This window comes from Paenibacillus radicis (ex Xue et al. 2023) (assembly GCF_024722015.1).
In the GTDB taxonomy this organism is placed as follows: domain Bacteria; phylum Bacillota; class Bacilli; order Paenibacillales; family NBRC-103111; genus Paenibacillus_S.
On the sequence record NZ_JANQBD010000012.1, the window covers coordinates 173,014 to 230,684 of the forward strand.

At 44.7% G+C, this 57,671-nt stretch carries 50 protein-coding genes and 2 pseudogenes (2 of these 52 only partly in view); 3 read left to right on the forward strand and 49 right to left on the reverse strand.

Going from position 1 to position 57,671, the window contains the following annotated elements:
- The 5 genes from NV381_RS17580 to NV381_RS17600 all read right to left on the reverse strand — a co-directional run.
- Window positions 1–798, reverse strand: the 5' portion of a protein-coding gene (locus NV381_RS17580) for a carbohydrate ABC transporter permease (protein ID WP_308861983.1). The gene continues 72 nt to the left of window position 1, outside the view; the window shows 798 of its 870 coding nt (coding positions 1–798); its start codon is at window positions 796–798; its stop codon lies beyond the left edge, outside the window.
- 18 nt (window positions 799–816) lie between these two features.
- Window positions 817–1,779: an ABC transporter permease gene (locus tag NV381_RS17585; RefSeq protein WP_419182279.1), complete on the reverse strand. Its 963-nt coding sequence runs from the start codon at window positions 1,777–1,779 to the stop codon at window positions 817–819.
- A gap of 68 nt (window positions 1,780–1,847) precedes the next feature.
- Window positions 1,848–3,404, reverse strand: coding sequence for an extracellular solute-binding protein (locus tag NV381_RS17590; protein WP_258214595.1), 1,557 nt, complete (start codon window positions 3,402–3,404; stop codon window positions 1,848–1,850).
- 188 nt (window positions 3,405–3,592) lie between these two features.
- A complete protein-coding gene (locus NV381_RS17595) occupies window positions 3,593–5,842 on the reverse strand; it encodes an AraC family transcriptional regulator (RefSeq protein WP_258214596.1) in 2,250 nt (749 codons plus the stop codon).
- Between the two features lie 279 nt (window positions 5,843–6,121).
- Complete coding sequence (locus NV381_RS17600) at window positions 6,122–8,218, reverse strand: family 16 glycoside hydrolase (RefSeq protein WP_258214597.1); 2,097 nt, start codon at window positions 8,216–8,218, stop codon at window positions 6,122–6,124.
- A gap of 343 nt (window positions 8,219–8,561) precedes the next feature.
- On the opposite strand from NV381_RS17600, the gene NV381_RS17605 reads away from it, so the two are divergent.
- Complete coding sequence (locus tag NV381_RS17605) at window positions 8,562–8,924, forward strand: hypothetical protein (RefSeq protein ID WP_258214598.1); 363 nt, start codon at window positions 8,562–8,564, stop codon at window positions 8,922–8,924.
- 114 nt (window positions 8,925–9,038) lie between these two features.
- On the opposite strand, the gene NV381_RS17610 is transcribed toward NV381_RS17605, so the two are convergent.
- From NV381_RS17610 to NV381_RS17660, 11 genes and pseudogenes are all read right to left on the reverse strand, one after another.
- Window positions 9,039–9,443, reverse strand: coding sequence for a GtrA family protein (locus NV381_RS17610; protein ID WP_258214599.1), 405 nt, complete (start codon window positions 9,441–9,443; stop codon window positions 9,039–9,041).
- A complete protein-coding gene (locus NV381_RS17615) occupies window positions 9,427–10,413 on the reverse strand; it encodes a glycosyltransferase family 2 protein (protein WP_258214600.1) in 987 nt (328 codons plus the stop codon). The genes NV381_RS17610 and NV381_RS17615 overlap by 17 nt, the downstream gene beginning before the upstream one ends.
- 52 nt (window positions 10,414–10,465) lie before the next feature.
- The gene (locus tag NV381_RS17620; RefSeq protein WP_258214601.1) at window positions 10,466–13,549 is read right to left on the reverse strand and encodes a glycosyltransferase family 39 protein; all 3,084 of its coding nucleotides are present in this window, start codon (window positions 13,547–13,549) and stop codon (window positions 10,466–10,468) included.
- A 179-nt stretch (window positions 13,550–13,728) separates the two neighbouring features.
- Window positions 13,729–14,916: pseudogene (locus NV381_RS17625) on the reverse strand (right-handed parallel beta-helix repeat-containing protein); the annotation flags it as partial.
- A 111-nt stretch (window positions 14,917–15,027) separates the two neighbouring features.
- Window positions 15,028–15,624 (reverse strand): annotated as a pseudogene (locus tag NV381_RS17630) (LamG-like jellyroll fold domain-containing protein); the annotation flags it as partial.
- A 1,046-nt stretch (window positions 15,625–16,670) separates the two neighbouring features.
- Entirely contained in the window at window positions 16,671–17,552 is an 882-nt protein-coding gene (locus NV381_RS17635; protein ID WP_258214602.1) for an AraC family transcriptional regulator, read from the reverse strand.
- Window positions 17,553–17,604: 52 nt separating this feature from the next.
- Window positions 17,605–18,384 (reverse strand): phytanoyl-CoA dioxygenase family protein, encoded by a 780-nt coding sequence (locus tag NV381_RS17640; protein WP_258214603.1) that lies wholly within the window; start codon window positions 18,382–18,384, stop codon window positions 17,605–17,607.
- 40 nt (window positions 18,385–18,424) lie between these two features.
- Complete coding sequence (locus NV381_RS17645) at window positions 18,425–19,306, reverse strand: carbohydrate ABC transporter permease (protein WP_258214604.1); 882 nt, start codon at window positions 19,304–19,306, stop codon at window positions 18,425–18,427.
- A 13-nt stretch (window positions 19,307–19,319) separates the two neighbouring features.
- On the reverse strand, window positions 19,320–20,264 hold the full coding sequence (locus NV381_RS17650; RefSeq protein WP_258214658.1) for an ABC transporter permease: 945 nt from the start codon (window positions 20,262–20,264) through the stop codon (window positions 19,320–19,322).
- Window positions 20,265–20,404: 140 nt separating this feature from the next.
- Window positions 20,405–22,084, reverse strand: a complete 1,680-nt coding sequence (locus tag NV381_RS17655; protein WP_258214605.1) for an extracellular solute-binding protein — start codon at window positions 22,082–22,084, stop codon at window positions 20,405–20,407.
- 39 nt (window positions 22,085–22,123) lie between these two features.
- Window positions 22,124–23,302: a Gfo/Idh/MocA family protein gene (locus tag NV381_RS17660; protein WP_258214606.1), complete on the reverse strand. Its 1,179-nt coding sequence runs from the start codon at window positions 23,300–23,302 to the stop codon at window positions 22,124–22,126.
- 583 nt (window positions 23,303–23,885) lie between these two features.
- On the opposite strand from NV381_RS17660, the gene NV381_RS17665 reads away from it, so the two are divergent.
- A complete protein-coding gene (locus NV381_RS17665) occupies window positions 23,886–24,728 on the forward strand; it encodes an AraC family transcriptional regulator (RefSeq protein WP_258214607.1) in 843 nt (280 codons plus the stop codon).
- A gap of 72 nt (window positions 24,729–24,800) precedes the next feature.
- Here the strand turns inward: NV381_RS17665 and NV381_RS17670 are convergent, their stop codons facing one another.
- The 12 genes from NV381_RS17670 to NV381_RS17725 all read right to left on the reverse strand — a co-directional run bounded on the left by NV381_RS17670 (window position 24,801) and on the right by NV381_RS17725 (window position 36,074).
- On the reverse strand, window positions 24,801–25,592 hold the full coding sequence (locus tag NV381_RS17670) for a VOC family protein (RefSeq protein WP_258214608.1): 792 nt from the start codon (window positions 25,590–25,592) through the stop codon (window positions 24,801–24,803).
- A gap of 58 nt (window positions 25,593–25,650) precedes the next feature.
- Complete coding sequence (locus NV381_RS17675; RefSeq protein ID WP_258214609.1) at window positions 25,651–26,490, reverse strand: TolB family protein; 840 nt, start codon at window positions 26,488–26,490, stop codon at window positions 25,651–25,653.
- 96 nt (window positions 26,491–26,586) lie between these two features.
- On the reverse strand, window positions 26,587–27,288 hold the full coding sequence (locus NV381_RS17680) for an SDR family oxidoreductase (RefSeq protein ID WP_258214610.1): 702 nt from the start codon (window positions 27,286–27,288) through the stop codon (window positions 26,587–26,589).
- Between the two features lie 24 nt (window positions 27,289–27,312).
- Window positions 27,313–27,777 (reverse strand): VOC family protein, encoded by a 465-nt coding sequence (locus tag NV381_RS17685; protein WP_258214611.1) that lies wholly within the window; start codon window positions 27,775–27,777, stop codon window positions 27,313–27,315.
- Between the two features lie 65 nt (window positions 27,778–27,842).
- Window positions 27,843–28,670, reverse strand: coding sequence for a carbohydrate ABC transporter permease (locus tag NV381_RS17690; protein ID WP_258214612.1), 828 nt, complete (start codon window positions 28,668–28,670; stop codon window positions 27,843–27,845).
- A gap of 8 nt (window positions 28,671–28,678) precedes the next feature.
- Complete coding sequence (locus tag NV381_RS17695) at window positions 28,679–29,581, reverse strand: carbohydrate ABC transporter permease (protein ID WP_258214613.1); 903 nt, start codon at window positions 29,579–29,581, stop codon at window positions 28,679–28,681.
- Between the two features lie 36 nt (window positions 29,582–29,617).
- Entirely contained in the window at window positions 29,618–30,922 is a 1,305-nt protein-coding gene (locus tag NV381_RS17700) for an ABC transporter substrate-binding protein (protein ID WP_258214614.1), read from the reverse strand.
- A gap of 142 nt (window positions 30,923–31,064) precedes the next feature.
- Complete coding sequence (locus tag NV381_RS17705; protein WP_258214659.1) at window positions 31,065–31,511, reverse strand: VOC family protein; 447 nt, start codon at window positions 31,509–31,511, stop codon at window positions 31,065–31,067.
- A gap of 83 nt (window positions 31,512–31,594) precedes the next feature.
- Complete coding sequence (locus tag NV381_RS17710) at window positions 31,595–32,077, reverse strand: VOC family protein (protein ID WP_258214615.1); 483 nt, start codon at window positions 32,075–32,077, stop codon at window positions 31,595–31,597.
- A 597-nt stretch (window positions 32,078–32,674) separates the two neighbouring features.
- Window positions 32,675–33,373: a ThuA domain-containing protein gene (locus NV381_RS17715; protein ID WP_258214616.1), complete on the reverse strand. Its 699-nt coding sequence runs from the start codon at window positions 33,371–33,373 to the stop codon at window positions 32,675–32,677.
- 24 nt (window positions 33,374–33,397) lie between these two features.
- Window positions 33,398–34,909, reverse strand: a complete 1,512-nt coding sequence (locus NV381_RS17720) for a xylulokinase (RefSeq protein WP_258214617.1) — start codon at window positions 34,907–34,909, stop codon at window positions 33,398–33,400.
- Window positions 34,902–36,074 (reverse strand): Gfo/Idh/MocA family protein, encoded by a 1,173-nt coding sequence (locus tag NV381_RS17725; protein ID WP_258214618.1) that lies wholly within the window; start codon window positions 36,072–36,074, stop codon window positions 34,902–34,904. Before NV381_RS17725 ends, NV381_RS17720 begins: the two co-directional genes overlap by 8 nt.
- Before the next feature lie 287 nt (window positions 36,075–36,361).
- Here NV381_RS17725 and NV381_RS17730 point away from each other — a divergent pair, with 287 nt between their 5' ends.
- The gene (locus NV381_RS17730) at window positions 36,362–37,162 is read left to right on the forward strand and encodes a DeoR/GlpR family DNA-binding transcription regulator (protein WP_258214619.1); all 801 of its coding nucleotides are present in this window, start codon (window positions 36,362–36,364) and stop codon (window positions 37,160–37,162) included.
- Here NV381_RS17730 and NV381_RS17735 read toward each other — a convergent pair.
- From NV381_RS17735 to NV381_RS17835, 21 genes are all read right to left on the reverse strand, one after another.
- Window positions 37,159–37,950 carry a DeoR/GlpR family DNA-binding transcription regulator gene (locus NV381_RS17735; protein WP_258214620.1) on the reverse strand — a complete coding sequence of 264 codons (792 nt, stop codon included), beginning with the start codon at window positions 37,948–37,950 and terminating at the stop codon, window positions 37,159–37,161. The two genes, NV381_RS17730 and NV381_RS17735, sit on opposite strands and share 4 nt — an antisense overlap.
- A 118-nt stretch (window positions 37,951–38,068) precedes the next feature.
- Window positions 38,069–39,007, reverse strand: a complete 939-nt coding sequence (locus tag NV381_RS17740) for a phosphoglycerate dehydrogenase (RefSeq protein WP_258214621.1) — start codon at window positions 39,005–39,007, stop codon at window positions 38,069–38,071.
- Between the two features lie 14 nt (window positions 39,008–39,021).
- Window positions 39,022–39,603: a glucose-6-phosphate isomerase gene (locus tag NV381_RS17745; protein WP_258214622.1), complete on the reverse strand. Its 582-nt coding sequence runs from the start codon at window positions 39,601–39,603 to the stop codon at window positions 39,022–39,024.
- Window positions 39,604–39,617: 14 nt separating this feature from the next.
- A complete protein-coding gene (locus tag NV381_RS17750; protein ID WP_258214623.1) occupies window positions 39,618–40,571 on the reverse strand; it encodes a shikimate dehydrogenase family protein in 954 nt (317 codons plus the stop codon).
- A 22-nt stretch (window positions 40,572–40,593) separates the two neighbouring features.
- Window positions 40,594–41,553 carry a phosphotriesterase family protein gene (locus NV381_RS17755; protein WP_258214624.1) on the reverse strand — a complete coding sequence of 320 codons (960 nt, stop codon included), beginning with the start codon at window positions 41,551–41,553 and terminating at the stop codon, window positions 40,594–40,596.
- A gap of 20 nt (window positions 41,554–41,573) precedes the next feature.
- Window positions 41,574–42,596 (reverse strand): Gfo/Idh/MocA family oxidoreductase, encoded by a 1,023-nt coding sequence (locus NV381_RS17760; RefSeq protein ID WP_258214625.1) that lies wholly within the window; start codon window positions 42,594–42,596, stop codon window positions 41,574–41,576.
- Between the two features lie 92 nt (window positions 42,597–42,688).
- The gene (locus NV381_RS17765) at window positions 42,689–43,099 is read right to left on the reverse strand and encodes a cupin domain-containing protein (RefSeq protein ID WP_258214660.1); all 411 of its coding nucleotides are present in this window, start codon (window positions 43,097–43,099) and stop codon (window positions 42,689–42,691) included.
- A gap of 92 nt (window positions 43,100–43,191) precedes the next feature.
- Window positions 43,192–44,232 carry a zinc-dependent dehydrogenase gene (locus NV381_RS17770; protein WP_258214626.1) on the reverse strand — a complete coding sequence of 347 codons (1,041 nt, stop codon included), beginning with the start codon at window positions 44,230–44,232 and terminating at the stop codon, window positions 43,192–43,194.
- Window positions 44,233–44,359: 127 nt separating this feature from the next.
- On the reverse strand, window positions 44,360–45,676 hold the full coding sequence (locus tag NV381_RS17775) for a hypothetical protein (protein WP_258214627.1): 1,317 nt from the start codon (window positions 45,674–45,676) through the stop codon (window positions 44,360–44,362).
- Between the two features lie 225 nt (window positions 45,677–45,901).
- On the reverse strand, window positions 45,902–46,627 hold the full coding sequence (locus NV381_RS17780; RefSeq protein WP_258214628.1) for an SDR family oxidoreductase: 726 nt from the start codon (window positions 46,625–46,627) through the stop codon (window positions 45,902–45,904).
- 37 nt (window positions 46,628–46,664) lie between these two features.
- Window positions 46,665–47,132 carry a heme-degrading domain-containing protein gene (locus tag NV381_RS17785; RefSeq protein ID WP_258214629.1) on the reverse strand — a complete coding sequence of 156 codons (468 nt, stop codon included), beginning with the start codon at window positions 47,130–47,132 and terminating at the stop codon, window positions 46,665–46,667.
- Between the two features lie 51 nt (window positions 47,133–47,183).
- Window positions 47,184–47,831, reverse strand: a complete 648-nt coding sequence (locus NV381_RS17790; protein WP_258214630.1) for a ThuA domain-containing protein — start codon at window positions 47,829–47,831, stop codon at window positions 47,184–47,186.
- Window positions 47,832–47,861: 30 nt separating this feature from the next.
- A complete protein-coding gene (locus tag NV381_RS17795) occupies window positions 47,862–48,560 on the reverse strand; it encodes an SDR family oxidoreductase (RefSeq protein WP_258214631.1) in 699 nt (232 codons plus the stop codon).
- Window positions 48,557–49,066, reverse strand: coding sequence for a VOC family protein (locus NV381_RS17800; RefSeq protein WP_258214632.1), 510 nt, complete (start codon window positions 49,064–49,066; stop codon window positions 48,557–48,559). The genes NV381_RS17795 and NV381_RS17800 overlap by 4 nt, the downstream gene beginning before the upstream one ends.
- A 24-nt stretch (window positions 49,067–49,090) precedes the next feature.
- Window positions 49,091–49,549 (reverse strand): VOC family protein, encoded by a 459-nt coding sequence (locus NV381_RS17805; RefSeq protein WP_258214633.1) that lies wholly within the window; start codon window positions 49,547–49,549, stop codon window positions 49,091–49,093.
- 93 nt (window positions 49,550–49,642) lie between these two features.
- Window positions 49,643–50,512: a carbohydrate ABC transporter permease gene (locus NV381_RS17810; protein ID WP_258214634.1), complete on the reverse strand. Its 870-nt coding sequence runs from the start codon at window positions 50,510–50,512 to the stop codon at window positions 49,643–49,645.
- Between the two features lies 1 nt (window position 50,513).
- A complete protein-coding gene (locus NV381_RS17815; RefSeq protein WP_258214635.1) occupies window positions 50,514–51,473 on the reverse strand; it encodes an ABC transporter permease in 960 nt (319 codons plus the stop codon).
- Between the two features lie 159 nt (window positions 51,474–51,632).
- The gene (locus NV381_RS17820) at window positions 51,633–53,174 is read right to left on the reverse strand and encodes an extracellular solute-binding protein (protein WP_258214636.1); all 1,542 of its coding nucleotides are present in this window, start codon (window positions 53,172–53,174) and stop codon (window positions 51,633–51,635) included.
- Between the two features lie 303 nt (window positions 53,175–53,477).
- Window positions 53,478–55,277: a cache domain-containing sensor histidine kinase gene (locus NV381_RS17825; RefSeq protein WP_258214637.1), complete on the reverse strand. Its 1,800-nt coding sequence runs from the start codon at window positions 55,275–55,277 to the stop codon at window positions 53,478–53,480.
- Entirely contained in the window at window positions 55,274–56,287 is a 1,014-nt protein-coding gene (locus tag NV381_RS17830) for a response regulator (protein ID WP_258214638.1), read from the reverse strand. Before NV381_RS17830 ends, NV381_RS17825 begins: the two co-directional genes overlap by 4 nt.
- A 268-nt stretch (window positions 56,288–56,555) precedes the next feature.
- A protein-coding gene (locus NV381_RS17835) for a hypothetical protein (RefSeq protein WP_258214639.1) crosses the window boundary here: on the reverse strand, window positions 56,556–57,671 show its 3' portion. Its footprint extends 288 nt past the window's final position; 1,116 of the gene's 1,404 nt are visible here — the last part of the coding sequence; its start codon lies off the right edge, out of view; its stop codon occupies window positions 56,556–56,558.

The window sequence follows — 57,671 nt, forward strand, 5'->3', positions numbered from 1 at the left end:
CGGCAGCGTCGAGAAAATAATGACCGCAGTCTGCAAAGTCTCGGGATTGTACGGCAGCATGACATTGCTTAATGATCCCATGATCGTTTCCTGGTTAACGATATATTCTCTCACTTTTAGCTGGAGCGGGTACAGCTTCGTATTTCGGATAAACAATATGGCATGGTAAAAAATGTTCCAATACGCAACAGCATAAAATAACCCTACTGTCGCCATGACCGGCTTGGATAAGGGCAGAACAATGCTGAACAAGGTACGGAAATCGCCGCAGCCGTCCATCTTGGCAGCTTCTCCGATTTCACCCGGTATTTGTTGGAAGAAGGTTCGCACAATGATCAGATTAAATGCCGATATACCACTAGGGATGATGAGAGCCCATATACTGTCAAGCATGCCAAGCCCTTTAATAGTCAAAAAGTACGGAATCATCGGGGGATGGAATATCATCGTGAAAACGATGCCGACCATAATCGGCTTGCTCATTTTAAACTCAGACTTGGATATCGAATAAGCAAGCATAACCGTGATCAACATACTAAACAAAGTGCCCACTACCGTAACGAACAAGTTAACGCCGAGCGCGGTCCACAAATCATTTTTGGCCAATATAAATTGATACGACGCCAGTGTAAACTCAACCGGCCAGAAGGCGATATGCCTTCCTTCTACCTGAAGCGGAGAGCTCAATGAAATAGCCGCCACATGAACCAACGGCAGGAACATCGTTAAAGAAATAGCTAGCAGTACGAAATAATTGGAATAATGAAACACGTTTTCGCCAAACGATCTTCTTATCATATTGCTTCTTCTCCTTTCCTAGAAAAGACCTTGTCCTGTAGTTCTCTTGGATAATAAATTTGCGCCCCATAAGAGGATAAATCCTACCAGTGATTTGAACAAGCCGATTGCCGTTGTCACACTGTAGTTTCCTTCCTGCACGCCCGAACGGAAAACATAAGTATCCAGAATATCGCCCACAGAAAATGTCATTGGAGTCAATAAAACATAGGATTGCTCGAAGCCAAGCTCCATAAAATTACCAATTTTGATCAAAAATAAAATCATGATCGTAGGCGCCAGGGAAGGTAGAGTAATGGAGAACAATTGCCTCCACTTGCCTGCTCCATCCACAGTTGCCGCTTCATATAGATTAGGATTGATGCCTGTTAAAGCCGCCAAATAAATAATCGCGTTCCAGCCCACTTCTTTCCATATTGAAGAAACGGTAACAATAGTACGGTAATAAACTTCCTTTTGCATAAACAGGATCGGATCACCGCCAAATAACGTTACGAGCTTGTTCATCACCCCATTAGTGGATAACACTTCAAACATAATCCCGCCAATAATAACCCAGGAAAGAAAATGCGGAAGATAGAAGAAGGTTTGAACCGTCCGTTTAAAAAGCTTCTGCTTCGCTTCGTTAAGAAGAAGTGCCAGCACCAGTGGAGCCGGGAAGCCGAACACCAACTGGTACAAGGCAATAAGCAGTGTGTTTCGTAAAATGCTTAAAAACTCGGGGTAGCTGAAAATAAATTCAAAATGCTTAAATTCGACCCACGGGCTTTTCCAGAATCCGTTAAATATTTGATAATCCTGAAATGCGATTAAGGAGCCTAATACAGGCACATAACGAAAAACAAAAAACCATAAAATACCAGGAAAAGCCAATATATATAAAGCCCAATGCTTTCTTATATTGTCCAAAATCCGTTGATTCAAGGTCTCCTTCTTGTTTCCGGAACGGGCATTCTGAGGCTGTGTTACTGCAGTTTCCAAGGTCCGTCCTCCTATTCTGGGCAAGGTTAAGGCCATATCCGTATGATTACGGGTATGACCTTGTCTAATTATTTTTTATTTACTTTCGAATACCATTCATTTGCCTTCTTGGTTACTTCATCACCGCCGGATTTTTTCCACTTTTCTACAAACTCATCAAATTTTTCGATTGGATAATCGCCCATAATGATTTTAATTGCATATTCCTGGAAAATCTTATGAGTGCTAATATCTCCGAAGCCATCGAAAACGCTGTTAGGCATACCGTCTGCTGGAAGCAGCTTTTGAGCAGGCTGGGAGATTTCCCACATAGCAGGAATTTTTTTGCCGTATTCCGATTGGTTTATAGCGACAATTTTTTTACGGAAATCCATATCCCAATAAGATAAGCCGCTTAAAGCGAACTCTCTGGATTTAATTTGAGCCGGTGTATCCTTCTCAGCCAAGTACTTTACTTGACCGTTCTCTTTAACCCATGTTTGATTTTCTTGGCCATATAATTGGAAGTTCTTCCCTTCCTCTGTATACCACCAATCCAAATATTTCAGTACGTTAGCTGCGTTCTTCTCTGCGCTCTTAGGAATCATATAATCGACAAAGCCCATTGCTTTCTGGGAAACAAAACCTTCGTAGCCTTCGACCTTAGGCACAGGGATGACGATCACGTCGGCTTTCGGGTTTTTCTGCTTCATTGCATTGAAGTTAAGTGTTCCCTCGCTTGGAATATGGAACCACATTCCCACTTGATCATTTTTAATTTTGGCGGACCAGGTATCGCTCTTGTTCAAGAAGGTCTCATTATCCAAAAGCTTCTCTTTATAAAGCAATTTAATAAACTCTAAAGATGCTTTCATGTTAGGTGTAATCCCTGAGTAAACAAGCTTCCCATCGACTAAGTTCCAATCCGGGTAGCCTTCATACATCCCCACTCCATACATGGAGAACAATTCATCCATCCATCGTGCGCCTTCACGTCCGCTTGTAGGGAGTTCATCCTTTTGCCCATTGCCATTTGGGTCCTTATCACGGAACGCCTTCAGCACTTCAACAAGCTCCGCTTGCGTAGTCGGGACTTTCATGCCAACAGCATCAAGCCAATCCTTACGCATCATGATGCCTAATCTTGGAAAGAGATCATATTTAGGAAGGTAATATATTTTACCGTCCGGAGATGCCGCCCGCACTTTATCCCAAGCTTCTTTGGGCATCGTTTTCCACAAGTTAGGAGCATATTTCGGAAGCAGATCGTCAAGAGCCAGTGCCGCGCCTTGCTTAATCATAATTTGATCGATATTACCGCCCTGTCCATTCGGTCTCAATAGATCAGGAAGATCTCCGGAGGCAATTAATGTCTGGACCTTTTGCGTGTAATCATTCCATGGGAAGGTTTCGATTTTCAAGTTAACACCGATCTTATCGGATACATACTTGATATCAGCATCTGATGGTGTAGAATCAGGATCAATCGGTCCTTTAATAATGCGAATAGAATCCGCCGCTTTCGATTTGTCGGCGCTGCCCTCAGTCGAATTCGTCTCCGTCTTGCTGCATCCAGCTAGCGCTCCTGCCAGAACCAGGCAAGCAGCCATTAATAGAATGCCTTTTTGTCTTTGATTTTTTTTCACGATAAACCGCCCCTCGCAATTTAAATAATGAATGTAAAGCCTTGATTTAAATCCTAATGGAATGTGGACAGCCGGGCAACGGTTCATATTCTCAGGCATATGCAAATAGCAAAAAACCGGGGCTTTTTAATATAAGCATACCGGTTTATTTTAAGCATATCCCTTGAGCAGCCTGCAGTTGAAGGCTATTACGACTGTTCTTTCAGCCAATCCCTATACTTTCCGGGGGTCATGCTTTTCATATTTCTAAAGACCCGAATAAAGCTATTTTCATTCTGATAACCAACCATTTCGGCGATTTCAAAAATTTTATAATCCGTTTCCTTAAGAAGCATTTCCGAATGTTCAATTCTCAGCTTGGTGAAATAATCATAAACGGTTTGTCCGGTTTCCTGCTTAAACAACTGGTTGGCCTGATAAACACTAAGCTGCGCCGAATCCGAGATATCCTTGACTCCGATATTTTCACTTAGATGCTCCAGCATAAAATCAATCATCCCCTGGATGGTCATATTCGTTTTGCTTACTTGTTTCTCTTGGAATTTGGATAAAATTTGACTGACTATGCCATTAAAATAGTTCCTCAGATCATGAATGTCCATTGAGTTAATTTTGGGGTAAAAATAAGGCTTCATAACCGCTTGAATGGGTCTGCCTAATCCTTCGGCCGTTTTCTCCAACGAAATCTGAAGCTTCTCAAGGGCAGCCATCACGGCCACCGGCGAACTGTTTTTTTCAGAGATAACATTGAATAAACGATCGATCCCGAGCCATGCCTGTGAGTCGTTCCCCGTTTGGAGAGGCTGACAGACCGCTTGAATGAGTGCTTCATCCACATCTTCCTTTACTCTTTCCTCCTGTGCCTTTGCTATATACACATTGCCGTATCCGTGATAAAGCCGTTCAAATAAAACTATGTTCGATTGCCGGTAAGACTGCGATAAATGTAATACATCGTGGGTCGGTTCGCTTAGACCGATTGAGACCGACATATTTAAATACCTCAGCGCTTCATCGACTACTCTGCCGCATATCCCTTCCATATCATCGACATTCTCATGGTGAGGCTGCAAAAGTAAGTAAAACCCTTCTTTCCCGTGCTGTACCATAACGCTCCGGTTGCTTTCATTAAAGCACTCTGCCGTAATATTTCCAAGAGCATATAACAATAGTTCGGAATCTCCCAGGCTGTAAGGCTTGGACCATTCCATGTAATGATCGATAGAAACAGTCGCTATGTAGAGCGGGCCTTGCTGCCAATCTGCAAAATGGTCCTTCCACTTTTGATACAGCTCCACAGCATCCGCTTGTTCGAAGCAGGCATCTTCAAGAAATCTCTTGCGGATTTCCGGCATGCTGGTTTTGATCTGCTTGGACATAAAGGAATGATCATTCAAAATTTTGGTTGTTAAATTTTCCAAATCAAGCAGCTCGGGCTCATTATACGTTTTTTCAATCGGGATCAAGAGCTTTCTCATCCGTCTGATAGGACGCAGCATTTTGTTATTCGCTATAACGATGAGAGCTACGCTCACGATGGCAAACAAAACCGAAACTAACAATACAGCATTCCGAATCCAATACATGCCTTTAAATAATTGCTGCTCAGGCAAAACGGAAACAAAGCTCCAGCTCGTGTAATCCGATTTCAAAACATACAGCAAATACTTTTGTCCATTGCTATAAAATGTGGGGTTATGTGCGGTATCTGCATGCTTCACAGCATTACCCAGTTGCGCTTCCTGGAGCCCGGCGGCATCCTTAGCCAGAATCGGCTCGAAAGCAGCATCAAAAACAAAATGGCTCCGCCCAAAATCATTTTCAACATAAATCTGACTGGAAAAAAATTTCTGAACAGGGATATTAATGACGAGAATGCCTTTTTTCTGTGCGTTCAAAAGGATAGGTCTGAATAAAGAAATATACATCTCTTTCCGGCTTTTATTTAGCCTCTCTTTGACAACCATCCCCGTTATCGAGTCGATATCCTTAAGCCAGTCACGATCTGCCAATAGATTCATGTTCGAAATATAACCTACCGGATTGCTTGCGGCGATTCTTTCTTTTTCGATATCATATATATAAATGGATTCGATATTGTTGGAAATGCTTGCCGCATTAAGAAAATTGGTAATATTCGTTATTTTATCAAAATCATTTTTGCTGCTCTGAAGGAATTCAGTGGTTGCCGTGTGAAGAATGACCTGTACAGCTGTCATATCCACATTTTTCACAAACTGATCCGTTAAGTCACGATCAATAGTTAATTTGGTCAATTCCGGAACAGCCATTTCCTTCATCAGGATGCTCTTCGAAATTGCATAGGATGCCAGACCAAGAGAAAGTATTAAGACAGAAATGACCAAGGTTAAGGTCACCAGCAATCGTGATTGGGAATTTTTCATCGTATATTTGAGCCAAAATAACAGACGTTTCATGCTTTCTATCCACCTTATTGCTCTAGTCGTAGAAATAAACCCCTTTGTGTTTCCAGGAAGAGGCCCCTCCGACTTATCTTATACTACTTCCCTTAATTTGAAAACAAACGCTGAAAAATTGTCTTAGAATCGCAAAAAAAGAAACCGCGTTGTGGAGTCGTTGTTGTATAATCTGCGTCAGTTCTTGGGGAGGGAGGTTATCTATTGAGGAAAGAACCGTTTGAAAATTCCAAACGGTTCTTTTGTCAAAGCTTTGTATGCGAACGAAACAGGATTGGGTTAGTAGCTAGTCACGAGCCAGTTTGTTTTGGACCAATTCAGCTTTCCAGATCCTGAGCCGTTTGAAGCTGTGAGTCTCGCTTTCAATGTCGATGGATCATCGGGAGTGTAGCTATAAGGCAGGCTCGTAAATCCATTCCAGGAAAATGCTTTGACAGGAGCTGGCACCGGTGCCAGCGGGCTTCCGGAGGTGTCGCTGCTCCCTCTAAAGTTGGACCCATCCAAGGAATAGATGGTATCCAAGGCGCGAATTTTACCGGTATAGGTAGCGTCAGCAGGATCCGCCTGGTTGTTGCGGATTGGAGAAGCAACATCAATCACTACGGATTTCTCAAGCAGAACAGCTCCGCTCTCCGTGGAGATGGCTCCGTTGCTGGTTACGCCGAAATGATAACCTTTGGAAGATAAAGCTGAATCCATCGCAGAAGTAATCTTTTTCTTGGCTGCCCAGGCAGCCGCATTATCCATTACGATGTTGTAAGCATGGGCATTGCCGGCTCTAAGCCGAGGCATACGATCCTGAATGTCTTTGTAATAATTGTGGTGCATCGTTACCTGAAGATCCGCATTGTCAGAGGCAAATTCAGTTGCACCGACAAGATGCCCCTTCTTCTGTCCGGCCGCAATGGCAATCACGTCTGCTTTGCTCAAGCCGATGGCGCTGCTTCTTAAATAAGCGTACATCGGGTAGGCTGACATATTGGCTTCCATTGCATTGATTTGCTGGGTTACCCAACTGTTCGAGCTTCCATCATCCCCTTTGAAGGTGGACCAGGAAATAGTAACGCCGCTGCTGCCTTTTTTCACATCAACAAGTCCATCATAGGCTTTATTGAAGGTGCAATGGTCAATCCAAACTTTGGTGCTGGCTCCTTCAATGGTAATATAATCCCAATCATTTTTATCATAATTCCCTTTTGTCGATTCATCCCATTCCCACAGCTCATCGAATTCCAGGTTGCGGATGATGAGATTGGAGCTGTATTTGATATCCAATGCAGCATGTTTGATTTTAGCTCCGTTGGCGGAGAAAATGGTTAATCCATTGAAGCCGTCAATATAAATTTTACTGACACCGGATGTTTTCAGGACAGGATGCGTCAGAGGTGCATTGTTAGCATTGAAAGGCGACACTTGTGCTGCCGTAGGGATTTCGTTCCAGCCGAGATTGAGGTCATTCATGATCTCAATTACTTTTACACCGGAATTTTTTTTCAGCGCAAGACCGAGGTCTGTAGCATTATAAACCTTCTTGTAGCGTGAGTCCGTCTCCGGTATGTTACCGCCTCCTGTATTACCAACTGAGAAGCCTGCCAAATTGTATTGGCTGAGGGTGCCTGATGGCGGAGGTGTTGGTGTTGGTGTCGGTGTTGGTGTTGGTGTCGGTGTCGGTGTTGGCGTTGGCGTTGGTGTCGGTGTTGGCGTTGGCGTTGGTGTCGGTGTTGGCGTTGGCGTTGGTGTGGAGCCTGCACTATCTGCAACGACAACATCATCAAATTTGGCCACCGTTTTGAATGCAACTAGCCCTATCGCTCCGGAAGTCAGACTGCTGTCCGCAGCAGTTAGCTGCAGAGTTCCGTTAACGTACATTTTGATGGAAGAACCGGCCATCTCCAGCTTCACCGTGTACCATGTACCCGTGGCCAGAGTGAAATTGGTTTTGCTGACTAGAGTAGTTGTGGAGCCGTTTAATTTTTTTCTAATTTCCAAAGTACCGCCGCTGCTGTTATATAAGGATGCTGCATAAAAATTATTACCATCCTGATATCTGCCTGCTACATAAGTTCTATTCGAACCATTGAAATTATCTACCTTCACTTTCGATTCCACACTGTAATTAGTCCAAGTCTGGCTGCCTGCCGAGGTACGACCTTCATCCGTGCTTGATTGGGAATACACATAATTAGTGCCATCCTGAACTACAGACCAGGTACCGCTTGTGGATGTCCAACCATTAGCATTGCCGTCCTCAAAGTTATCACTCAGCAGTGTGGCTGCGCTGGCAGGCACAATTACGAATAAAGAAAAAAGTAAGGTAAGACATAATAGGAATGCGATATTCCTTGTTTGCCGTACTGCAGCTTTCGATGTACCCATGAATGAGCCTCCTAAGTAATATAAATTGTTATTTTCATGCATGATCCCTTTTTGGGAGAAAGATCTCCCACATATTAAAGTTTAATGACATCGCCTCCTCCAATGATGAATCTAGGCTAACTGTCACCCCCTTTCCTAAAAAAATTAAATAAATCAATTAACTGGAAAACCTCCCGCTATTTAGCTAGTTTTTGTATATAATTCGGGTTTATCTGGAATTACTCCATCTAAAAAGGCACATTCACACTTGAAACAGGATTTCCCGTTAAATTAACATGAGTTTTTCCAGCAAATGGTGCCCCCCAATGCAAATCGAAGAAATTAGCATGAGTTTTTCCTGTTAATGTTAATTTCTGTTGGTGTTGATTGGTGCTGGTGGTTGGTTGATGTGTGTGTTGTGCTGGTGCTATTGGCTGGTGTGTGTGGTGCTGGTGTGGTACTGGTGTTGGTGCTTGTGTTGGTGCTGGTGTTGGTGTTGGTGTTGGTGTTGGTGTTGGTGTTGGTGTTGGTGTTGGTGTTGGTGCTGGTGCTGGTGCTATTGGCTGGTGTGTGTAGTGCTGGTGCTGATGTGTGTTGGCTAGTGCTGATGTGTTGTGCTGCTGCTGGTGTGTGTGTTGTGCTGCTGCTGGTGTGTGTGTTGTGCTGCTGCTGGTGTGTGTGTTGTGCTGCTGCTGATGTGTGTGTGGTGCTGATGTGTGTTGGCTAGTGCTGATGTGTTGTGCTGGTGTGTGTTGGTTGGCGTGCGTGCTATTGCTGCTATGAGCGGGTTGCTGATGCAGTGCCGATCGCTATGAAGCAGCTAAATCCAATTGGAAAATCATCAGCTTTCCTTATTCAATCGATAAATCCAGCTACGGCTGCCCAAATAATTAAGCACTACCGTGGTGCATATCACTGCGATCTTGGCTGCAAGCACAGGTACCAGCTTAGCTAATAACATCACAGCAATCGTGGAAAATCCCAGCAGAAACCCATTTAACATAAGAAATCGAAAGATGAGAGCGGGCTGCGAGGACTGTATACTCCCAAAGGTCCAGCGTCCATTCCAATAATAGCTGTTCAGCATTCCCGCTCCATAAGCTATCAATTGGGCCCCGACTGCCGGTAAACCAAGCCATGTTGCTGCCACAAATACAGAGAAATCAACCGCCGTATTGCATAAACCAATGATATTAAACTTTACAAATTGTATAATCCTTTGCTCCAGCTCAAACGAGAATTTCATAGCGTTCCTCTTCTGCCGGTGCAGACTGCTGCTTCTGATAGCCCGTTTTCTCCTGAATGATGTACAAGGGGCGGCCCTTGGATTCATCATAAATGCGCCCGATATATTCTCCGATAATTCCTAAGATGACCAGCATGATCCCGTTAAAAAACAAATTAATCGCTACAATAGATGACCAGCCGGTAATGGTCGAATTCGTCAGCAGCTTCTGATACACAACGATCAGGAAATACAGAAAGCTGATACCAGACAAGCTGAATCCCAAATAGGTCGCTAATCTCAACGGCTTATAGGAAAATGATCCGATGGCGTCCATGGCAAACTGTATCATTTTGCGAAGCGGATATTTGGTTTCCCCTGCCCAGCGTTCTTCCCGGTCATACTCTACTGCTGTTTGCCGGAAACCCACCCAGCTGATCAGACCGCGGACATATCTGTTTTTCTCTGTAAGCGTCTTCATCACATCGCATACCTTACGGTCAATCAGTCGGAAATCACCCGTATCAACAGGGATTTCAAAGCTGGTCATCGTTTTTAGGAACCGATAGAATACATGCGCTGTCCATTTTTTAAAGATGGATTCCCCCCTTCGCGTCAACCTTTTGCCATAGATTACCTCGTAGCCCTCCTTCCATTTGCTTATCATCTCCAGAATGACCTCCGGAGGGTCCTGCAGATCCGCATCAATAACAATAATCGCCTGTCCCTGCGCATGATCCATACCTGCTGAAATGGCAACCTGATGTCCGAAATTCCGGGCAAAGCTGAGCATCCTCACATTCGGGTCCACCAAACAAAGTGCTCTGACGATTTCCGTTGTCCGATCCCTGCTCCCATCGTTAACAAAGAGCAGCTCATATTCCTCATTAAGGGTGCCCAACACAATTTTGAGCCTGCGATACGTTTCTGCAATCACTTCCTGCTCATTAAACATAGGAACAATAACGGAATATTTAATATCATTTGCCATCGGAATCCCTCCTTTTAGTGAGTGTTCAAAAAGATAATGGTGGGCTTTATAATCAGAAAAATTGCCAACGCGGGAACCATTTCAACACATGCTCAGCATAGGTGCGATCCACAATAAGACCGGACAATACCGGATAAAAAATAATGAAAGCAACAGCCGTTAATGCTAAATAGGAATACAGCAGCTTGCTCTTGCTTGGGTTCGATTCCTTCATTTGTTTATAAAAATACGTAATGGCCAGTATGGAAAACGGCACCATAGGAAAATAGTGATAAAGGAATGTTGTCCTCGGAACAAGCATCCACGGGATATACTGGGAGAAAAAGGCGATCAAAATAAATCCAGCCGGCCAGGACCATTTTTGAATTGCTTTAAAGCTCAGCATAAGAACGGACAGAAAGCCGACCCACCATACCAATGGATTGCCTATGGCTGCTATGCTCGATATTTGCTCAGGCTGAATTTCCGCTGCTCCGTAATACCATACCGGACGGCTCATGGAAGGCCATTGCCACCAAGAGGAACTAAATGGATGCGTTGCCTTGAGGTTGCTGTGGTAATCGAGCATATGCTTTTGATACAAGACTACATCGGTCAATCCATGCCCGGGGCCCGGAACCATCATGAACGGCACGTATGCCAAGATATAGATGGTAAAAGGAACTATCACAAAAAATAAACAGCACCATGCCACGGTCATAATAGCCCGATGTGGAAATACGGTACGAATTTGCCGCCAATACTCCAGATTCTTTTTCAGCGGCTTATGCTTGACAGACAGCCAAATCCCTGCCGATTGGTACTCCCGATAGTGGAGAAACAGCCACAGAAAAAATAGGATAGCCGCACCTAAGCCTGCGTACAAGGCAATCCATTTGGAAGCCAACCCCAATCCGAAAAACAATCCGGACAAAGCGAGCGGTAACCGGGATCGTCTCCAATCTTCGGCAAATAAATGGATTCGAAAGAAACGGTACATGAAATAAAACATCATCATGATGAAAAGCACACCGTACACATCGATTGTCGCAATTCTGGACTGGACGAAATGCAATCCATCAACCGCCAAAAGAAAGCTTGCTACGAAGGCGTATTCGCTTTTGCCAAATAACCTTTTACCCAGTACATACATAGCCGGTATCATAAAAATCCCGAAAAGCGTACCGACAAACCGCCATCCGAATGGATTCATCCCGAACAGCCAGATACCAGACGAGATCAATAGTTTTCCTAGTGGAGGATGCGTCGATTCGTAGGGCTCGATTTGGTACAGATGCTCGTATGCAGTGCGTCCATGATATATTTCATCAAAGTACATGCCGTTCATAAATGTCGATCGGTATGCTGCTTTTGAGGGTTCATCAATGAGTAAAGGAAGTCCCTCCTCCGTAACGGGGTTGATATTCTCTCCTCTGATGGACTGAATGGGCAGCGGAGTCTCGTTCCCGGCTTCATAAACGGCAATCTCATACAAGGTGAATGACGGCTTCTCGACGGTTATTCTAATATACTGCCCGGATTGGTTAGCAGGCATCACTTGCCACATGAACACTTTGAACACATCACTCATCACCTTGAGAGGTGGGCTCCAGGTCTCTCCGTCATCGCTAATTTCATAAAGGAAACTGCCGTCCCCAATCCCCGAAAAACTGTTAATGCGTTCAATTTCCTTCTTTCCATCCAATTGAAATGTAATTTTCTCACCCGCCAAGGTTGCTTTCCATCCGGTCGACGGCGTTTGGAGCGAACCAAGGTTGTAAAAGGCAACAACCGAGTAAACAGCAACTAATCCTCCTAGCAATAGGATATCTTTGCGCCCCCATGCACATGGCTTTTCCGCTTTCGTAAAAGGGTGTGCTGGTGGAACCGAGCTGTTTTTCTTGGAGGTACTTGATGGGACAGCAAGCTCTGCAATTTGACGATTTATCACTACTTTCCAAACCACCATACACAAATAAATAAACAAAGCGGTATTTGCACATGAGACTGTTATCAAAACAACGTCATCTGCGGCCACGTGATAAGATTTCTGGAAGCTTTTCAGCAGGACGTGATCTACATTAATAAAATGAGTCAAGCTCAAGCCGGCAAAAATATGCAGCAGCCTCCGGTCACGTATGTATATAAATCCAGCTAATGCCAACAGCAGTGAATAAAATAAATATCTTTCATGCATTTTGGTAATGACCATAAAGGCCCCGGCAACCAGCATACACGCGATTGCCAAGAGCTGCGTTTCATCCCTTTTACTTTTAAAATATATATAAACAGCATAAGCAAATAGAGTAACTGTTAGCACAATCCCCCATGTTTGGTAGGACAAGAACAGCACATTGTCTGAAATTGGAGCAAAATTACCTCCGAGCAGGCTCATAAGATTATATGCGTTCAAACTGGCATAGGGATAGGAGGATAACGTACTGAAATATAAACTAAAGATCCAGAATGGGCCTTTGTGATATACAAATGGAGCTGCCAGAACAGCGAAGGTTAGCAGGCCTGAACCCAAGCTTTGCAAAAAAGTCCCTAAATGCTGCTTGCGGATTAAAACGCAAAGCAGTAGCGGAGCAAACAACAGCGCTTGTGGCTTTATCAGAACAGCTATCGCGTAACATACACTTGCTTTAGGCAGTTTGCCGCGAATAACATATTCAAAAACCAATAAAATCGATAGCATGAAAACAGAATCCACCTGTCCCCAAGCAGCGGAGTTTATAATTACCGCCGGATTAAACAAGTACAGGGCCGCAATCCCCAGAGCAGCCTGGGGGCCCAATCGAGATGAAGCCAACCGCCAAAGTAAATAAGCAGACAACATATCGGCCACAATGGCCGGAGTTTTCAGCAGCACCAGAAACAATAAGGAGTCGTAAGGCAAATTAAACAAGCTGCGAATGAATCCAATTCCATATAATACATAGATATATCCTGGCGGGTAATCAACGAACATATCTTGAGAATAAAATTGCCCGGGACCAACGGAAACTACCGATCCTGTCCATGCTTTAAAGGTGTTAATATCAATATCGTAACCATATACCCAGGAGGCGATGAGCAAACGAATAATCAGCCCCAAACCGATTATGGTCCAGCCTATCCATTTGATGCTGTCTGTATGATCTTGCTCGCAGATCAATTCCCTCCCTTTCAAATGACGGTATGTCAGGATGTACAAGCCTATAAAGAGCGCACAAATAATCCAAATTGAAATGTCCTACACCTCCGCATTAGACCGGATAATTCTGTACAGCATTTCGCATCAAAGCCTGGGAGGAAGTGCCCGGCAATTGCAGCCCGGGCACTTTACTGCTTATTCTAGTTCTGCGCCCCGATATCCGTTCCGCTTGGTAAACCGGATCCTTTCAAATCACTGCCAGTAACAAGCTTCAGGAAATTGCCAAGGTTCGGAGAACCGTCGGCATTACGGGTTAAGGTAGGCGTCAGACTGACAAAGTCAGCATCGCTTGCAACTAAACCTTTGCCATTCGTGCTTGCATTGCTTTTCCACCATACATTCGTGCTTTGAATATCGGTACCACTCGTTTTATCGCTGGAAGCCCCTTTGTAGGACAAGTTGTTAGTGAACTGGTGAGTGCCTGTATCAAAGGCAAAATTGCTTTGACCGTTGCTGTAGGATGTATTATTTTTCAAAGTAATGGAGCCCGGATTGCTGTTGAAAGTAAAGCCGTGCTTTTTGTTTTGGTATGCAACCGAATTGATAACGATATGGTTGACCGAAATTTTCTCTCCACCCAGCTTATAGCCGTTGCCATCGCTGTTGCTGGTTGTACTGCCAGATGAAGTCTGTCCGTTGTGATGTGCGACGCTGTTCTTAATCGTCACTGGACCGATAGGACCTGTATCCGATTTCGTGTAAAGATCCCATCCATCATCGGTATTGTATGCGGAAATACATCCATCAAATACATTCCCGGTTCCTACCGTAAGCTTTGCTGCGAAACCATCCGCATCCTCCCCGTTATCCGGGTCGTAATTATCGTGCGAATACGTATTAATGATCTCGTTGTTGGAAGGCCATTCACTGGTTGTAGCCGTAGAAGCATATCTTCCGAGCTGAAGTCCTGTATCTCTGTTGTGATGGACATCTACGTTTTCTATACGATTATTGCTTCCTGCTACATAAATGCCATTGTCAGCGGATCCTTTTACTTCGAGCCCTTTGATAAGCCAGTAATTGCCGTTAATTTGCAGACCTCTAGCGTTGAGCGAGACATCCGATGCATTGTAAGGCTGAGACGAGAAATCCAATATTGGTTTCTCAGAGCCATAAGCAGCAATTTGTTTCCTGGCGCTTGCTGTGCCGCTGTTAGTGCGTTCAATTGTGATCTGGTTGGAGTAAGAATAGGTGCCTCCACGCAAATAAATTGTTTCACCTGGTGCAACTTTTGTAATTGCAGATGTCAATGTTGTCGGGCTGCTGGCGGTACCCGGATTGCTGTCCAATCCGTTCGGAGCTACATAAATGCTGCCTGGAGCTGGTGTCGGTGTTGGTGTTGGTGTTGGTGTCGGTGTTGGTGTCGGTGTCGGTGTTGGTGTCGGTGTTGGTGTTGGGGTAGGAGTCGGTGTAGAGCTTGCGCTGTCTGAAATAATCACATTATCGAACTTGGCAACCGTTTTGAAAGCAACCAGCCCAACTGCTCCGGAGGTTAAGCTGGTGTCCGTTGCGGTAAGCTGTAAAGTTCCGTTAACGTACATTTTGATGGTTGAACCAGCCATCTCCAGCTTTACTGTGTACCAAGTTCCGGTTGTCAGACCGAAGTTGCTTTTGCTTGCCAATGTAGTCGTGGAGCCAGCCACCTTTTTTCTGATCTCCAAGGTACCTCCGCTGCTGTTATATAAGGAGGCTGCATAAAAGTTATTGCCATCCTGATACCTGCCTGCCACGTAAGTACGGTTGGAGCCGTTAAAATTATCGACCTTTACCATTGCTTCAACACTGTAATCGGTCCAGGACTGGCTTCCAGCTGAAGTACGCCCTTCGTTTGTGCTGGATTGGGAGTAAACATAGTTGCTTCCTTCCTGTGCAATGGACCATGTACCGCTAGTGGAAGTCCATCCCGTTGAATTGCCGTCATCAAAATTGTCGCTAAACAGTGTGGCTGCACGGACAGGTACGATCATCAACATGGCAGCAATTAGCGAAAAACTCAAAACCATTGCAAGTTTCTTTACTTTGCTTGTTTTGTTCATACTTCATTTGTTCCTCCTCAAAAGTTAAAATGAGTGATCCGAATAAACAGGTAAGTCAGATTCAGTTGAAATGTTCCTGCGAACCTCACTGAATATTATCCCCTCCTTAAAGCATCAAATGATCCAACCATTTTTGTGACCGCTTACAAAGCAATAAACCATAAACGCCTTGGACATAAATTGAAATGTTTTCTTTAAAAGGTAAAAATGTCCAATTAGTTCATTTCCATGTTACCTTCATTTTTCAATTACAATCAATACGCTGGATTTAACTTCTTATACAAGCAGATATAAAAGCCTTATATTACAAGGGTTTGAGCCCTATACAAACCGTTTTAGAATAAGAAAAGCTTCTTTTCGAAGCCCTCTCGATGAAGATACATTCGTGTCTAAGCGGTGGCTTTTATGTGCAAACGCATACGTGTGCGCGTGGGGAGGGAATCCGAAAAGAAATAAGGTGCGCTATTTCATTGTTTTAACGTTATTGTTCAAGTGAAACGGAACTAGGATCTCTTATTTGTTGGTTAATATGGATTTTCCGACTATTAAAGTCGGAATAACGCATCATAGTTCCGCAACTTCATGAAATGGGATGGGTTTTCAAACAATAGAGCATCGACGTTCCGTTAGTCATCGGAATTCTTGTTAGATGGAACCAAGACATGGCATATGATGGATGAAAATGCTCATAATACCCCCACCGCCACAAGAGAAAGACTTCCCCTAGACTGTATATAGAATCGGCTATCCGTATCGGATCGAAGACCCGTAGGCTCATCGAAATCAATTTGCTTCCATACGTTCGAGTCCATACCTCTACCTTACCCAACCAAAATTGAAATAAGGGGTAAGCTTCGCTCACCCCAAAACATATAAACTCTGGCGAAAAAGGGGATGTCCCAAATCATGTACAAAAACGCCTCCAAACCCACTATGTAAGTGGGGATGGAAGCGTTTGTTTGTAAGAAAATTCCCATTAGAGGGGGATTCGCAATTCCAGAAATGACTTTTGGGACAGCCCCTACAAGCTACTTCGAATCTTCCGATCAAACAACCTGTTTTTTTCGAAAAAAGGTAGGAGTCATTTTCATTTCTTTGGAAAAAATACGTGTAAAATAATGAATCGTTTTAAAACCGGCTATTTCAGCAATTAATTTTACAGGCAGATTGGTTGTAACCAGCAGCTCTATCGCTTTTTCAAGCCGGGTTTTACGAATAAAATTGGAGAAGCTTTGTCCCCTTTCTTCGAAAAATAGCCGACTTAAATGCCGGGGCGATAAATGGACATAATTGGCTACATCGTTCAAACTTAAATTGGATGCCATATTATCTCCGATATAGGTCATCGCTTGAGCTAATGTATTGTCCCTCAAACGCCTTATCTTTCTTTTCACCGGCACTATTTTCTGCTGTTTAAAGTTGTCCGGAATAGATAAGATAAAGTGGTAAGCCAAGTCGCGGATAAAATTATCCTTGTCACCTTTTGTATTTAGCGCCGCTTGATGCAGCAATGTTTTCCACATTAATACGGTTAATGTCTCATGAGAGTCATAACAAATCACTTTATCAGAGCTCTCTAATTCCTGATATTTAGCATTCAATTCCGCAGAAGATGACGCCGGCTTTATCTCAAAGCCTATAAATAACACAAATAATCCGTTCTCACTTATTATTTGATGCATGATCCCCGGTCGGGAGCAAAACAACGTTCCGCTTTTTAACCCATGCTGTACATTCCCCTCCGCATAAACACCTTCGCCAGCGATTACATAAAAGATTTCATAAAACGTATGTTTATGGGGTTTGTTGCTGAAATGCAGCTCGTTACCCGCCCAATAATGTACCTCGAATGTACCCAGCTCGCCTTTGACCTCATTGGTAATTGCTATTAACAAATGGTTTGATTCCAATAAACTATGGGCATCCATTTGCCTCACCTCATCATTATTTATAAGGCTTAAGACCATACAAGAGCCGAATTCAATCCTCAGCCAATTTACCAGTATAGTTGTATTTTCTGAACAGTGGATTAATTCCGCTCAACATAAGTCCCTGTCCCCAATTTACATGAGTATCTTTGGTCGGCATATCTTCGGGATCACGAACCTGGACTAGAATATTTCTTCGAGTCCGTTCACTGCGATTAATAGGGGAGCCATGGATCGTTAAATAGTTAAAGAATAGCACATCGCCTGCTTCAGCTAAGCAAGGAATCCCGCTATGTATCGGATATTCCTGGTGATTTAAATAATAGCTTCCGACATGCGGAAGAGGGCCGGATTTATGGGAGCCAGGTATGACATGCACACATCCGTTCTCCTCGTTCGTTGGATCCAAATGGATGCTTGCCAGCATCATCGTATGCTTCTCATGCGGGAAATACGGATAATCCTGATGCATCGGGAAGGCAGCGCCTTTCTCCGGCGGCTTTACCATCATCTTGGTATGGTGGAGCTGCACATTATCACCGATCAGCTTGGTAAATACATGCACAAGATTCGGATGTGTTATCATCCGGGTAAATTGGGCGTCATGGTACTGCACATCATGGAAGCCCTTCAGTACCAGCTTCTTCAATTCCTCCGGCGGTAAATAGTCCCCCTGCCAAGCATGGCTCCGGTCATATTTGGAGGCAGCGGCCCGCTTCAAGAAGGTGTCCACCGAATTCCTAAGCGTTTCGACTTCTGAAGTGTTGTACACTCCTTTCACCAGCAGGTAACCGTTCTCATGATAAAATTCCACCTGTTCCGCAGTAATCATGCGATCCCTCTTTCCCTTATGGATTTTAAGTTGTATAACGTTATCCTTTCACCGCTCCTATCATAACTCCTTTAGTAAAGTACTTCTGTAAGAACGGGTACACGGCAATGATCGGACCTGTTGCCACAACAATGGTGCAATATTTAATAATTTCGCTGACAGCCTCTTTATCACTTCCACCCGATCCTGTAATCATACTATCCGTGCTGCTGTTTACGAGAATTTCACGTAAAAATAGCTGCAGCGGGTACATATCTCTTTTCTGCAAGTAAATCATAGCGCTGAACCAAGAATTCCAATGAGCCACAGCATAGAACAAAACCATGACTGAAAATACAGCCTTAGAAAGCGGCAATACAATTCGAAACAATATGGTAAAATCATTGGCGCCGTCAATTCTCGCAGACTCTTCCAAACTAACCGGGATAGCCGCAAAAGACGTTCTCATAATAATCAAGTTATAAGTATTGATAGCTCCCGGTATTAGAAGAGCCCACATCGTATTAAACATGCCAAGATTTTTTACCAGTAAATAGTTAGGGATCAAGCCTCCGCTAAAAAACATAGTAAATACGATAATCATCATCATCGGATCTCTAAGCATGACACCTTTTCTGGACAATACATAGGCACCCAGGCAGGTCATGAAAAGATTGATGCTGGTTCCTACCACCACATAAACAATCGTATTGGTATAGCCGGTTATAATATTGGGATTTTTAAACACATTGATGTAGCCGTCCACATTAAATCCAAGTGGTGACAACAGCAGCCCGGAGTGGCTTGCTAATTGAGACGGATTGCTTAAGGATGCAAAAACAACATATAGAAACGGGTACAGAGTAACTAGAGTCAGAAACAACAAAAAGCATACATTAAATACCCCAAAAATGTTTTCACCCATATTTCTTTTTTGATTCATTATTGTCCACTCCTTACCAAAGGCTTGTCTCGTTGACCTTCTTACTGAATTGATTTGTAGCTACCAAGAGCACAAAATTGATAACCGAGTTAAACAACCCTACGGCTGCACTAAAGCTGTAATTCGCTTCAAGAATACCCTTTCTATAAACATAGGTTGAAATGACATCTGAGGTTTCATAAGTAATCGGATTATACAAGAGAAAAATCTTATCAAACCCGACATTCATCATGCTCCCCATTTTCAAAATAAAAAGGATGATAATGGTTGGCATGATCCCGGGCAGCGTAACATGCAGCATTTGCTTGAATCGTCCCGCCCCGTCGATCGTTGCAGCTTCGTACAGGTCCTGATCTATTCCAGCTAACGCAGCCAAATAGATAATAGAGCCCCAGCCTAGCTCCTGCCATATATTGGAGCCAACATAAATAGATCTGAATAATTCAGGTTTAAGCAGCATCGTGACTCTTTCCATGCCCATGAAAGCTAACAAATCATTAATGATGCCGTTTCTTGAAGTGAAATCTACAATCAAGCCGCATAATACCATGACTGAGATAAAATGCGGAAGATACGTTACGGATTGTACAAATCTTTTAAATATTTGTTTTCGCACCTCATTTAGTAAAAGCGCTAATATAATGGGTGCCGGAAAGCCAAATATAATGTTATATAAACTGAGCAGCAATGTGTTACGAAATATTCTTACGAAATATACGTCCTTAAAAAAATCGCTAAAATTTTGAAAGCCTACCCACGGGCTCCCGGATATTCCTTTAATAGCGGAAAAATCTTTAAATGCAATCGAGGCGCCATACATGGGCCCGTAGTCGAAGATTAAGTAGTAAGCAATCACGGGCAATGCCATGAAATAAATAATTTTGTTTTTGGATAAATCCCGCAGCAGTCTGATGATAAAACTGTCTTTTCTCCTCACAGATACTCTTCCGTAAAGCATCTGTTCGCCAGTCTTTACTTCCCCCATCTGCATTCTCCTTTTTAATCAGCCTAAATAACCTATTGTATTTCTACTTAAACAAGGACACCATACGGGGATGAACGGTCACCCCGTATGGTTATGGTCAGACAGCAAATATTTTATTTTCGGGCTATATATCTGTCATATGCGGCCTGTTGAATTTTTATTGCATCTTCTATTCCCATACCCTTTAATGACTTCATGTAATTATCAAACTCACTGAGTGGCGTCTGACCCATAACGAACTTAAGGAACTGCTCATCCCTGTAGGTGTTGACTGTAGACAGGATGGATGCTATTTTGGTTGATTCCTCAACCGTTGGCGTTACTCCAGGAGGCATTGTTCTGTCGTATGAACCTGCTTTCCATAAGCCAATAATTTGCTGCTGCTCAGGCAATGCCATACGTTGATGCCATATCTCAGGTGTCATTACGAAGGCTAAGCCGCCAGATCCTCTGGAATATTGCGATAATGCCTCATCAATAGACAAGCCCTTCGGATTATTCGTGATTTCAGGGAGTAATTGAGGCGAGCCATTCACCATTTTGTAGCTCTGTCCCTCGATACCAAATGTATTGAGCAGCGATCCTTCAGGACTATAGCCATAGTCCAACCACATAGCAGCTTCTTTAGCGTATTTGCTTTTAGCGGATATGGCCACCCCGCCGCCGCTGGCAATCTTGATTTCATCTACATTGAAATTATAAGATTTCGTTCCTTTGACATAAGGCGGAACCGTTCCCAATAATTTCACAGTGGGATCTTTGGCTTTCATCAGCTGAACAAATCTTCCGAATGTTCCAGATGTGGATCCCGTCCAAGAGCCTGCACGGTTCCCCATTACTTTGGCATCAAATTGCTTGCCGTCCGTTAATGCAAAATCCGGATCAATCAAGCCTTCTTTATACCACTTGGCTAACGTCGTAAGCGCTTCCTTATATTCAGGCGTATAAGGTCCAAATTTAACTGTACCGGAATCATGATAGAAACCATAATTGATCCCCCATGCCCTTACCCAGTTCTGCAGGTCTCCCGCTCCTTTAGGTGCGAGAGGTATCTCGTCATTTTTCCCGCTGCCGCTAGGATTTTTAGTTTTAAAAGCTTTTAACACTTCATACCAATCTTCAATTGTTTCCGGTGATTTTAAGCTTAATTTCTCCAGCCAATCCTGTCTTATCTGCCATCCGAATGTCTGGAAAGCCGGGTTAGGATTTGGGTTTACCTTCGCAAACTGATCCGGTGATTGTGCCTCGGGATACACATAGATCGTACCATCGTCTGTACGCATTTGTTTATTAGCTCTGGGATCGGAATTCATAAATTTTTTGAGATTGGGCGAGTATTTATCCACCAGCTCATTAAGCGGCATAATTACGCCATCCTTGATAGCTTTGTTAGGACCGCCGTTATAATCGCCTATCCAATTATAGTAAATAAGATCCGGTATATCGCCTGACGCAATCATCAGATTGAACTGCTCTTTGACAGCTGCCGCATCCATAGATGCGGGATGAATGAAATCAATATGTATGCCCGTTCTTTTTTCCAACTCTTTAAACACGGCTATTTCATTATAATTTTTCATTGTTGCCGCTACTTTGGCATCCATCGCCACAAACATTCTTAAAGTAATGGGTTTACTGACTATCGGTAGTGGAACTGTACTGATACTTGCATCATCACTTTTCTGTGTCGAGCTCGTCGGCTGTGCAGTATTAGAGCTGCATCCCGAAAATACACTTGCAAGTAATGCAAAGGAAAGTGTAAAAGCTGAGGCCTTACGGAGTTTACCTTTCATTGATAGTTCCCCCTATAAATTATATTAGTTACCAGGCTATTACTGGGAATAGCTGATATCCATAGCTCCATCTTTGTTAACCTTCTTCTCGTATTTCGAGCTTTTGATAAGCTCATTCAGTTTCTTTTCATATTCATCTGCATCTATAGGCAGCCTGATGGTTTGATCGTTAAACGAAGAAAGCATAATCGCATTTGCAATGGTTAGCCCGTTGATCCCCTCTGGTCCATGCGCGATGAGTTCTCCACCTCCATTCTGGATAGCTGCAATGAACTTCTCCGTAACTAGTCTATGCCCGCTGGGAACGCTTACATCTACAGGGATTTCAGTGTACCAATTCTCAACATTACCCATCCTGCTTTGAGATTCTTTGATAAACCGAAGCATGGACTCCCGGGTTCTGTAAAAAACAATTTTATTATCTTCATAGATCAGTTTTCCGTACTCTCCTACAATCTCCATCCGGTTTGATCCAGGAGTTTCTGCAGTGGTTACTATAAAATGTCCAACCATTCCATTGTCATGCTCGAAGTATGCCGTCACTTCATCTTCGACTTCGATATCATGGTATTTTCCAATATGTGCGAATCCGTTGATGCGTGCCGGCACGCCAAATAACCATTGGTATAGATCCAGATTATGCGGGCATTGATTGGTCAGAATCCCTCCGCCTTCCCCAGCCCAAGTAGCACGCCAATCGCCGCTATCGAAGTAAAGCTGAGATCTGAACCATTTGGTATTAATCCAGGTGGCTCTTATTAATTTCCCGAGCTCTCCGCCATCGATGATGTCTTTAATCTTCTTATGAAAAGGCAGCGTCCTTTCTTGAAACATAATCCCAAAAATAAGGGTTGGATCTTTTTCCCTTGCCAACTCATAAGCAGCGATCGTTTTCTTGGCATCATTTACATGCACGGCAATAGGTTTTTCACAAAGAACATGAATCCCCCTATTGAAGGCATCAATGGATATAGGCGTATGATCGTAATGCGGCACTGCTATTAACACAGCCTCTATGCCTGATTTCTCAAAAAGCTCCGTATGGCTGTAATAAGCTTTAGTATTGTATACCGCTTCTGTGCTATCGGCATTTTCCTTGACAACATCACATACGCCTACGAGCTCTACGTTATCCATTTGAATCAAATATCTTAGATGACTGTTTCCCATCCCGCCTAATCCAACGACTCCCAGCTTCACTTTACTTAATGTACTCATACAATAGCCCTCCATTTAATTTGAACTGTAAGTGCAAAATGTACAAAACATGACGAAAGCGCATACATAAACAAGATTTACATACAAATTAGGAAGATAAAGGATAAATACCATTACACTGCTATTCTAAAATAGATTTAAAGATATATCATAGTTTTTTGTGATTAAAATATTGTTTTTTGTGCAGTTTCCATTCGTACTATAGATGATTCAGCACCTTTTTTTCACTTACATGGACAGTTAATCTAAAGATAGTTTAATTTATTTTTCACTTGGTTGTATTTATCAAAAACGGACATTAATTTGCACTTTGAAGCCATGTTTTAAAACCAGTATTTCATGAAGAGACAGGAGAGTTCAACCCGTGCTTGAATCTTTTAAATACGTTCAATATCAAAAAAATGCATCTATCTCCTGAAGAGATGGATGCAAATCAACCTTTTAGTATAGTCACTCACGAAATCATCAATTTAGTCCATATTATCATCAAAATATACAAGGAAATTGTAAATCCTATATACTACTCTATTATTACAAAGAATGTAAATTGGCACCTATTTTATTCTAAAGTGAGGTAATGCTGATGAACCTGGCTTATGAAAGTATAGACGAATGCATTCTCTATGAGCATAAACTTTATAATCCCAACCTGAACAACGTTAACTTTCATTTGCATGATGAGTTTGAAATTTATTTTTTAATATCAGGTGATGTGAACTATTTTGTTGAAAAGAGTATGTATCCTTTAAAGTATGGAGATTTAATGATCACAAATAATCAGGAAATTCATAAGCCGTCCTTTAAAAATGACAGGTTATATGAAAGAATAACGTTGCAGTTTGCACCCCATATCGTCCGCACTTATAATTCCCCACGGCTTGATCTCCTGAGCTGCTTTCTAAATAAACCAAAAGGCCAGCAGAACAAGATTTCTCTTAAACCAAGTCAGATCAAAGAATTGCTGCGTCTCTTTAATCAAATGGAACAGCTCAAAAACAATGCCGGATATGAAATTTTAAAGCTAAATTATCTCATCGAAGTACTAGTTTTGATCAATATTGTATTTATGGACAATAACCTCTCGGAAAACATCTCCACTATGCCGGAATTATTAATTTCATTATTGGACTATATTGACATGAATTTGGAAAACGACCTTACCCTAGAATCCCTCTCCAAAAAGTTCTATGTGGACCGGTTTTATATGGGACGAGTTTTCAAGAAATATATCGGCAGCAACATTCATGAATACATTCTTTTCAAAAGAATCTCCAAAGCAAAGGAAATTCTGTCTGAAGGCTACAGCGTCACAGATACTTGTGGAAAATGCGGATTTAATGACTATTCCAATTTCCTGAAAATGTTTAAACGAACCGTCGGGATCTCCCCTGGCAAATACAAGGGCAATTTGGGAAATATTATGTAAATTGATGAGCCGGATTGAAAGGCTTCCCCTGGGAAGCACGTGCATCCCAAGGAAAGTCGTTAGGATTTACAATTACACTTCTCTTAAATCATTCCGATCGACCAGCTCAATCTTCTCTCCGTCCGGACCTTTGAATACGGCAACGCGGCCCAAGCCGGTTCCCGCATTTTTAGGCGAACCCGGCTCGAAAACGACGCCCAGGCCAGACAGCTTCTCAACCATGGCGTCCACACTATCCACCCGCAGCGCGATATGGCCGATCGGATCGCCGGTTTGGGGTTCGGTTTTATGCAAAAATTCAAGAACATCATAGCCATGGTTCATATAAACCATCGTCAAATCTCTTGGAGGTTCCAAATAGTAGCGTTTCAGCGTGGCCATGCCCGTTTGTTCGGTATAGAACTTTTCGGCTCCCACCACATCGTTGCTCAGCAACGAAATATGGTCGAAGCTGAGAATATCGCTTGATACCTCTGGCTTGCGATAGGTTTCGTCGCGTTCGATCAACTCAATGCGCTCTCCATTCGGGCCACCTAAGAAAGCGAGTCGGCCATGCCCGGAGCCAGCCACTTTAGGAGCAACAAAGGGCGTATAGCCGGCCGTAATTATTTTCTCATAATCAGCATCCAGACTATTCGTCATAAAGGCCACGTGATCGAAGCCGTAATGCAAACGGGACGAAACATCACCCGGAGCCAGCAGCTCAATCATGCCCCCGGCCATTTGTACATAAATACATTTGGTGTTAGTGGAAGGAATCAAAGCTTCCCTCACAATTTGCGCTCCAAGAATACGAGTGTAAAAATCTACAGATTTCTCTGCATCCGTAACGAATGCTCCAACGTGGTTCAGTTCGTATATCATACAATAAACCTCTCCCCAATATAGATTTTTACTGTACTTAACATCAGTCTAACTTCTTCTACTCCTTCAGCTGATAGCTCACAAACGCCAGCTGCCTGCTGTCGGGCGACCAAGAATTCACGTTGATTGTGCCCTGTCCTCCGAACAGCTTAACCAGCGTACGAAATTCACCTCCAGCGCTTTGCATTAGCCGAATTTCGACGTTTTTGTTAGCAGGATGGTCGCCGGGAGCAACATCGCCCTTGCTATAAGAAATAAAGGCTACAGATTCACCATCCGGAGACACATGCGGGAACCAATTGTTGCTCTCATCAAAAGTCATCTGTATTGGCTCACTCCCATCGGCGTTCATCCGCCATACCTGCATTAAGCCTGTACGCACGGAATTGAACCAAATGTGCTTACCGTCCGGCGAGTATTCAGGACCGTCATCAAGACCCGGAGAATCCGTCAGCTGCGTTTCAACTCCCCCGGTTACCGCGATCGTGTAGATGTCGTACTGCCCGTTCCGCTCAGCGCAATAAGCCAATGTGCTGCCATCAGGTGACCAGCCGTGCAAGTAGCTAGGTGCAATGGGCGTTATCAGCACGGGATTGCCACCCGTTAGCGGGAATACATAGATGCGGGACAAGCCATCCTCCAGCGTGTTGTGGCTAACCGCGATGTGCGAATTATCGGGAGACAGCACATGGTCGTTGTTGCATCGCGTGACGTAGCCCGATTCGATAACCGTGCTTTCTCGTGTGTCGATGTCGAAGGAATAAATGCGCCCCATGCTGTTATAAATGAGCCGTTTGCTGTCACGCGTCCAGTTCGGCGCTTCGATCAAGTAGTCGAACTGGGCCAATGCCGTACGTTCACCGGTCTGCACATCCACTGTTTCAAGTATGCTGATCACGTTGCGGGTTGCGATCTTACGAGGTTCCTTTAAAGTATTCATTGTATCTCTCCCGTTCTTTTTGTTTAAGAAACTTGTAGTTTCAAGCTGTCCCACCTAGAGCGGCATAGGCTTCCCTAAAAAATTAATAAAGGCTATTTTACTGTAGATATTTACTTTTGCTTCCATAATATCATAAATGCCGTTCGCCGTATCATCGGGATTTCCCGGAGCCGATTCGCCGCCCATATCCGTTTTAATCCATCCCGGATGAACCGCATACACCCTGATTCCTTTATCCTTCAGATGCTCCTTGAGCCTCTCCGAGAACATATTCAAGGCCGTCTTCGACATGCTGTAAGGATAGTTGGTGGGGAATGCGTTGACAATGGTTCCAGCTTCTGACGAAATGTTGATAATGAATCCAGCTTCCCCCATCCTCATAAGTGGCAAGCAATGCTTGACTACTCGCATAGGTCCGAACGTATTAACCTCAAACGACTGAAGAACATCGTCCATGTCGAGCTCTTCAATAAACTTCTCTTTCCCCAGCAACACCGCTGCATTATTTATGATTGCATTGAGCATCCCCACAACAGCTTTGATTTCACTGGCTGCATTTATAATGGATGATTCACTTGTCACTTCAAGTTCAACGAAATGAAGGGATTCCCCGTACTGCTCCTTCAACTGTTTCATTTCCACGGACAACGCTGCTTTCGACCTTACTCCAGCAATTATCACGTGACCTCTTTGCAGCCCTAATTGGGTAAGGTGGCAGCCTAATCCCCGGTTCGCTCCCGTAATTAATATGTTCATACACACATCCCCAATTTTCTCAAACTAATTTTTATCTACTTCCTTAAACTCCAGCGTAACACCCAGCTTCTGGACTGTATCGAAATAAGCGTAACGCTCCTTACCTTTCTCCGTTTTCTGGATGATCGGCATTCCTTTCTGCTCCATCAATTGAATATGCTCTTCAAAGCCTTCGATATTCATGGCGACATAATGAACGCCCTGACCATGCCCTTCTTTAAACTCGTTCCAAGGACTTGGTTCGTCAAGCGGCTCAATCAGTTCGATATAAATCGGCTTTAACGGCACGATGGCGGTTTTGCAGCGAACCTTCCGCTTCTCTCCCCGGAATATCGTATATGCCCGCGGATCTGGTTGGGTATCCGGTTTAGGCACGCTCACTTTCGGCACTTCTATGTTAAAAATTTCCGCATAATGTTGTACAGCTTCCTCAATATTTTCGACTACAATACCAATTTTAACGATTTGGTCTGTTGAAATTTTTTCCATGTTTACCGTCTCCTTTTATTGGTTTGATTTTTTAGGTGTGATTCATGCACAACTGCGCCATACGATTAGCCTTTGACCGCGCCTTCGCTCAACCCCCGCACCAGCAGCTTCTGCGCTAGTGAGAAAATAATGATCGCCGGAATACTCATTAAAATGGAGGCGGCCATCAACTGCCCCCAACGAACGCCCTGCTCGTCGATAAAGAATGCCAACCCAACCGAAACCGGCCGAGTTTCCGCCGAGCTGAAAATGAGCGCGAATAAAAATTCATTCCATGCCAGGATGAAGGAATACATCGCTACAGCGGCGATCGCCGGGAACGTCATGGGAATCACGATCCGCCAAAGCAGTGCAAAAATCGAGCAGCCGTCGATGACCGCAGCTTCTTCCATTTCATACGGAATTTTATCGATAAATCCTTTCAGCAGCCAAACAGAAATCGGCAGAACAACGATCAGGTAAACTAATATCAACCCTGTGTATGTGCCAAGCAAATTCAAATTCCGAAGCGTGACATAGAACGGGATAATAATAACGACGCGTGGAAAAATCTGAGTAAATAAAATCGACCAGAGCAAGGTGTTCCTCCCCGGGAACTTAAAGCGCGAAAACCCATATGCCGCCATAATACCGATAACCAATGAAAATACAGTTGATCCGATTGCGATGATGGAAGAATTGAGAAAATACCTCATCATCATCTTATTTTTAAGTATGCTTGCATACTGCGAAAAGTCTATCGGGTCCGGTATCCACTGTGGTGGTTGGGCGTACACCATATTATCGGGCTTCAGCGAAGTACTAATTCCCCACAGGATGGGGATTAGGCAGAAGCTGCAAAGAATCAAAGCAGATATATATACCAAGCCATGCTGCAGAAATCGAACTCTCATTTTCTTGGTCATCCTGCATCACCCCGTTTATTCACCTTGTAATTCATCAGCCCATAGAACACAAAGAAAATAACGGCCAAAACCAACAGTGTGACGCTGATTGCGGAGGCTCCCCCAAAATCAAAATTGGTAAACCCGATACGATAAATAAACAACCCTAATATTTCCGAAGCCCCGCCAGGTCCGCCGCCCGTCAGCACATATAACAGATCGAACGCGTTAAGGTTATGGATAATTTGCAGCAGTAAAACAATAACGATGATCGGCTTCAAGCTCGGAATCGTAATATAACGGAACAACTGAACCTTATTGGCTCCGTCAATTTCACCCGCCTCGAACATCTCTTTGGGAATGCCCTGCATACCGGCGAGCAGCATGAGCATAACAAACGGAAAACCCGCCCATGCACTGGCAAACATAACGGAGTACAAAGCCGTATTGGGATCGCCAAGCCAATTATGGCTGAGACCTTCCATTCCGTAGGATCTGAAGAACACATTCAACAGCCCAGTATCGCTTTGGAAAATCCATCGCCATAAATTAGAGGACACGATAGAAGGAACGGTCCAGGGAATCAGGCAGAGAATCCGAAGGAAAATACCGCCCTTCACATTTACATTGAAAATGATAGCCGCCCAAAAGCCTAAGAAAAACTTCAATATAATCGCACCAACGATCCAAAGGAGCGTATTTTTGAAGACAGTGGTTATTTCTTCTTTCGAAAAAACCTTCGTGAAATTGTCCAGCCCTGCAAACTTCAAATCAAAGGCAGGAAGCTTCACTTCAAATATACTGAATCGGAGGGTTTGATAAATGGGATAGATCATCATTAAGATCAGTAGCAGTACGCACGGCAGAATCAAAACATACACTGGGCCTCTTTTCAATACCATCTTTTGCAGGGTGTTCATAGCCCATATACCACTCCTTTCCTTCAAGCTCTGCTGCTATTTTTTCAAAAGAGCGTTCATTTGTTTGGCCATTTCATCGGCGGCCTGCTGAGGAGTCTTCGCACCGGTCAGCACCTTCTGGAGCTCGGTGACGATGACCGTCTGCATTTCGGTCCAGGCTGCAACAGCAGGCATCGCCTTCTGATATGGCGCAGCTGAGAGAAGGAACTGCATTTCCGGCTCGCTCCATGGAGGAACGTTAGTTGCCGATTTACGCGATGGGAACACCACGTTCAATTTCCCCATGTTTTCCGGCTTCATGTACCAAAGGACAAACTGTCTAGCCGCGTCTTTGTTTTTCGAGCTCTTCGGAAGTGTAAATGACCAGCCTCCGGTACGTCCGAATTTATTCGGCTGCAGCACCATTCCCCATTTAACTTGAGGGTTCTTCTTCAGCATATCGACCATACTGCTGGAGTTCGGCATCATTGCCACTTGATTGTTCAGGAACATCGGCATGACGTCTTTGGTCAGGGCAAAATTGACGCTTCCTTCAGGCACGACCTTATGCTTCGTATACAGCTCTGTCCAGAAGGTAATCGCTTTGACGCCTTCCGGTTTATTGATGATGGCTTCGGTGTTTTCTTTGTTCAGGAAATCGCCGCCATAGGACCAGAGAACAGGAGAAAAAGACGAGAATACGTTGGATGGATCACTATTGGAAGCGGCGATGCCAACCCCGTACTTTTTGCCAGCAACGGTAATTTTCTTGGCCATTTCCAGCATATCTTCCTGAGTCCAGTTATCCGTCGGGTAAGAAACTCCTGCCTCATCAAACATCGTCTTATTGTAGAAAAATACGGAAGATTCCCCACGGTTCGGCAAACCATACATTTTCCCGTTGATCTTGCTTCCATTCCAGGCCCCAGCATGGAAATCGTTGACATCGAGATCCTTGATATAATTATCCCATGTCTCCAGCATGTCTTTTCCAGCCATAGCGGGAAGCATCGTAATATCCAAGTCAAGAACATCCGGAGAGTTGCCGCCCAGTTCGCTGGAAATAGCTTTATCGAGGTAACCGTTAATGGGCAAGGTTTCAATTTTTAGTGTAACGTTAGGATAATCTTTTTTGTACGCGCTAACAATTTCCGGCACTTTTTCAGCCCACCAACTGCCCATCCATACGGTGAGTGTAACCGGACCTTGCGCCTCCGTTTTTGCAGGTTGATCCCCTTTCCCCGGCGCAGGTGTTGTTGTCGATGGTGCACTTTGATTACTGCTTGAGCAGCCGCTTATAACCAGCATCACCCCCGCCAGCAGCCCAACGCTAAGTCGTGAAAATGTCATTGTCTTTTTCATCCTTTCATCTCCCTTTTTAATTTTGGCTTATCTACCTAAAAAATGGGAAAGAAATTAATGCACTATCGCTGTCGAATTGAAACATGCTGTGCCTATTCCTTTCCCATCGGTAAAACTTTCGACTTTTCAAACAACCGGAAGCTTATGGTTTGATATCATTGCCCAGCAGCTCAATAATCAGCTTCAGATCCTTGAATGTATCCATATAAGCATACCGTCCACCTGTATACTCACCTTTCTGAATCAAAGGCATTTGGCGGTCTTCCATTTCACCCACGATGCTTTTCAAACCATCCACCCGGAATGCGATATGGTGAAAGCCCTCACCCTTCTCATCCAGAACTTCGCGCCAGGTACTAGGATTATGGTCTGGTTCAATCAGTTCAATCGTAATATTGCCGAATTTGATAAAGGCAAGCTTGGCCCTTGCTTCCGCTGGCTCACCATTGTAAGTTGCTTGCGTTTTATCCAATGTATCCGTCAATTTCCACTGTGGTTTTTCGATGCCGAAAAAGTCCGCGTAGGCTTGGCTCGTTGTTTCAATATCATTTACAAGCACCGCGATTTGAGCGACGATATCCGTACCCATCAGGTTTTTATTATTTTCCAAGACAATCCCTCTTTTCGTTATAGTAGGCAAATCCAGTAAATCCGGTATTCATTTTCCTAAGCTTATCGGGACCCGACTTCTTTGAACTCCAGCGTAAGGGCCAATTGGGCAATAGAATCGAAATAGGCATATCTTTCATGCCCTTTATCCTGCTTGAACGTAAGTGGCATCCCTAATTCCTCCATAAATTGCACATGCTGCTCGAATCCGTCGATATAAAATGAAATGAAATATACGCCTTGCCCATGCTTCTCTTTAAAGTCCGTAAATGGATTCGGCACGTCCGGCAGAGGCTCGATCAGCTCGAGATAAACAGGCTCCGTATATATTTTCGCTACCTTGCAGCGGGGTTTTCTGTCGCTTCCCTGGTACCAGGTATAAGCTTTGCCGGATGGATCAGGCGGAGCTTCGGGACCCGGCGTCGATACTTCCGGCATTTCCATTCCGAATATTTTGGCATAATAGGATGCCGCTTCTTCCACATTGTCCACTACGATACCAAGCTTCACAATCGTTTTACTGCCTACAGACTTTATAGCGTCCAAAACAAATCCCTCCAAAGTATAGTAGATTCATTAGATACCTTTACAACGAGATGTGGTTTTCTTTTGGCAACAGTTCGGATATAGTTCCACTCCCAGCTTGTATTCCTGCGCATTGGGCAGATGCTCAAGCAGCAGTAGAGTGTCTTGCGACAGCTTGTTCAACTCCGTCAAGAAGATTCCATAGTCCACCTAAAGTGAATTTCATCCCTGTAATCTGCGATGTTTACCTGAATGCTGCCAATAGATAGGAAGCGTTTACATTTCCACTCTCAGCTGCATTCAAGTAAAAGCTTAAAACCGCCCAGCACCTTGAGATTAGATCACCTCCTACATGCAAGAGTATCATCCTCATTTCTCAAACACATGTTGATTGTTCTCGATAATTACTGATTATATTTTCATTTAAAATCATATCCTATCATTTGATTTCCTATTTTAATATATATGACAAATAATTAAGCATCAACACTATATCATCAAAATATATTGTTCACACAATAGTATATGATAACAAATAATAACTCTGATTCACTCCGGGTCCTTATTTATGCAATTCCATCCTTCGAATCCTATTTGTAAATAGCAGGCCATGCTCACTTACAGCCGGTTGGCCGTCCAAAGCACGGAACGGCGCAGCATTTCACGCACCTGGGGAACAGCGTAAGCTTTTCCGTCATGGCCAAGCAGCGTTTGATATACGCGAGAATTGCGGTATTGCGTCACCCACGCTAGCGGTTCATCTTGATTGCTTATATTGGATTTCGCCGTGTAAAGCGGCGGCAGCTCCTCACCCTCCTGATTGAAGTACAATTCATCCGTAATCGCAAACGGCGTGATGCCTTGCGTAATGGGATGGGAATCATTCGTTATGTTAACGAAAAATTCGCCATATTTGTCATGCTTGCTGTTCCCATGATGATTCCATACTCTACGCACAATGCGGCGGTACTCCGGCCAGTCTGATTCTCCACCCTCAGGCAAGGAAAAGTGAAACGCACCATTGGCAAAGTGCAGCACCACAATGCCGCGCCCTTCTTCCGCAAACTTGATAACATTGGCCTTGGCGCCATCGCTCAATTGGGACGGATCCTTCCAATTGCAATAATTCAGTGCAAGCACATCGTATGTAAACAATGCATCCTCAGCCAGCACTTCAATGTTAAGCGAGACGGTTACGGTGATGCGCTCATCCTCCTGCAGCGATTCCTGAATGAGCGGAGTCGTTTCCTCCCAATGATGCCATTTATGGTTTTCATTTCCTGAAATCAAAAGCACCTTCGTCACATGATTTGGCATAGTAATAACTCCTCTTCCTATTCGTTATTTTGTCATTTGATAGAATTGGGTCATATGTTCCAGCAGAACCTTATAGGTTGCCGCGATGCTCACGTAGCTTTCATGGTTGACGCTGTTAGGCGTCATAACATCGCTGTATGTAACAAATGATTTAATGACATCCAAGCGCGTAAAAGCCCCCACCCCATAGCCGGCAATGACGGCGTTCGCCAGTGCAGCTGTATCCGATCGCTCCAGCCTAGTGTAAGGAACGGACAGAACATCGGATTTGATGGAATTAAATAATCTGCTTTTGGTACCTCCTCCAACACCGATAATTTGCGAAAAGGAGGCGCTGCCCAGCAGCTCCTTCAAGGTGTCCAAATAGTGGCTGTACTCGAAGGCAACCGATTCCAGTATAGCCCGGTACATGCTTTTTCTTCCGTGAGACCAGTGCAACCCCGTCCAGCTACCTCTCAGAAAAGGATTGTTCGGGCATACTCTCCCGCCATAATGCGGCACGAAGAACAGCCCGTTACAGCCCGGAGCCTCCGCTTTCGCCTCTTCGTTCAATGTGTCGAAGCCAGCGTCAGGCCGACCACCGCCAACCTGCTCCCGGAACCATTCCAGACATTGGCCGCCTCCGTTAATATAAGCCAAAGGCGTCCATAAACCCGGTATGACCGAAGGTGCGTATACTAAGGTTTTGCTCACAGTGTCCGGTTGATACCGGTCCACGCAGCAGGCCAGCACCGAAGCCGTTCCGGCGACATCAAACATCAAGCCGGGCTTGACGACCCCCGCTCCGAAAATGCTGGCCGCTGTATCCCCGCAGCCGGCCGCAATCGGGATCCCCTCGATTAAACCGCAATATTGCGCCGACTGTTTGGTCAATGCACCTATGATGCGCCACGGATCGGTGATCGCGGGCATTTTGTCCTTGTCAACGGAGAAAAATTCCAGCAATGGATCGGACCATTGTTTTTGCTGCACGTCGGCATAGCCCATAAAATGCAGATGCGTAAAATCTATAAAAGCGTCTTTGGCGTTCAACCCCGCAAGCCGCCCGGCAATATACCCGGAAAGCGTCACGAATTTGGAGATCCGGTTGTAGATGTCCTGCCGCTCATGCTTCCACCAAAGTATTTTGGGTCCTGGAGCATAAGTAACCGGGCAGCCGGTAATCCGGATCAGATTTTCCTCGCCGAATTGTTTCATCATCGGCATATAGGCTTCACAGCGGGTATCCAGCCAGGAATCATAAGGGGTGACAGGCTCCCAGTGATCGTCAATCCCCATAATTCCCGCCATTTGGCCATCCAAGCTGATGGCCTGTACTTGGCGGGGCTCGATTCCTGCGCTTGTTACCGCTTCTTTCACCGCTTCTACCACTGAGGCGAAGATCTCTTGAGGGTCCTGGGTTACCGAGCCGTCGGAAGAGGTAATCAACCGAATCGGTCTCTGCGCCTGAGCGATAGATGCTCCATGGCCGGAAACAACGGCGGCCTTACTGCCCTGAGTGCCAATATCGACCCCGATGAAATAATGCTCATTCATGGTCAGGCTTTTCCCATGTTAGCGACTTCGTCGACCGGCTTACCGCATCCAGTACCTGATTGTTAAGCCAACCGTCATAGAAATTAGGAGAAGCGGCTTTATTTTGCCGGATCGCATCGATGAAATCGGCCAGCTGATTTACAAACGTATTCTGATAGCCGATAATGTGACCCGGTGGCCACCAAGCATGCACATAGGGATGAACATCCTCGGTAGCCAAAATTTTACGGAAGCCTTGAACCTCCACATCGTCTTCCTTGCTCCAATATTGCAGCTCATTCATCTGTTCGAAATTGAATACCAGAGACCCTTTCGTACCGTTAATTTCAATCTGCTCATAGTTTTTCCGGCCGCCCGCCATCCGGGTCGCCTCGAACGTGCCCATGGTGCCGTTTTTAAATTTCGCCAAAAATGACGTCGTATCATCGACCGTAACTTCTACCATTTCAGCTACGTCACCCTTGACCTTTGAGAAGTCCGCACCCAAAGTTGCATCGACTTTTACTTTGGGGCGTTTCGTAATAAATGTTTTTTCCATTCCCACCACTTGGTCCACCTCTCCAACCAAATATCTGGCGAGATCGATTAAATGCGCGTTCAGGTCGCCGTGCGGGCCGGAGCCGGCAATGTTTTTATCCAGCTTCCAGCTTGTCGGGAACTGGGGATCGAGCAGCCAATCCTGAAGGTACACACCGCGAAAATGATACAGCTCCCCTAGCTTGCCGTCATCAATCAGCTTTTTAGCCAAGCAGATCGCGGGAACTCTGCGGTAGTTATGGCCCAGCATGTGAACGACCCCTGCCGCTTCCGCTGCATCAAGCATTTTTTTGGCTTCCACCGCCGTGAGAGCAAGAGGCTTCTCACACAAAATGTGCTTGCCCGCAGCAGCAGCCTCAATGGCTATTTCCATATGCGTATTCGTAGAACTGCAAATTAACACCGCATCAATATCTTCCCTGTGAATGGCCTTGCGCCAATCCGTCTCGTAAGATTCCCAACCGAAGTTTTCTGCCGCCTGCTTGACGAGATGCTCCGTTCGGCCGACAATAACCTTCTTGACTGGCTGCAGCTCGCTTTTGAAAAAAAACGACACATTATCCATCGCATGACTGTGAACTTTACCCATAAAGTTATAGCCAACCAACGCTACATTTAATTTGTTCATGGAATTCACTCCTTTATCGGGAATCGAGAAACGACTACAACTTTGTACTTACCCATTGATAACAAAAATGATTGCGCTTGCGTCCTCACTCTAACCATTTGCTCAGCATTACATTTGATTGATGAAAATCTCGCTTTATTCAGCTGTTTATCCGAAGAAAATTCAAATAAGTTCCTTTATGTTACTGCTATATTTGTTAAATAGTGAATAACCAACAACTCCAATTGCTTCAACTTATTCGTTAATGGTAATATATAATAAAATATATTAAGAAAGGGGAAGGCATTATGAACCCATCCGATAATCCATCCCATATCCTTTTTGCGGAAGAACGAAAGAATGAAATTATTAAGCTCGTAAACTTCAAAGGCAAGGTGTTTGTTCCCGATTTAGTCGCTCATTTTAATGTTTCTCCCGCCACCATCCGAAACGATCTGCGTGAATTGGAAGGCTTCCATTTGATTAAAAGAACGCACGGCGGGGCCATTCCGATTGAAAGCGAAAAGGTTGGCTTCGAGATGGTCAATCAACAAAAGTCGGTGGAACACATCGAACAAAAGAAAATGATTGCGAAATCGGCTTTGAATTACATCGAAGAAGGCGACATTATTATTTTGGACACCGGTACGACCACGCTGGAATTGGCCAAAATGTTAAAAAATATGCACATTACTGTGATCGTCAACGATATCGATATCGCACATGTGCTCGAAGAGTATGAACATGTTCAAGTCGTGCTCATCGGCGGCAACGTCCGCAAAAAATTTCGCTCAACCGTCGGTCCGTTTGCCCTTAAGATGCTATCGGAAATCAATGTCGATAAAGTGTTTCTGGCCGTCAACGGCTTCAGCATGACTCGTGGAGGCACAACGCCCGATGTCAATCAGGCAGAAATTAAAAAGAAAATGATTGAAATTTCCACAAACACTATCTTGCTTGCGGACAGCAGTAAAATCGGAAAAAGCTCCTTCGTGCAATTTGCTGCTCCTTCCCAAATCACCACTCTAATCACGGACCCGGGAATCGATTCCTCCCATCTGGAGCAGCTGCAAAGCTTAGGCATTGAAGTGGTCATCAGCGAAGCTTAGGCGACCACCACATCGAGACCGGAGTTTACCAGATTTAGCAGCTCCTCCGAGGTAATACAATGATCCGTAATCAACAGGTCGATTTCGGTAAACGGGATGAATTGCACGAAGGAATTGATCCCGATTTTGCTGCTGTCACAGAGGACGATGACCTGCGAGGCAATTTGCGCCATGATTTTCTTCACTTCGGCTTGGGCAATGTCCGGCGTTGTACAGCCTCTATCTATGCTCAAGCTGTTTGTTGTCAGGAACGCTTTATCAACATTAAGCTCGTTTAATGTTTTAGTCGCAAACGGTCCTACCGTACAATGAAACTTTTTTCTTAAGATACCTCCGATGATCAGAACCTGAATTCCCTCCGCCTCATCAAAGCAAGCTGCGATATCAATATCATTAACAACAACCGTAATATTATCTTTATTCTTCAACAGCTTTGCCAGCTCGATTGAGGTAGTCCCCGCATCGAGAACAATAATATCGCCTTCTTCCACGTACTCCAACGCCTGCCGTGCGATCGATTGCTTCTGAATCAAGTTTTCACTACCCTTGATAGTCGTCTCCTTCTCAAATCCTACACTGGGAAAGTCCAGCGAAAGCGCCCCTCCGTGTGTTCTTTTGATTAAACCCATTTGTTCCAAGTCTCTCAAATCGTTCCGAATCGTTGCCGGTGACACCTTAAAATGGCGAACCAATTCAGGCACCAGGATTTTATCCCGCTCTTTGATCAATTCAATAATTTCGCTCTTCCTCTCTTCTGCAAATAAATGTCCTTTATTGCTATTTGACAAATACGGTCACCTCCCAGCTCAACCCCTTCTAACACTTCAACGCCATGAACCGACTTTTTAATATTTTTCGATTCGATTATACAGGCCACACCGTTTCCCCTATACCGCAAGTATTTCATCACATGGCTTCCTTCGCAAAGGTTTCGATCAGGTTGGCGGAAGCCATTATTCCCATATTGTCAATCGCGTCAAGCGTCGATGCAGCGCAGTGTGAGCCGATAATCAGCTGAGCCAGCTCCAGAAGCTCTGACTTGGCCGGCGGCTCCTGTTCAAACACATCGATGCCAGCACCCCAAATCTTATTTTCCTTCAATGCCCAGTACAAGGCTTCTTCGTCAATCAAGCCTCCACGAGCCGTGTTGACAAGAACCGCGGTCTTCTTCATCATTTCAAATTGACGACGGCCGATGATATGCCGGGTAGCCGGAATTAATGGAAGGTGCAGGCTGATAAAATCGGATTCCTGTATAACCCGTTCGAAGGATACATACTCGATCCGGTTGTCTGCGGCATATTCCTCGTCTGTAACCGTGTCATAAGCAAGAACCTTCATATTAAAGCCTTTGGCTCTCCGAGCCACGCCTTTGCCGATATTGCCGAGGCCGATCAAACCCAATGTCGAATTCCACATGTCGACGGTCGTTAATTTCACCCAGTTCAGCTTTCTGCATTCCTGATCAATCATCGTCAGCTTTCTGGCGACGCCCAGCATTAAGGCGAAGGCAAAATCAGCGACAGCTTCCTTGTTAGCTCCAACCGTCGTAGTGACAGGTATTCCCAGCTCACCTGCAAATTCCAGATCGATATTATCCGTTCCAACACCATACTTGGAAATGACCTTTAACTTACGGGCATGCTGTAAAACCTCCTTATCCAGCGGATCGACTCCAATGATGACGCCGTCTATCTCCGAAATGAGCGAGATCATTTCTTCCTTCGTCAATATTCTTCCGTGCGGGTTCAGGACAACATCGAACCCTTGCTCCTTAAGCAAATCCAGGGGAGCTGAGCTGTTTTGGCCAAAGGACCGGGGGGTGACCAAAATCTTTCGAGCCATAAGCCTTCACATCCTTATTTCCATTTCGGATTATCGATAATGATCGGCCTTCCATCCTGCTCAACCACGATTTTTCGGAAGCCCTTCGTTTCAATCGAGCCGTAATCATGTCCGGCGTCGCTGCGAAACACATAGAAAGTAATCAGCGGTTCATTGCCAATGTTGATGCTGCGGTGGGCATAACGGCCAGGCACGTATACGGCTTTGCCCGGTGTAAATTCCTCTGCGGTCCAATCCCCTTCGGGGTTCTCCATCAGCATGTATCCTTTACCGCCGATGCAGTAATACACCTCCGCTGTATCCAATATCGTATGGAAATGGCCCTTCGTCATGTAATATTCGCTTCCCACCTTGCCCGGATAAACGATGCTCGTTCCGAAAGCCAGATTGCCCGGCTGCTCCGGAACGCCCAGCTCATAAAATTCATAAAGCAGCGGATCCCCGTCTGCCGTCATAGCGGCGTAGGCTTGATCATCAGCGTACATTCCTTTCATCTTCGACAGATGCCTCTTTAATGAAGGAGTCGTGTCGGACAACCCGTTGTTAAGGCTAAAATATAATGAAAAAGGCTTTAGTATAGGCTCCAGCTGTTCCATAGCCTCGCGCTCCTTTAGTTTTTTGCCGTTCTTAAATCCATTGTGGTTTTTTCCAGCCGGTCGAAGATTTCACCTTTGATTCCCGTATGGAATACTTCCGCGATAACCTGCGTCCAGCCGTGAATAAAGTAAATCCAACCGTCCTCCACATGGAGCTTCTTCATATCCTTTTGCTTTAATGCCTGATGCATGAAATCCAGCTCGCCCCGGTAGTTCAATTCCCAAACGACGCCGTTTTGCGGAAATTCGCAAGTATCTGTCAATGGGGAGCCTGGGCGGTCCTTTCCTAAGCCGGTGGCGTTAATGACCAAGGAATACGGCTTTAAGCGTTTTAAAATAGCGTCATTGTCGGCAGGGTCAGGACATAAATGATATTCGAACTCAACCGACGTATCGATTTGTCCCAGCAATTTTTCCGCAGAAAGCAGTCTCGGCTCGCTGCGGTTGCTGATGATGATTTTGGAAGGCACGTTATCCCCATGCTTCTTATCTGTCAAGTGAGAGCTGATCGCCAATGCGCTCCCGCCAGCCCCCATAATGAAAATCTCCCCATTGTAATCGTTCCAGAAGTTGTCGGGAATGAATGCTTCGAGAGACAAACCGCTGGAAATCGGGTCCTTGGCGTAGCCTTCAAGCCGTCCTTCGTTCTTGGAAATAGACGAAATTTCATCGAACATAGCCGCATAAGGGTCCAGGTATTCGAATAAATCTTTACCGGCGTTGTATAAATCAATCTTGTGTGTCGTTACGAGTGCACCCAAAGATAGCGGATCGTCTTTAATAAACTGAATGCAATCGCGATAAATTTGCGGATCGGCATGAATCTCTATGTCAATACCTTTAATGGCGGCATCCTTCAATCCGAGTTCGCGCGCCCATAAGGGAAACAATTTCATTATGGAGGATTGTGTTGTCGTTACGCCTATAAAATACAAGGTCGGTTGTGCTGCCTTTGGAGGTAAACTCATCTTTCTCTCTCCCTTCTAACACTTACTTGGATAATTTGTTTTCAAATGCGACCGCCGGATTGTTAATCATCATTTTGGCAACTGCCGATTCAGCTACGCCATACTGCTTCAGCAGCGGGAGAAAACGGCGTGAAATATGGTCCAACCCGATGTCGCCGCCATAGCTCTTCAATCTTGCCCTTGTCGTATCCAGACCTAATAAAAGAAGGTCCTCGAAACCGCTGTCCACCATATCTTTAATTAACTCCGCCTCTTGCTCGTCGCTATGATACTTGTATCTGCCGATGGTATCATATTCGAGATAAACACCCTGCTTCGCCAGTTGCTTGTGCGTTTCCATTTGATCCAGAGTTCGATCCAGATGGCATATAATGATTTGTCTCGCCGGGATGCCTTGCTCCCGGTAAAAGTCGACCAGCGCCACAGCTTGCTCGCCGGATTCGGTATGGCACAGTAAGGGTGTCCCCGTCTCCAGTGCCGCCCGGGCGGTAGCGCGAAACCATTTTTTTTCGGGGTCGGCCATACGTTCTTCATCTATAGCCGTCTTGATAATACCCGCCTTGGACCGGACCGAATCACGGGGATCCTGCCTATCGCTATGGACGAACATCCCATGGGTCAATTCATGGATAAACACATCGGCTAACGCAGCTTCATCGTAACGATAGATCCAATGGTCTTCAGCATAAAAGGCAAGCTTGTGAAATCCTGTAGCGGCAATTATATGGATATGGCATCTCAGTGAAGCTTCGATGAGATTCATTTCCATTCTTCCGCAGCCTAACGGCTGGGCATCCACAATGCTGTTCCCGCCGATCTGTCGAAACAGCAGCAATTCCTCCATCGTTTTGTCCAAGTCGTCGATGCGAAGCGCAGCGTTTATTTGGGCAGGCTTGCCATTGGCTACAAATAAATGCTCATGGCTGTGGCAAAATCCCAGCATTTTTTTATCGATCGAGCCTAACACCGTCTGAATGGCCATCTCCTGTCACATCCTTCGCATCATGATGTCAAACGAACGATTTGGCCTTCCTTGATGGACTTGTTCCCGGCATTCACAACACTAACTGCCATCTTGCCGTCATGCCCCGTCACCTTCGGCTCCTTGTCTTCCAGAATGCATTCCACAAAGTGTGCATCCTCCGCCAAATACGCATCTTTATACAACGATCTCCAACTATTCATAACCGGCCTGGTTATTCCATTCCGATTGGCGGTTAAGATCGTTTTTTCGTGCACCTGACCGATAAAAATAACGCCTTCCGTGCCGAGAATCTCTACTCGGGAATCGTATCCGTATTTTACGGAAACCGCCCCGTCGATCACTCCCTGCTTTTGGTTCGTAAATCTCGCATTCAGCACCACATTATCGTAAAAGTCGGGGAACTGCTCCTTAGCCTCCGGGCATCTGTAGTTGCCCGCTATCGCATATACGCTTTCAAACTCCGCGCCGATAAACCAGCGAAGTGTATCAATATCGTGGCTGTTCACTTCAGCGAGCGGGCCGTTGCTTTTCTTAAGATCGTACATCCAAGGCTGGGGAATGCTCGGGCCTCTCGTCAACGATCGAACCATCACGACATCCCCGATTAATCCGGCTTCGATTTCTTCCTTCGCCTGCATAAAGCTTTCGTTGAATCGGCGCATAAATCCGATCTGAAGCTTTACGCGATTATTATTCGCCGCTTGGATCATGTCTTCGCATTCGCTTTCAATCATGCCCATCGGCTTTTCGCACAGCACATGCTTGCCCGCTTCTGCAGCTTCAACCACAATATTGCGGTGATAAATCGTTGGCGTAACCACAACAACCGCATCAATCGCATCACTTTTTAGTGCTTCTTTATAATCCGTATAATAGGTATGTATTCCAAGGCTTTCAGCCGCTTGCTTCGCAGCCTGTTCATTCGGGTCTGCGATCGCTGCTAAGACGGCGTTCGGTACGTTTTTTCTGAAATTGACTGCATGAATCATGCCTGCGCGTCCGGCCCCGATAATGCACACTCTTATGTCCCGTTTCATCATGATTTTCTCCTCTTATCGGTTATTGGGATAAGGCTGAGGCTGTCCCTTAGAGCAGACGGTACACCCACTTTAAGAGACAGCCGCCATTCCCCTTAATGCTGAGGTTTATTCTTCTTATCTTTTTTATCGAATACTGCTTCAATAACGACAATTTTCAGTTCGGTGTCGGCGATATTACGGAAGGTATGCTTGCTTCCGCTCTTCGTTAAGCAAGCGGTACCCGGCTCCATGACGAATGTGTTGCCGTCAACCGTCATTTCCCCCTTGCCTTCCACCACATAATAAATTTCTTCATTGCCTTCGTGCGGATGGAGGCCGATTGTGGTTCCTACCGGCAGCGTCGTTTCATGCATAAAGTTGATCAACGAATCAAAATCATCCGGATTTCCCGGAACCGGCAGCAAAGGCTCGTACCCGAGCAGCTGCCTTACATAGATAGTTCCTTCACCATCATGGCAATCGTCCACAGGGAAATTCACGACATCTTTTCTTCCTCTAACCACATAAGCCAAAACAATCATCTCCTTAAATAATGAATGATTTTATAATAAATATAATGGCCAGCAAAATAATGAGGGAACAAGCAGATTTCGAATTAATTGACAGTAATGATGTTTTTCAAGCCAATGCCTCTGGTCGCATGTTCGAAAGCTTTATCGATTTGATTTAAGGTAAAGCTGGCGGAGATCAACGGCTTCACATCGACCAGCTTGTTCTCAACAAACTCAAGCGCTTTTCTGAACTGCAGGATGCTGGACCTCGTGCTGCCGGTAACGATCAATTGCTTGTAATGAATAATGTTCGTATTCAGCGGGACGATTTCTTTATCTTTGGGAAGCCCTCCAAAAAAGTTAATTCTTCCGCCTATCGCCATCAAGTCAAGCGAGCTCGATTGCACCTGTGGAACCGGACAAGCGGTAATTAGTACATCAACGCCTTCCCCATTGGTGAGCTCCATAATGTACGGCTTCAAATCAGTGCTCACTGTTGTAATGGCATCGTCAATTTCCCTGCACATGGCGAGCCTTTCCTCAGAAATGTCGTTGATGATTACCTTGGAGGCTCCAGCCATTTTGGCCAGCTTCGCATGCATCAGTCCGATCGGACCTGCTCCGATAATCAGAACAAAATCTCCGGGCTTCACATTGACCTGCTGAAAGCCGTTATACACGCAAGCCAAAGGCTCCACGATTGCCGCTTCTTCAAAAGTGACATGATCCTTCAGCAGCGTAATGTTTCCTTGTCTTACAGCTGCTTCAGGAATTCGCACGTATTGGGTAAACCCGCCGTTAATATTAATGCCGAGTGCTTGATACTCCTTGCAAAGATGTGTGTTGCCGCCTACGCATCGAGCGCATTGACCACATCCCATATTGGGGGCCGCTGTTATTCTCATGCCTGGTTGGTACTTCGTAATATTTTTGCCGACCTCTTTGATGACGCCGCTGATCTCATGGCCCAAAATTCTTGGCGTGCTTGCGCTGATTCCCGTGTAACCGTTTTTAAACATCCGGACATCTGTACCGCATATGGCTGCCCGCTTCACCTCCAAAAGAACTTCGTTCTCATTAATTTCGGGAGTTGCATACTCTTCAATCCGCAAATCCTCGGGACCGTACAACAAAGCTGCTAACATAGGTCATTCTCCTTTTTTAATGTAATTCATGATAGAATTTATCATTTGTTATTGTTTATTATCATTTATCATAACTCCACTAATAGTATGTCGTCAATACAAATTTTCCCATAAAACAACCTGTAAATCATACTTCTTCCAATCCGATATTGAGCACTTTAGACATAAATTCAAGCTCTACCTTTTTATGCCCCGGGATTAATATGCCGTGGTGAGAATAAAGCGAGCTCATCAATTTATGACCGCTCGGCACCTTCAACAGTGCGCCATTCCTGCAATCCGAACCCGGATATTGAACGTAATCTTTAAGCATGCCTTCCACTGCCAGCATCTTTCCAAGCGTCGGATGCATTTCGGCAATGGTCAGTTCGCCAATCGGGTAACGTCCGTCAATGGCTGTAGCGTTTTCATCCACGATGCCCAGCACCTTCGGACGAAGTGTCCACTCGCTTGCAAAGGACTTAGGCATACAGGCAAAAAATCCGCAGTGGCCTACGAGAATGTGATTCTCAGGCTCTTCCACTTCAGGAAAATGACTGATTCGTTCATGCTTGATTGCAGTATCTCCCATCAGGAAAGGATACAAATTGCTCATGACGACGGGAGCCTTGATCGATTTATGTATAATATATTTATTTAAAAGCGATAAAATATCGCCTTCGCAACCCCACATCACTCCTAATTCCTCATAGAGCATACTCCACGCCAAACATGGAGTCGTATCCGAATAGGCCGATTCATTGAGGCAGTTGATGCCTACGCCTTTAATACTCCGGTCGTTTTCTATTTCACGCTTGACCGCAATATACATTTTGACAGCGCTGTTAAAAGCTCGAGGCGTAACCCCGCTTGTATGGATACTCCAGCTTTTGAGCACCTCTTCTGCCTCGGAGTCGGCGATACTTTTGGCATCGGCGGCCAGCTGCTTAAAGCTCTTTTTCACAATGCCGATGCCGAATTTATCCTGAATGCGGCTGACGCACTCATCCTCCCACCAGAAGAAACGCTTGAAAATACTGGCCTGCATACCATCTCCCGGGTTATCCTGAAACACGAGAAATTTGCTTTGCTTCATTTCCCGCTTTAAGCCAAGCGTACGGCAAATTGTCTTCGTCAAATCCAGATTGTACGGCGCGAAAGGCTGCAGCCCTTCTGATTTCAGAAACGTAACAATCTCCCAATCCCACATGGCAACGGTTCCAAATTCAGACGTAATGACGACAATCGGAATATTAATCTCCTTGAAATGATGAATTTCACGGTAAGCCTCCCCAACCAATTGTGGAAACACAACGGCATCCGCTTCTGGAATCGGGGAACCGAGGGCCACGGGCTCCAAAATTTCCGCTTCTTCGGCAAGTAAGGTTTTCAAACGTTCCAGCTGATCATCAAATTCATGGTCTCGTGCAGTTGCAAAATACATCGGAACTAAACGTGCTTTCATCGTAAAACCTCCCATGTCATTCTCTTGTCAGAAACAACACCTCAACCGCTATCATATTGTTATATGCTATTATATTATATCTTATACTATTATATTTTATCATTTATTGAAACGTCAATATGATAATACGTGAAAATTATAATGTTTATTTTCATTTATTCCCGTATAAAGCAAAAGAGCGAAACCCTTTTTATCAAAAAGAATCTCGCTTGTTGTTTGTCCTTGTTATCGATGCCAAGGCGTAACTGTGATATTGTCGATATGAACTCTCGATGGAAGATGGATCAAGTACGTAATGATATTGGCGATATCATCTGCCTTAAGCATCGTGGAACGGTTATCCTCCGTTATTTGCTCTTTCTTATGATTCCATATCGTGGTGTCGACCGGACCCGGGCTTACCGCTGTAACCCGGATGCCGGAGCGTCGGTTTTCCTCAATCATGGATTCGGTCAGGGCTCGGGCTCCATATTTGGATGCGCAGTACAAACTGTTGCCTGCGCCGGTCCGGAACGAAGCAGTGGAAAGGATATTGATGATGTAGCCGAAATCCCGTTCCATCATTCTAGGAATCACTTCACGGCTCATCAAATAAGTACCCGTCAAATTAATATCGATCATGCTTCTCCACTCTTCCACATCCGTATCCTGCAGAGACTGCTTCTCCCGCATGCTTACCCCCGCCGAATTAATGAGATAATCGATACGGCCGTGAGCGGACATCACTTGCTCAATCGCGTTATGAACTTCCCCTTCGTTTCTGACATCCGTCTGGATCCCCATCACGCTATCCTTATATTTCGGCAGGACGGAGTCCAGCACCAGGTTCAGATTTTGCTGATTGCGCGCAAGGGAAACCACCTTCATCCCTTCCTCCAGCAGGGCGTACATGACAGCCCGTCCGATTCCCTGGCTCCCACCCGTGATAACGGCCACTCTTTCCATGTTCATAGAGTCCCCTCTCCTCCATAACGAGCTGCTTAAAAAGTTAATTGATAAATGGTTTGATGACGGAAGTGACTAAGCTGTGATCTTCCTCTTGGGCCAGCCCCGACACGGCGATTGCTCCGACAACGCCAACATCTTTGACAATTATCGGGAAGGCGCCACCGCTTGCAGCATAATCCGCAGGATCGACATAATACCGCTCTTGGATGTTCTTCTGTATAGACTTTAAATAGGTGGAGATGTAATGAGAGCTGTGTCCGAAACGAGTAGCGACATTGCCTTTACGTCTTACCCATTGATCGTTATCAGCCGAGGTCTTGGGAAACGCATAATGAAACAATTGCTGCCCATTTCTCGTGATATCGATGGTGATATGCTTATTCTCGAGCTTCATTCTCTCGACCATTGTGCAGCCAATCTGGAACGCCATTTCGTTGGTGAACTGTGTAAATTGCAGCTGCTCTTCTTCCTGAAGCAGGCTCTCCAACTGCTGGGTGATATCATCCATAATTATTGACAGCTCCTTTATATACGATTATATGGCCGAACATCCGTAAATTTATTGAGTGCAGCGCAGTACCGAGCTTCGGAGCAGCTCGAGCATTCCTTCATGTAGAAGTCCCTCTTTATTATGCGCCGGTGTTACACAGCATACCGTTCCTTTTCCATAGGAATGAGTCCACCCGCCTATCGAGTGACCATCAACCGAGTCCGATTGCAAAAACACAGTTGTCTTCGCCTCATCACAAATAACAAAATAATGCTCATCCAAAATTTCAAACGATATTTCTTGGGAATGATCCGTTGGAAGTACCCCTCTGTAGTTCACCATTTGATGCTTTGTCGGATGGTAATCGAAATACCCCCCTAACATTTTAATAAATAGTGAATCCTGCGGATAAGAGGCGAGCCCTGAATGCCATGCCAGGAATCCCCCTCCCCCCTTAACGTAGCGGGAAATAGCTACCGCTATCTCCTCGGTTAACCAGTGACGCACAGTCTCGTCCCGAGGATTGACCCGATCTTCCTTGAACAGGATCACAGCAGCAGGATGTGAATCCAATCGTTCCAGCAAATGGTCAGCTGATATATATTCGATGTGATAGTGACCACTCTCTACAACCGGCTCAAGCGCCAAGCTCAAAGACTGTTGGATAATATCTTCAGAATGATAGTAATCTCCAACGATTGCATAAATAGTTTTCATCCGTTTATTTCCTCCATAGGCTTCAGAATATTAGATTGGCATCGGTTCACCTTTAAAATTAATGAAAAAATGCTCCGGATCGATGTCCTTTCTCAACTCCAGAATATCGATGATACCCTGCGCGCTTTCGACCGGATCACCAGGAGCCTTCTCACCGCCCATGTCGGTCTTGATCCACCCCGGATGAAGCGCATAGACACGAATTCCTCTGCCCCTAACGTATTTTTTGAGCTGCTTGGAGAGCATGTTGATCGCTGTTTTGGAGATGGCATAAGGATAATCACCCCCATAAGCATTCGACAGGCTTCCCGCTTCTGATGAAATATTGATGATAGCCCGAGAGGGTCCATCCGGCACCAATGGCAGTAAATGCTTGATGACTCTCATTGGCCCGAACAAATTAATCTCAAAGCTCCGTGTTACGTCCTCCATCTGCAGAGCCTCAATTGAAACCCCTCTACCCAGCAGTATGCCTGCATTATTAATAATGGCATCCACTGCTTGCCCATCCGCCATTAGATTTTGCGCTAATTGAGCAACCGTCTCTTCATGGCATACATCCAGCTCTACGGCTTCTATCTGGCCGGGGAAGCGGCCGATAAGGTCCAGCAGCTTCCCTTCAGGCTTTGCAGAACGAATACCAGCAATAATAGAATGACCTCTCTGCGCAGCCGCCGCTGTGAGCTCATAACCAAGGCCGCGATTCGCTCCTGTAATGACAATTCTCATGCTTGCCCCTCCGCCTTCGGCATAATGGGAATATCCTTAGGCTCACCCAGCTCTTGAAGTCCAAGCGTCACTCCAAGCTTGGCAATCGTATCAAAGTAGCTGTATCTCCCTTTTCCATATTCGCCCTTGTGAGTCAGCGGAAACCCTTTGCTTTCCACGAAATCGATATGCTGCTCAAAACCGGGAACGGTAAACGTTATGAAATGAACGCCTTGACCATACTGCTGCTTGAACTCGTTCCATGGGCTCGCTTCATCATACGCCTCCAGCAGTTCCACCTTCACGGGGCCCATTTGCAAATTGGCCAACTTGACACGACCGGGTATAAATGTTCCGCGATACCACGTATAGCCGCTCTCCGTATGCTGGGGAACGCGGTTCAATTCAGGAACACGAATGGCCGGCATCTCTATACCGAACAATTCCGAATAGTGCTTTGCCGCTTCCTCTATGTTGTCTACGACGATCCCGATCTTCATCAATTGATTATTTTCTATATGCTCCATCTTACACAGCTCCTCTTATGATAATTACTTCTTATCGTTTTCCAGCAGCTCAACAATGATCTTTAATGGCTCGAAGGTATCGATATACGCATAGCGTCCACCGGTATATTCGCCTTTTTGCAGCAAAGGCATCTTGTTACGCTCCAGCGTCATGACTTTATCCTTCATGCCTTCTATTTTAAAAGCAATATGATGAGGACCCTCACCATGCTCATCCAAATATTCGCGCCATGTGCTTGGGTGCTCATCAGGTTCAATGAGCTCCAATTGCAGGGAACCCATTTTGAAAAATGCCAGCTTCGCTCTTGCTTCAGAACGCTCGCCTCTATGTTCTGTTTGTGCCGATTCTACAGCAGCGGTTATCGTCCAGCCTGGATTTTCCACTCCGAAAAAATCGGCGTAAGTCTGAGAGGTTTTTTCGATATCGTGAACCAGAATACCGATTTGTGTTATAAAATTAGTACCCAATAAGTTTTTTTCCATTTTTCATGCTCCTTTGGATTGTTATTATAAATAGGGCTATTCAGAATAACCCACTTATTTAGCCTCATCAGTCTTTGTTGCATGCAGCAAGCACTAGCCCTTTACCGAGCCGAGCAGCATGCCTTGATTGAAATACTTTTGCAGGAAAGGATATACAACAAGCAGCGGAATCGCGGTGAACACCACGGCAGCCATTCGGACGGCCGGACTAAATTCCAAGCCTTCGACAGCCGGGCCCATATTCTCACTCGGTTGAATGAGCATTTGACGGAGAAAAACCTGAAGCGGCATCTTTTCGGCAGAGGTCAGGTAAAGGATAGAGCTAAAATACGAATTCCAGTAATCAACTGTGTAAAAGAGGGTAAAGGTCGCCAAGACCGGCTTGGATAGCGGGAGTACAATTTTCCACAGCAAACCAAATTCAGAGCAGCCGTCAATTCGGGCAGATTCTTCAATTTCGGTAGGGAAGTTTTGGAATGAGCTTCGAATAACTATTAAATTAAAGGGAGCGATAGCACCTGTAAGAAATAGGGACCAATAGGAATCAAGCAGGTTTAAGCCTCTTACAAGCAAATAAAGCGGTATAATGCCTCCACTGAATAGCATCGTAAACAACACCATAAAATTTAATAACTTACGGCCCTTCAGCCAGGTTTTGGATAAGCCGTATGCCATCAAGGTTGTAAGAGTCATACTGATTGTAGTGCCTGCTATAGCGATAATAGTTGAGTTTTTAAAGGAGGTAAGAAAGTTTTGATTCACCATTAAATAGGCATAAGCATTCGTTGTCCACACCCTCGGTATTAGAAAAAAGCCCCGTGTTAAAATTTCCTGTTTAGTTGCAAATGAAGCGAATACAACATATAAAAATGGGATCAAAACGATGATTAGGACGAGGACCAGCAGCGTGTACACTACCGTTTGGTATATAGGAGCTCTACCTCTGAAATCGTATGCTTTCATCTCAATAGACCCCTTCCTCTCCGATTTTTTTAGCCACCCGATTCACAATCAGGATCAGACTTAATCCAATTAAAGATTTGAAAAGTCCAACCGTCGTTGTGTAGCTAAAATCACCCTGCAAAATCCCTATCCGGTATACATACGTATCGAACACATCGGATAATTGCAGATTCGTAGGATTTTGCATCAGCAGAATATGCTCGAAGCTCGTATCCATCAAATAGCCGACCCTTAGAATGAATAAGATAATAATTGTCGTTCGCAACCCAGGCAGAGTAATATGCCAAATTTGTCTCCACCGGCTGGCACCATCAACAACAGCAGCTTCGTATAAGGTCGGATCAATGGACGCAAGCGCCGCAAAAAAGATAACTGCGCTCCACCCGGCTTCCTTCCAAATACTTTGTGAAACATAAAGGAACCGGAAATAATCGCTGTCGGTAAGCAGCTCTATCGGTGCGAAGCCCCAATTCACTAACAGCTTGTTGACTCCACCCTCTTGCATGGAGAACAGAAGGATGGTGAGACTGACGACAATAACCCATGACAGAAAGTGGGGAACATACACAACGGTCTGTACGAATTTACGAAACCATGCATGTCTCGCTTCATTGAGCAATAAGGCTAATACTATCGGCGCCGGGAAAAACAAAATTAAATTCATACAGCTAAGTAAAAGTGTATTTTGCAGCAATCTTACGAAGTCCTGCTCCCCGAATAACCTGCGAAAGTTATCCAATCCCACCCAATCACTTTTCAGAAATCCGTCAAAAGGGTCAAACTGCTGAAAAGCTATGATTACGCCCCCCATGGGAATGTATTTAAATATAAGAAAGTAAAGGAGGCCGGGAAAAATCATGATATAGAGGGGAATTCCCCGCTTCCAGGCTCGAATATTCCTTTTGCTCTCTGTCGATACATGTACACTTTCCTCTTTCCCCTTCAAACTTATTACTCTCATAAAGCATTGTCCTTTCTTGATTCAATCATTATGTTAGTTTCGATCTACCTTGAGGGGGAGCTGATGTTAGAATCACTATTAAATAGGATGATCACCAAACAACTGCTGTCAGGTGACCATCTTATCCATTTGCATGAATCATTTCATTCTTTGCTAATTTTATTTGGATAGCTTATACTGTTCGTTCATTTCTTCAATGATCTTGTCCCCGCCATCCTTCTTCCATGCTTCCACTGCCGCATCAATAGCTTCAAGAGGCTTCTGTCCCATAATAATAGCTACCATCTCACCCATTAGCTTTTGGTCCAAGGAGGCTCCGGATTTCGTAGACGTTTCTGAGAATAGCCCAGCACCTTTGTCCTTAACCAAATATTTCTTATTCTCGTCAAATAAAGCTTGTACTTTTTTGGCCTTCTCTTGATCCTCCCACGGTCTAATCGTATTCAGTGCATCAAATCGGTGGAAAAACCAAAAGTTTATCAGCATAGGACGATCGCTTTCGAAGGCAGGAAGCACTTCATACTTTTCACCGGTTTTTTTGTAATGAATGCCTTCAACCCCATACGTAATAAGGGAATGTCCTTCGTCAGTCACCATAAAGTCCATCAGCGCCAAAATACGTTCCTGCTTCTTCTTATCAACTTTGGCATTAATGACGACTTTATTGGTAGTTGCATAGGTTGTATTTCCTTGAAGCCCGGTAGGTCCCTTCGGTGGTGCTAATTGAATGACCTGAGCGGAAGGTACGACCTTCTGTAGATTCGGAAGACCTGTGTCATAAATATTCGTTCCAGGAACATCCGTAAAACCTACTTTGTTGGCCTCGAATTTAAAATCGGGATCCTGCCCTTTATTGATAGCAAAATCTTTATCCAAAAGCCCTTCTGCATACATCTTACGTGTAAAGCCTAAGAAATCTTTCAATTCCTTAGTTTGAGCCTGCCAAGGAACAATACCGCCGTTAACTTCCTTCCAACCATTAGCCAGTCCGAAGGCAAAGCGAAGCGGATCGGCACCGCGGGTGAAACTTCTGTTATTCGCAATGGCAAAGGAGTATCCCATTGTATCGTCTTTGCCGTTGCCATCCGGATCATTTTTCGTGAAGGCTTTGGCTACTTCGTAAAATTCATCTATGGTCGTAGGAGGCTTCAAGTTAAGCTTATCGAGCCAATCCTTACGAGCGAGCAAGGTTTCACGGAATTCCGGAGTCCAGTTAGGTAGAGCATAGGTTTTACCCTTCGGGTTACCTATAGCAAGTGTTTCTGCGTCCATGGTTTTTACCAGATTAGGATATTTGCTCAGCATTGGCGCAATATCGAGAAAAACTCCCTTATCGCGCCATTTCAGAAATTCAGCGCTATTAATTCGGAATACATCAGGAAACGAATTAGAGGCAGCCATAACGCCTAATTTTTCTGTATAGTTATCGGAGGGAACCCACTGAATTTTCAAATCGATATTAAGCTTCTTGTTTAATACATCGATAACCGGATGCTTATCCGACCAAGCGCCACCCTCATAGGCGATAGACATCATGTTAATACTGATCTTCTCTCCTTGCGTGTCTGCAGTCTTCACATCTGTAGCTTTCGTATCTGCAGGTGAAACTGTGGCAGCCTTCTCTCCTTGCCCCCCAGAGCATCCTGCGATTAAGCTGGCTGTAAGTGTAATCGCAGCAAATGTCTTCATCCCTTTACTCATTCAACGTTCCCCCTTAATGAATGTGAATCTTACCTACTTAATATAAGTCACTTTGTAAGCGAATACATTATCATATATTATTATTTCCTATTCAATATTGGCGTTTTATAGAAGCGTATTTAGAGTCACACAAACACTTTTAATGATTCGATTTCTCACATTGTCAAACTCATTTCCTATAGCTGCGTATTGATACAGTCATTAGACTACAGCTAGCATTTGTATTCATAATGAGCATTTCTTATGATTTCTGTTCCAATCTTATTATCGAGAAAACGCGAATCCTCCCTATCCACAACTCCCTCATTCAAGATGAATGGGAATCCGAATGGAAACGACAGTCCCCCTGCCAGGAAAGGAAGTCAGCTTAACTCCGTAATCAATTCCATATTGCAATACAAGCCTCGCATGAACATTAGCAATACCAAGCGAATCCTGCTGAGCTTCGTTCTGCTCAAGGGCAGTTGAAATCCCCTCTAATTGTTGCGTAATCCTCAGCAATTCAGTTTCCTCAATACCCGGACCGTTATCGGCTACTTCTATGATAAGATCCGAGCCTTCATCGTAGGCGCTTATTATGACCACTCCTTCTCCGCCTCTCGGTTCAATAGCATATTTCACCGCATTTTCCACAATCGGCTGGAGAATAAGCTTTACTACACGGCAGCTGATAAATTTATCATTAATGAAAAACCGACTTTGGAAATGCTTAGGAAAACGAACGTGGATGATATCCAAATATTTGCGCAGCTGGCCCAGCTCATCTTCCAGCTTCACTTCCATATCGGTAAATTTGGCAGTGTAGCGGTAAACATCCGATAAGTTTCTCGCCATTCTTTCAATGATCGGCACTTTTTCAAGATAAGCCATACTTGTAATAATTCCTAATGTATTGTACAGCAAATGGGGATTAATCTGATTTTGCAATGCCTTGATCAAGGTCTCCTTCTGTTTAAGCAGTGCCTGCATTTCCTTCATCTGCAATCTTGAGTTGGTAACGATCAATTCATCCAGACGTTTGACCATCACATTAAAGCTGTGAAACAACTGCTGCAGTTCATCTTGTCCCGGTACGGATTCAGTTTGGACGCTTAGATTCCCCTTTGAGACTTGTCTCATTAAACCTCTCAGCGTCAAAATCGGATTAACGAAACGATTCGACAGCAGAGGAACAACCAGGATGACAAGCAAAGTAATAATGCCCAACACCCATAGTGTGGAAAACCTTGCAGAGCTTAACCCTACCGCCACCTCAGCGAACGGCACTAAAGATACGATTCGCCATCCAGTGACAGGTGATCGCGAGCTGCCTAGCAAATAGCTCTCGCCTCGAAACTGTTGAATAGAAGTTTCCGTGTTTTCCGGAATCCTAAGCGATGCCAGCTCTGTCTGTGACATGGGAATCCCATTCCACTCTTCATTGGGGTGGTAAACAATAGAACCGTTGTCAGAGACTATGAAAAAGAAACCCGAACCACCCAGTTTGGAAACCTTGAAGGATCTGTCAATTTCCTGCAAGGAGATATCCACAGCAAGGGTTCCAATCAATTCTATTGTCTCTTTATTATAGATAGGCATCAACATAGACATAACGGGCCGCCCGTAGGCTCCTTCATATTTGGCCGTATGTGTCGGAAGAATCAAAACTTTGGAAGAAGCGGGAACACCATACCAAGGCTCATCTACAAACCGGTCCAGCTTACCAAAATATTGCGCCATAGAGACGATCTGATTAGATTTGGATATGAGAAACAGGCCCTGGATTTCCGAATAATTCAATGCGAGATATCTCCTCATTTCCTTCTCAATGTTCTGAATGTCCACATTTGTATAGCTTTGACTGGTAAGCCATTCTTGGATAATATCATTTTGAATCAGCGAATGAGTAGATTGCTGGAGCTGCTGATAATAGTAATCCAAATGATAGTTCAAGCGCGCAGTCGCTTCATTCGAAATGGTGAAAAACTCCTTTTCCGCCGCTCTGCTGTAGTAATAATTAGAAAAAAGCCCGAGTAGCAGCACAGAAAGCATGCTGACACTCAGAAAAGCCAGCACCATCTTCATTTTGATCGACAGTTTCCGCAACGAGGCGTACTTGATCATAATCCAATCCTCTTTCTATACTCCACAGGGGTAATGGTTACAATTTGCTTGAAAATACGATTAAAATACGGAAGAGAAGAATAGCCCACCATATCGGCAATCTCATAAATTTTTAAATCAGGTTCTTTCAAAAGCTCTTTAGCCTTTGTGATCCGAACTTTATTCAAATAATTTAAACAAGTTTGACCCGTCGCTTTTTTGAATAGCATACTAAAATGGGACACGCTCATATGAGCTCTATCGGCCATCCGGGCAAGCGAGAAATTTTCAAAGTAATGAATATCGATATGATCCTGAACTTTCTTAATCGAGGAATTTACATGATGATTTGTATATTGCGGATAAACAAGCAGCCATTCATCCGTCAGTTTAGCAAAATGCTCGTGGATCCCGACCTCATCATCAGCTATTAGTGGAATAAAGACGTGACGTTGATCGTAGGCCTGGAGTAATCCGTTTAGTTTTGCTGACAAGATCGCAAAGAGACTTTTGCTCATTCCCGGAGTGGTTGCCCTCAAATATAAAAAGGAAGCCAAAAGCTCTTTGAGCTCAGTGAGAACAGTCGGTTTATTCATCTCGGACATATGCTCCACAAATCTTTGGATATGCAGCACACCTTCATGAATTTCCTTCATTCCTTCTAATTTCTTAACCGCTCCCTTTAGCGCGGCGTGCAGCTCCTCTTCCTCAACCGGCTTCAACAAATATTCGGTAATCCCAAACCGCATCACCTGCTTGGCATATTGAAAATTATCGTAACCGCTTACAACAATGGTGACCAAGGGCAGATTAGCCTGATAGATTTGCTCGCTCAACCAAATTCCATTTTTATGCGGCATCATAATATCTGTGATCACAATACTGGGCCAATGCTCCTGAATGAAATCCCATGCTTCCTCCCCATTGCTTACCTCGCCTGCTACGGTAAAATGAGGCGACAGCTTATCGACCATCTCAGCAACCGCATCACGAATCCACAGCTCATCTTCTGCTACCAGCACTTGAAACATATTCATCCCCCTATGGTCTTTGCTCCTAGATAAAAGTAAGTACCTCTATATATTAGCTTAACTCTTTTAAAATCATTGTCGGAAATTGACGAGAACTACTTAGTAACGTTAATATAAATGGTGAACAAATGTTGAGAGGATGGACCGGTTCCAAGAATCGATTGGCCTTTATATCGGAGATTGTTGAAGGGGATGAATGGACTCTAAGTCCAAAGAAAAAAAACTGCATAGAGTGACCTTCTACACAGTTTTTTGCTGTTCCATCATGCTATATATTCAAATCCTTTAGAGCTCGTCCTACAGCTTGAATGTTTGCCCTCCGCATCTCCGCATATTCGCGTGAAAGCACGATACCCCCCGCTCCAGCTTCGAACGCTTTGTGGACGGCTTTATATACGGTATCCGGATTAGCCGGAACATGCTCCGCATTCCACAGCACATCAAATCCTATACCCGGATATATCGGTACCTTGCCCCCAACATTGGATACAAGCCGTTTCGTCAGCCTGTATACATAATCCTCGGTAAAGCCTGTAGAGTCGAGCTCATCAAGCTTAGGCTCTTTATTTTTGTCCAGCCCCATAATGTCATAGAAGCCGGATAATAAGTTTTCCAGCGGCAATTCACGTAGAAACGACCCGTGAACGCTATCGAGCAGCCATCTGCGTACCCGCGGAGCGGCGATATCGTGATAGGCGATAGGCTTAATAAAATCGCAGTAATTCGCCATCTCAGCATATTCCAGCTCTGCCAGCTGGAATAAATCATAGGTGCTTTGCTGGTGGTCGATGTGAATGCCGAACTGCGCGTCGGGATTAATGGCCTTCACCGTGCCGTAGAGCCGTTTGGTCTGCTCTTCCTTGGATGTATAAGCATCATACTCCCACGCGAGAATTTCAGGATATTTCAGCAATATCCGCATCAGTGTTACGAAGACACCGTCAATCGGGTTGACCGTTTTATTTCGGAGCCCGGTTATGTATTCATACAGCTTCCGGTACCCTTCAATAGCTCTCTCCGGGTTGATTCCTTTGGCCCGCGCGCGGGTGCAGCAATGCTCGCAGAAGCAGCTCGGAACCTCTCCATGCAATAACACACGCGACAGCGGCCCTGATCGTTCCGATCCGTACTGTAGGCCATCCAACGGATAGCTTTTGAACATATCCTCCACAGTGGACAACCAAAAGTTGTTGTAATCCGGGTTGTTAAAACATGTATTCGGATAAATGCGGCCATATACGTCAATGGACATAATTTTAGGCCAATTATCAATAAATTGCACCGGCCTGCGTTGATGAGGCTCAAGGATGCGAGCGTACAGCTTCATGCCCCGCTTGCGGATAGGACCCTGCAAATCTTCAAGCACATCTCGGTCTGCATATTC

Coding starts and splice junctions, on each gene's coding strand:
- NV381_RS17645 (WP_258214604.1), bottom strand. CDS start 19,306: ATGAATCAAAAAAGAAATATGGGTGAAAACATTTTTGGGGTATTTAAT.
- NV381_RS17760 (WP_258214625.1), bottom strand. CDS start 42,596: ATGATGAAACGGGACATAAGAGTGTGCATTATCGGGGCCGGACGCGCA.
- NV381_RS17650 (WP_258214658.1), bottom strand. CDS start 20,264: ATGCTTTACGGAAGAGTATCTGTGAGGAGAAAAGACAGTTTTATCATC.
- NV381_RS17665 (WP_258214607.1), top strand. CDS start 23,886: ATGAACCTGGCTTATGAAAGTATAGACGAATGCATTCTCTATGAGCAT.
- NV381_RS17640 (WP_258214603.1), bottom strand. CDS start 18,384: ATGATTACTGCGGAACAGGTGGAATTTTATCATGAGAACGGTTACCTG.
- NV381_RS17705 (WP_258214659.1), bottom strand. CDS start 31,511: ATGGGTACGGATATCGTCGCTCAAATCGCGGTGCTTGTAAATGATATT.
- NV381_RS17755 (WP_258214624.1), bottom strand. CDS start 41,553: ATGGCCATTCAGACGGTGTTAGGCTCGATCGATAAAAAAATGCTGGGA.
- NV381_RS17695 (WP_258214613.1), bottom strand. CDS start 29,581: ATGAACACCCTGCAAAAGATGGTATTGAAAAGAGGCCCAGTGTATGTT.
- NV381_RS17660 (WP_258214606.1), bottom strand. CDS start 23,302: ATGAGTACATTAAGTAAAGTGAAGCTGGGAGTCGTTGGATTAGGCGGG.
- NV381_RS17825 (WP_258214637.1), bottom strand. CDS start 55,277: ATGATCAAGTACGCCTCGTTGCGGAAACTGTCGATCAAAATGAAGATG.
- NV381_RS17780 (WP_258214628.1), bottom strand. CDS start 46,627: ATGAACATGGAAAGAGTGGCCGTTATCACGGGTGGGAGCCAGGGAATC.
- NV381_RS17715 (WP_258214616.1), bottom strand. CDS start 33,373: ATGCCAAATCATGTGACGAAGGTGCTTTTGATTTCAGGAAATGAAAAC.
- NV381_RS17595 (WP_258214596.1), bottom strand. CDS start 5,842: ATGAAACGTCTGTTATTTTGGCTCAAATATACGATGAAAAATTCCCAA.
- NV381_RS17670 (WP_258214608.1), bottom strand. CDS start 25,592: ATGATATACGAACTGAACCACGTTGGAGCATTCGTTACGGATGCAGAG.
- NV381_RS17795 (WP_258214631.1), bottom strand. CDS start 48,560: ATGAGAATTGTCATTACAGGAGCGAATCGCGGCCTTGGTTATGAGCTC.
- NV381_RS17745 (WP_258214622.1), bottom strand. CDS start 39,603: ATGGAACAGCTGGAGCCTATACTAAAGCCTTTTTCATTATATTTTAGC.
- NV381_RS17600 (WP_258214597.1), bottom strand. CDS start 8,218: ATGGGTACATCGAAAGCTGCAGTACGGCAAACAAGGAATATCGCATTC.
- NV381_RS17720 (WP_258214617.1), bottom strand. CDS start 34,909: ATGAATGAGCATTATTTCATCGGGGTCGATATTGGCACTCAGGGCAGT.
- NV381_RS17680 (WP_258214610.1), bottom strand. CDS start 27,288: ATGAACATATTAATTACGGGAGCGAACCGGGGATTAGGCTGCCACCTT.
- NV381_RS17605 (WP_258214598.1), top strand. CDS start 8,562: ATGTTAATTTCTGTTGGTGTTGATTGGTGCTGGTGGTTGGTTGATGTG.
- NV381_RS17805 (WP_258214633.1), bottom strand. CDS start 49,549: ATGGAAAAAAACTTATTGGGTACTAATTTTATAACACAAATCGGTATT.
- NV381_RS17610 (WP_258214599.1), bottom strand. CDS start 9,443: ATGAAATTCTCGTTTGAGCTGGAGCAAAGGATTATACAATTTGTAAAG.
- NV381_RS17790 (WP_258214630.1), bottom strand. CDS start 47,831: ATGAAAACTATTTATGCAATCGTTGGAGATTACTATCATTCTGAAGAT.
- NV381_RS17800 (WP_258214632.1), bottom strand. CDS start 49,066: ATGGAGCATATAGAAAATAATCAATTGATGAAGATCGGGATCGTCGTA.
- NV381_RS17785 (WP_258214629.1), bottom strand. CDS start 47,132: ATGGATGATATCACCCAGCAGTTGGAGAGCCTGCTTCAGGAAGAAGAG.
- NV381_RS17685 (WP_258214611.1), bottom strand. CDS start 27,777: ATGGAAAAAATTTCAACAGACCAAATCGTTAAAATTGGTATTGTAGTC.
- NV381_RS17815 (WP_258214635.1), bottom strand. CDS start 51,473: ATGAGAGTAATAAGTTTGAAGGGGAAAGAGGAAAGTGTACATGTATCG.
- NV381_RS17830 (WP_258214638.1), bottom strand. CDS start 56,287: ATGTTTCAAGTGCTGGTAGCAGAAGATGAGCTGTGGATTCGTGATGCG.
- NV381_RS17725 (WP_258214618.1), bottom strand. CDS start 36,074: ATGAACAAATTAAATGTAGCGTTGGTTGGCTATAACTTTATGGGTAAA.
- NV381_RS17615 (WP_258214600.1), bottom strand. CDS start 10,413: ATGGCAAATGATATTAAATATTCCGTTATTGTTCCTATGTTTAATGAG.
- NV381_RS17655 (WP_258214605.1), bottom strand. CDS start 22,084: ATGAAAGGTAAACTCCGTAAGGCCTCAGCTTTTACACTTTCCTTTGCA.
- NV381_RS17690 (WP_258214612.1), bottom strand. CDS start 28,670: ATGAGAGTTCGATTTCTGCAGCATGGCTTGGTATATATATCTGCTTTG.
- NV381_RS17730 (WP_258214619.1), top strand. CDS start 36,362: ATGAACCCATCCGATAATCCATCCCATATCCTTTTTGCGGAAGAACGA.
- NV381_RS17700 (WP_258214614.1), bottom strand. CDS start 30,922: ATGAAAAAGACAATGACATTTTCACGACTTAGCGTTGGGCTGCTGGCG.
- NV381_RS17820 (WP_258214636.1), bottom strand. CDS start 53,174: ATGAGTAAAGGGATGAAGACATTTGCTGCGATTACACTTACAGCCAGC.
- NV381_RS17775 (WP_258214627.1), bottom strand. CDS start 45,676: ATGAAAGCACGTTTAGTTCCGATGTATTTTGCAACTGCACGAGACCAT.
- NV381_RS17770 (WP_258214626.1), bottom strand. CDS start 44,232: ATGTTAGCAGCTTTGTTGTACGGTCCCGAGGATTTGCGGATTGAAGAG.
- NV381_RS17810 (WP_258214634.1), bottom strand. CDS start 50,512: ATGAAAGCATACGATTTCAGAGGTAGAGCTCCTATATACCAAACGGTA.
- NV381_RS17740 (WP_258214621.1), bottom strand. CDS start 39,007: ATGGCTCGAAAGATTTTGGTCACCCCCCGGTCCTTTGGCCAAAACAGC.
- NV381_RS17750 (WP_258214623.1), bottom strand. CDS start 40,571: ATGAGTTTACCTCCAAAGGCAGCACAACCGACCTTGTATTTTATAGGC.
- NV381_RS17635 (WP_258214602.1), bottom strand. CDS start 17,552: ATGGATGCCCATAGTTTATTGGAATCAAACCATTTGTTAATAGCAATT.